At 64.2% G+C, this 54087-nt stretch carries 59 protein-coding genes (2 of these 59 only partly in view); 25 read left to right on the plus strand and 34 right to left on the minus strand.

The features are described from left to right. The 4 genes from A0U87_RS02180 to phaC all read right to left on the minus strand — a co-directional run. On the minus strand, positions 1-195 hold the 5' portion of the coding sequence (locus A0U87_RS02180; protein WP_048936285.1) for a hypothetical protein. 411 nt of this gene lie to the left of the window's left edge; only the first 195 of its 606 coding nucleotides appear in the window; it begins with the start codon at positions 193-195; its stop codon lies off the left edge, out of view. 143 nt (positions 196-338) lie between these two features. Next, the gene (gene clpS / locus A0U87_RS02185) at positions 339-710 is read right to left on the minus strand and encodes an ATP-dependent Clp protease adapter ClpS (RefSeq protein WP_004209974.1); all 372 of its coding nucleotides are present in this window, start codon (positions 708-710) and stop codon (positions 339-341) included. Positions 711-887: 177 nt separating this feature from the next. Then, positions 888-1754 carry a phasin family protein gene (locus A0U87_RS02190; protein WP_048936284.1) on the minus strand — a complete coding sequence of 289 codons (867 nt, stop codon included), beginning with the start codon at positions 1752-1754 and terminating at the stop codon, positions 888-890. 140 nt (positions 1755-1894) lie between these two features. Beyond that, entirely contained in the window at positions 1895-3634 is a 1740-nt protein-coding gene (phaC, locus tag A0U87_RS02195) for a class I poly(R)-hydroxyalkanoic acid synthase (RefSeq protein ID WP_048936283.1), read from the minus strand. Positions 3635-3777: 143 nt separating this feature from the next. Here phaC and A0U87_RS02200 point away from each other — a divergent pair, with 143 nt between their 5' ends. The 3 genes from A0U87_RS02200 (at position 3778) to A0U87_RS02210 (ending at position 6152) form a co-directional block, all read left to right on the plus strand. After that, positions 3778-4989 (plus strand): LL-diaminopimelate aminotransferase, encoded by a 1212-nt coding sequence (locus tag A0U87_RS02200; protein WP_004209971.1) that lies wholly within the window; start codon positions 3778-3780, stop codon positions 4987-4989. A gap of 138 nt (positions 4990-5127) precedes the next feature. After that, positions 5128-5604, plus strand: coding sequence for a DUF2721 domain-containing protein (locus A0U87_RS02205; RefSeq protein ID WP_037507334.1), 477 nt, complete (start codon positions 5128-5130; stop codon positions 5602-5604). Further along, positions 5601-6152 carry a (2Fe-2S)-binding protein gene (locus A0U87_RS02210; RefSeq protein ID WP_017499095.1) on the plus strand — a complete coding sequence of 184 codons (552 nt, stop codon included), beginning with the start codon at positions 5601-5603 and terminating at the stop codon, positions 6150-6152. Before A0U87_RS02205 ends, A0U87_RS02210 begins: the two co-directional genes overlap by 4 nt. A gap of 9 nt (positions 6153-6161) precedes the next feature. On the opposite strand, the gene A0U87_RS02215 is transcribed toward A0U87_RS02210, so the two are convergent. The 3 genes from A0U87_RS02215 to A0U87_RS02225 all read right to left on the minus strand — a co-directional run bounded on the left by A0U87_RS02215 (position 6162) and on the right by A0U87_RS02225 (position 10079). Beyond that, a complete protein-coding gene (locus tag A0U87_RS02215) occupies positions 6162-6971 on the minus strand; it encodes a class III extradiol ring-cleavage dioxygenase (RefSeq protein ID WP_048936282.1) in 810 nt (269 codons plus the stop codon). A 65-nt stretch (positions 6972-7036) separates the two neighbouring features. After that, positions 7037-9601, minus strand: a complete 2565-nt coding sequence (locus A0U87_RS02220; protein WP_048936281.1) for an HWE histidine kinase domain-containing protein — start codon at positions 9599-9601, stop codon at positions 7037-7039. Beyond that, on the minus strand, positions 9594-10079 hold the full coding sequence (locus A0U87_RS02225; RefSeq protein ID WP_048936445.1) for a biliverdin-producing heme oxygenase: 486 nt from the start codon (positions 10077-10079) through the stop codon (positions 9594-9596). The genes A0U87_RS02220 and A0U87_RS02225 overlap by 8 nt, the downstream gene beginning before the upstream one ends. A gap of 298 nt (positions 10080-10377) precedes the next feature. On the opposite strand from A0U87_RS02225, the gene A0U87_RS02230 reads away from it, so the two are divergent. The 3 genes from A0U87_RS02230 (at position 10378) to A0U87_RS02240 (ending at position 12753) form a co-directional block, all read left to right on the plus strand. Beyond that, positions 10378-11331, plus strand: a complete 954-nt coding sequence (locus tag A0U87_RS02230; RefSeq protein ID WP_240700491.1) for an RcnB family protein — start codon at positions 10378-10380, stop codon at positions 11329-11331. A gap of 100 nt (positions 11332-11431) precedes the next feature. After that, a complete protein-coding gene (locus tag A0U87_RS02235) occupies positions 11432-12109 on the plus strand; it encodes a 2OG-Fe(II) oxygenase (protein WP_048936279.1) in 678 nt (225 codons plus the stop codon). A 173-nt stretch (positions 12110-12282) separates the two neighbouring features. Then, positions 12283-12753, plus strand: coding sequence for an RcnB family protein (locus A0U87_RS02240; RefSeq protein WP_037518627.1), 471 nt, complete (start codon positions 12283-12285; stop codon positions 12751-12753). Between the two features lie 187 nt (positions 12754-12940). Here the strand turns inward: A0U87_RS02240 and A0U87_RS02245 are convergent, their stop codons facing one another. After that, positions 12941-14533, minus strand: a complete 1593-nt coding sequence (locus A0U87_RS02245) for a lysine--tRNA ligase (RefSeq protein WP_048936278.1) — start codon at positions 14531-14533, stop codon at positions 12941-12943. A gap of 131 nt (positions 14534-14664) precedes the next feature. Between A0U87_RS02245 and A0U87_RS02250 the strand changes: the two genes are divergently transcribed. The 4 genes from A0U87_RS02250 (at position 14665) to A0U87_RS02265 (ending at position 19000) form a co-directional block, all read left to right on the plus strand. Further along, positions 14665-15036, plus strand: coding sequence for a PilZ domain-containing protein (locus A0U87_RS02250; protein WP_004209958.1), 372 nt, complete (start codon positions 14665-14667; stop codon positions 15034-15036). 49 nt (positions 15037-15085) lie between these two features. Then, positions 15086-17839, plus strand: coding sequence for an ATP-dependent DNA helicase (locus tag A0U87_RS02255; RefSeq protein ID WP_048936277.1), 2754 nt, complete (start codon positions 15086-15088; stop codon positions 17837-17839). A 91-nt stretch (positions 17840-17930) separates the two neighbouring features. Next, a complete protein-coding gene (locus A0U87_RS02260) occupies positions 17931-18473 on the plus strand; it encodes a histidine phosphatase family protein (protein ID WP_017499105.1) in 543 nt (180 codons plus the stop codon). A 2-nt stretch (positions 18474-18475) separates the two neighbouring features. After that, positions 18476-19000, plus strand: a complete 525-nt coding sequence (locus A0U87_RS02265; protein WP_048936276.1) for a GNAT family N-acetyltransferase — start codon at positions 18476-18478, stop codon at positions 18998-19000. Between the two features lie 6 nt (positions 19001-19006). Here the strand turns inward: A0U87_RS02265 and A0U87_RS02270 are convergent, their stop codons facing one another. The 5 genes from A0U87_RS02270 to rpmF all read right to left on the minus strand — a co-directional run bounded on the left by A0U87_RS02270 (position 19007) and on the right by rpmF (position 22092). Continuing rightward, the gene (locus A0U87_RS02270; protein WP_010336848.1) at positions 19007-19351 is read right to left on the minus strand and encodes a MerR family transcriptional regulator; all 345 of its coding nucleotides are present in this window, start codon (positions 19349-19351) and stop codon (positions 19007-19009) included. An 82-nt stretch (positions 19352-19433) separates the two neighbouring features. After that, complete coding sequence (ihfA, locus tag A0U87_RS02275; RefSeq protein ID WP_004209953.1) at positions 19434-19730, minus strand: integration host factor subunit alpha; 297 nt, start codon at positions 19728-19730, stop codon at positions 19434-19436. A gap of 125 nt (positions 19731-19855) precedes the next feature. Beyond that, a complete protein-coding gene (locus A0U87_RS02280) occupies positions 19856-20824 on the minus strand; it encodes a beta-ketoacyl-ACP synthase III (RefSeq protein ID WP_026108753.1) in 969 nt (322 codons plus the stop codon). Further along, positions 20821-21846, minus strand: coding sequence for a phosphate acyltransferase PlsX (gene plsX / locus A0U87_RS02285; protein WP_010336845.1), 1026 nt, complete (start codon positions 21844-21846; stop codon positions 20821-20823). Before plsX ends, A0U87_RS02280 begins: the two co-directional genes overlap by 4 nt. A 66-nt stretch (positions 21847-21912) precedes the next feature. After that, positions 21913-22092: a 50S ribosomal protein L32 gene (gene rpmF / locus A0U87_RS02290; protein ID WP_004209950.1), complete on the minus strand. Its 180-nt coding sequence runs from the start codon at positions 22090-22092 to the stop codon at positions 21913-21915. Positions 22093-22298: 206 nt separating this feature from the next. On the opposite strand from rpmF, the gene A0U87_RS02295 reads away from it, so the two are divergent. Further along, positions 22299-22727: an MAPEG family protein gene (locus tag A0U87_RS02295; protein WP_026108754.1), complete on the plus strand. Its 429-nt coding sequence runs from the start codon at positions 22299-22301 to the stop codon at positions 22725-22727. Here the strand turns inward: A0U87_RS02295 and A0U87_RS02300 are convergent. The 5 genes from A0U87_RS02300 to A0U87_RS02320 all read right to left on the minus strand — a co-directional run bounded on the left by A0U87_RS02300 (position 22724) and on the right by A0U87_RS02320 (position 25760). Further along, positions 22724-23380 carry an MBL fold metallo-hydrolase gene (locus A0U87_RS02300; protein ID WP_048936444.1) on the minus strand — a complete coding sequence of 219 codons (657 nt, stop codon included), beginning with the start codon at positions 23378-23380 and terminating at the stop codon, positions 22724-22726. The genes A0U87_RS02295 and A0U87_RS02300 overlap by 4 nt on opposite strands. Positions 23381-23444: 64 nt before the next feature. Continuing rightward, positions 23445-23870 carry an Rrf2 family transcriptional regulator gene (locus tag A0U87_RS02305; protein ID WP_048936275.1) on the minus strand — a complete coding sequence of 142 codons (426 nt, stop codon included), beginning with the start codon at positions 23868-23870 and terminating at the stop codon, positions 23445-23447. Between the two features lie 94 nt (positions 23871-23964). Beyond that, on the minus strand, positions 23965-25011 hold the full coding sequence (locus A0U87_RS02310; protein WP_048936274.1) for a glycerophosphodiester phosphodiesterase: 1047 nt from the start codon (positions 25009-25011) through the stop codon (positions 23965-23967). Then, positions 25008-25364, minus strand: coding sequence for an ArsC family reductase (locus tag A0U87_RS02315; RefSeq protein ID WP_007711205.1), 357 nt, complete (start codon positions 25362-25364; stop codon positions 25008-25010). Before A0U87_RS02315 ends, A0U87_RS02310 begins: the two co-directional genes overlap by 4 nt. Before the next feature lie 15 nt (positions 25365-25379). Beyond that, positions 25380-25760 carry a RidA family protein gene (locus A0U87_RS02320; RefSeq protein ID WP_004209940.1) on the minus strand — a complete coding sequence of 127 codons (381 nt, stop codon included), beginning with the start codon at positions 25758-25760 and terminating at the stop codon, positions 25380-25382. 165 nt (positions 25761-25925) lie between these two features. Between A0U87_RS02320 and A0U87_RS02325 the strand changes: the two genes are divergently transcribed. After that, complete coding sequence (locus tag A0U87_RS02325) at positions 25926-26240, plus strand: hypothetical protein (RefSeq protein WP_048936273.1); 315 nt, start codon at positions 25926-25928, stop codon at positions 26238-26240. 3 nt (positions 26241-26243) lie between these two features. On the opposite strand, the gene A0U87_RS02330 is transcribed toward A0U87_RS02325, so the two are convergent. Beyond that, positions 26244-26660 carry a globin gene (locus A0U87_RS02330; RefSeq protein WP_048936272.1) on the minus strand — a complete coding sequence of 139 codons (417 nt, stop codon included), beginning with the start codon at positions 26658-26660 and terminating at the stop codon, positions 26244-26246. A 151-nt stretch (positions 26661-26811) separates the two neighbouring features. Here A0U87_RS02330 and A0U87_RS02335 point away from each other — a divergent pair, with 151 nt between their 5' ends. Beyond that, on the plus strand, positions 26812-27384 hold the full coding sequence (locus A0U87_RS02335) for a thermonuclease family protein (RefSeq protein WP_048936271.1): 573 nt from the start codon (positions 26812-26814) through the stop codon (positions 27382-27384). A gap of 32 nt (positions 27385-27416) precedes the next feature. On the opposite strand, the gene A0U87_RS02340 is transcribed toward A0U87_RS02335, so the two are convergent. From A0U87_RS02340 to A0U87_RS02365, 6 genes are all read right to left on the minus strand, one after another. Next, positions 27417-28085: a glycine zipper 2TM domain-containing protein gene (locus A0U87_RS02340; protein WP_048936270.1), complete on the minus strand. Its 669-nt coding sequence runs from the start codon at positions 28083-28085 to the stop codon at positions 27417-27419. Between the two features lie 288 nt (positions 28086-28373). Next, the gene (locus A0U87_RS02345; RefSeq protein ID WP_048936269.1) at positions 28374-28568 is read right to left on the minus strand and encodes a hypothetical protein; all 195 of its coding nucleotides are present in this window, start codon (positions 28566-28568) and stop codon (positions 28374-28376) included. A gap of 54 nt (positions 28569-28622) precedes the next feature. After that, entirely contained in the window at positions 28623-28877 is a 255-nt protein-coding gene (locus A0U87_RS02350; protein ID WP_048936268.1) for a hypothetical protein, read from the minus strand. 241 nt (positions 28878-29118) lie between these two features. After that, positions 29119-30171 carry a ribonucleotide-diphosphate reductase subunit beta gene (locus A0U87_RS02355; RefSeq protein ID WP_004209931.1) on the minus strand — a complete coding sequence of 351 codons (1053 nt, stop codon included), beginning with the start codon at positions 30169-30171 and terminating at the stop codon, positions 29119-29121. Between the two features lie 11 nt (positions 30172-30182). Beyond that, positions 30183-30446: a hypothetical protein gene (locus A0U87_RS02360; RefSeq protein WP_048936267.1), complete on the minus strand. Its 264-nt coding sequence runs from the start codon at positions 30444-30446 to the stop codon at positions 30183-30185. A 129-nt stretch (positions 30447-30575) separates the two neighbouring features. Beyond that, positions 30576-32462: a ribonucleoside-diphosphate reductase subunit alpha gene (locus A0U87_RS02365; protein WP_010336832.1), complete on the minus strand. Its 1887-nt coding sequence runs from the start codon at positions 32460-32462 to the stop codon at positions 30576-30578. A gap of 614 nt (positions 32463-33076) precedes the next feature. Here A0U87_RS02365 and A0U87_RS02370 point away from each other — a divergent pair. Together A0U87_RS02370 and A0U87_RS02375 are read left to right on the plus strand one after the other, a co-directional pair. Further along, positions 33077-33733: a glutathione S-transferase family protein gene (locus tag A0U87_RS02370; RefSeq protein WP_048936443.1), complete on the plus strand. Its 657-nt coding sequence runs from the start codon at positions 33077-33079 to the stop codon at positions 33731-33733. 101 nt (positions 33734-33834) lie between these two features. Further along, on the plus strand, positions 33835-35355 hold the full coding sequence (locus A0U87_RS02375) for a fumarate hydratase (protein WP_137405195.1): 1521 nt from the start codon (positions 33835-33837) through the stop codon (positions 35353-35355). 660 nt (positions 35356-36015) lie between these two features. Here the strand turns inward: A0U87_RS02375 and A0U87_RS02380 are convergent. Then, positions 36016-38307, minus strand: a complete 2292-nt coding sequence (locus A0U87_RS02380; protein WP_048936265.1) for a TonB-dependent receptor — start codon at positions 38305-38307, stop codon at positions 36016-36018. A gap of 230 nt (positions 38308-38537) precedes the next feature. Between A0U87_RS02380 and A0U87_RS02385 the strand changes: the two genes are divergently transcribed. The 4 genes from A0U87_RS02385 (at position 38538) to A0U87_RS02400 (ending at position 43247) form a co-directional block, all read left to right on the plus strand. After that, a complete protein-coding gene (locus tag A0U87_RS02385) occupies positions 38538-39596 on the plus strand; it encodes a DUF3667 domain-containing protein (protein WP_048936264.1) in 1059 nt (352 codons plus the stop codon). A gap of 30 nt (positions 39597-39626) precedes the next feature. Further along, complete coding sequence (locus tag A0U87_RS02390; RefSeq protein ID WP_048936263.1) at positions 39627-40544, plus strand: DMT family transporter; 918 nt, start codon at positions 39627-39629, stop codon at positions 40542-40544. Between the two features lie 138 nt (positions 40545-40682). Beyond that, positions 40683-42044 carry a methyl-accepting chemotaxis protein gene (locus A0U87_RS02395; RefSeq protein ID WP_048936262.1) on the plus strand — a complete coding sequence of 454 codons (1362 nt, stop codon included), beginning with the start codon at positions 40683-40685 and terminating at the stop codon, positions 42042-42044. Positions 42045-42158: 114 nt separating this feature from the next. Further along, on the plus strand, positions 42159-43247 hold the full coding sequence (locus tag A0U87_RS02400) for a DUF2235 domain-containing protein (RefSeq protein ID WP_048936261.1): 1089 nt from the start codon (positions 42159-42161) through the stop codon (positions 43245-43247). A 56-nt stretch (positions 43248-43303) separates the two neighbouring features. Here the strand turns inward: A0U87_RS02400 and A0U87_RS02405 are convergent, their stop codons facing one another. After that, on the minus strand, positions 43304-43936 hold the full coding sequence (locus tag A0U87_RS02405; protein WP_137405196.1) for a MarC family protein: 633 nt from the start codon (positions 43934-43936) through the stop codon (positions 43304-43306). Positions 43937-44013: 77 nt separating this feature from the next. Beyond that, entirely contained in the window at positions 44014-45474 is a 1461-nt protein-coding gene (locus A0U87_RS02410) for an arylsulfatase (protein ID WP_048936260.1), read from the minus strand. A 198-nt stretch (positions 45475-45672) separates the two neighbouring features. Here A0U87_RS02410 and A0U87_RS02415 point away from each other — a divergent pair, with 198 nt between their 5' ends. Both A0U87_RS02415 and A0U87_RS02420 read left to right on the plus strand, forming a co-directional pair. Then, positions 45673-46890 carry an MBL fold metallo-hydrolase gene (locus A0U87_RS02415; protein ID WP_048936259.1) on the plus strand — a complete coding sequence of 406 codons (1218 nt, stop codon included), beginning with the start codon at positions 45673-45675 and terminating at the stop codon, positions 46888-46890. Positions 46891-46989: 99 nt separating this feature from the next. Next, on the plus strand, positions 46990-47670 hold the full coding sequence (locus tag A0U87_RS02420; protein WP_048936258.1) for an HPP family protein: 681 nt from the start codon (positions 46990-46992) through the stop codon (positions 47668-47670). 25 nt (positions 47671-47695) lie between these two features. Here A0U87_RS02420 and A0U87_RS02425 read toward each other — a convergent pair whose 3' ends face one another. The 4 genes from A0U87_RS02425 to A0U87_RS02440 all read right to left on the minus strand — a co-directional run bounded on the left by A0U87_RS02425 (position 47696) and on the right by A0U87_RS02440 (position 50086). Next, positions 47696-48202: a DUF3617 domain-containing protein gene (locus A0U87_RS02425; RefSeq protein WP_004209910.1), complete on the minus strand. Its 507-nt coding sequence runs from the start codon at positions 48200-48202 to the stop codon at positions 47696-47698. Between the two features lie 80 nt (positions 48203-48282). After that, on the minus strand, positions 48283-48570 hold the full coding sequence (locus A0U87_RS02430; RefSeq protein ID WP_048936257.1) for an HNH endonuclease: 288 nt from the start codon (positions 48568-48570) through the stop codon (positions 48283-48285). 2 nt (positions 48571-48572) lie between these two features. Next, entirely contained in the window at positions 48573-49508 is a 936-nt protein-coding gene (locus tag A0U87_RS02435; protein WP_234415657.1) for a hypothetical protein, read from the minus strand. An 11-nt stretch (positions 49509-49519) separates the two neighbouring features. Then, entirely contained in the window at positions 49520-50086 is a 567-nt protein-coding gene (locus A0U87_RS02440) for a DUF3617 domain-containing protein (protein WP_048936255.1), read from the minus strand. A 213-nt stretch (positions 50087-50299) separates the two neighbouring features. Here A0U87_RS02440 and A0U87_RS02445 point away from each other — a divergent pair, with 213 nt between their 5' ends. The 4 genes from A0U87_RS02445 to A0U87_RS02460 all read left to right on the plus strand — a co-directional run bounded on the left by A0U87_RS02445 (position 50300) and on the right by A0U87_RS02460 (position 53641). Beyond that, positions 50300-50725 carry a hypothetical protein gene (locus A0U87_RS02445; protein ID WP_048936441.1) on the plus strand — a complete coding sequence of 142 codons (426 nt, stop codon included), beginning with the start codon at positions 50300-50302 and terminating at the stop codon, positions 50723-50725. Positions 50726-50775: 50 nt separating this feature from the next. Continuing rightward, positions 50776-52959: an excinuclease ABC subunit UvrB gene (uvrB, locus tag A0U87_RS02450; RefSeq protein ID WP_048936254.1), complete on the plus strand. Its 2184-nt coding sequence runs from the start codon at positions 50776-50778 to the stop codon at positions 52957-52959. Between the two features lie 105 nt (positions 52960-53064). Beyond that, a complete protein-coding gene (locus tag A0U87_RS02455) occupies positions 53065-53346 on the plus strand; it encodes a type II toxin-antitoxin system RelE/ParE family toxin (protein ID WP_080993506.1) in 282 nt (93 codons plus the stop codon). Continuing rightward, positions 53321-53641: a HigA family addiction module antitoxin gene (locus A0U87_RS02460; protein WP_048936253.1), complete on the plus strand. Its 321-nt coding sequence runs from the start codon at positions 53321-53323 to the stop codon at positions 53639-53641. Before A0U87_RS02455 ends, A0U87_RS02460 begins: the two co-directional genes overlap by 26 nt. An 8-nt stretch (positions 53642-53649) precedes the next feature. On the opposite strand, the gene A0U87_RS02465 is transcribed toward A0U87_RS02460, so the two are convergent. Both A0U87_RS02465 and pip read right to left on the minus strand, forming a co-directional pair. Further along, complete coding sequence (locus A0U87_RS02465) at positions 53650-53964, minus strand: hypothetical protein (protein WP_048936252.1); 315 nt, start codon at positions 53962-53964, stop codon at positions 53650-53652. Between the two features lie 23 nt (positions 53965-53987). Next, positions 53988-54087 carry the end of a prolyl aminopeptidase gene (gene pip, locus A0U87_RS02470; protein WP_048936251.1) on the minus strand. It continues 842 nt past the right edge of the window, so only the last 100 of its 942 coding nucleotides appear in the window; its start codon lies off the right edge, out of view; the stop codon is at positions 53988-53990.

Genomic DNA, 54087 nt, shown 5'->3' on the forward strand with positions numbered 1-54087 from the left:
CGGATCGAGCCGTGAACTGCCCGAACTGGCGGAGCTGCTGAGCGCGGAATCGATGGAATCGAGCGCGGTTTCGAGCGCGTCGCCATCCGTCTCCGAGATGGAGCCGGTCTCCACCGCGGCGTCGATGCGATTGGTCATCGACATGCGCGGCGATGGCGGCATGGTCATGTTGTTGTAACTGCTGATAGTCGTCATGCTGGAAGTCCCCACTTCGTTTAGCGGGACCATTCATGCCGAATAAGTCTGAAAAAACATTGTATTTCAATCATGTAATCGATTGAAATAGAGGCGCTACACTGGCCAAGAAAAGGTTAAGGGCGCGCGCCCTCCCGACAATGTCAGGCCTTTTCCAGCGTGCATTGCAGCGGATGCTGGTTTTGCCGGGCGAAATCCATCACCTGGTTCACCTTGGTCTCGGCCACTTCATAGCTGAAGATGCCGCACACGCCGACGCCGCGCTGATGGACGTGCAGCATCACCCGCGTCGCTTCCTCCATGTCCATGCGGAAGAAATGCTGAAGGACATGCACGACGAACTCCATCGGGGTGTAATCGTCATTCAGCATCAGCACCTTGTAGAGCGACGGCTTCTTGGTGCGGGTGCGGGTACGCGTGGCGACGCCGATGTTCGGGTCATTGTCGCCCGTATCGTCCTGATCCGGACCGGCCCTGAAGGGCGCGCCTGCCGATGCGTTGAAGAGATGGTTCATGATGCAGAAGAATATGGCGATTTGTCCTGCCAAGGCAAGGGGGCCGACCGCATGCCATCGCTGCGTAACCACGTTTCCCCGGCGAGAAAAAGGGCGATGCTCCGACCGGAGCACCGCCCTCGTTCGTCATCCCGGCCGGATATCGGCCCGGAAATTCGGCTGTAAAATCAGCCCGCCTCAGGCGGCGAGCGACTTCACCTTGTCGGTGACCAGGGTCACGCGCGCGGTCAGCGGCTGGCTGATGTCGCCGGCCAGCTTCATGAAGGCTTCGCTGCTCTTGGCCGCTTCCTTGGTGAACTCGTCGAAGCTGCTCGACAGGAACTGGCTCTGCAGCTGGAAGAATTCGGTCGGGGTCTTGGCGGTCGAGAAGCTCTTGATCGAGGCAGTCGCCTTCTCGAAGCTCTTGCGGCTGTAGTCGACGGCTTCCTGGCCCAGCGTCTCGAAGCCCTTGGCCGCGATCTTGCCCGATTCCACCAGCGCTTCGACATTGCCCTTGGCGATGTCGCTCAGCTCTTCCATCGCCTTGGTCGACTTTTCGACACCGGCCTTCGCCTTCTCGTTCAGGTCGGCATAGGCCGTTTCCATCTTGGCCTTGGTATCTTCGGCGAACTTCTTACCGGTTTCGAGGATATCGTTCATGATCAATGTTCCTTCCGTGGCAGGCAGCGTCTTCGCTTTGGTCTTCGGGGCGGACACAGGCTCCGGAGCCACTACCGCCTCAACATCTTCAACAATCGGTTCGGGTGCGGCATCCACCGCCGTCGTCGCCGCGACCACCGCCACCGGATCGGCAACGGGTGCCGGTTCCGCAGCAGGGGCTTTAGCAGCAGCAGCGACCGACGCCGGCTTCTTTGCTATCGGCTTGGGCGCGGACGCCTTTGCCGGAGCAGCCTTGGCGACGGGTTTGCGCGGGACAGGCTTTTTGGGCGCGGGCTTTTCACCCAGGGCGGACTCAGCCGCCTTGAGTGCCTCACTGGCAGACAAGGTTGCGGAACCGCTTTTCGCGACCGGCTTGGCACGCGCAGACTTAGGGGTAACGGCCATCGACCATCCTCCGTTTGTTGCACTGCACAATAAGCCTTATCCCAAAGGATTACAAGCCCATTGTGCAGTGCAACAAATCAGACATATTGATGTTTCGGCACTGATCGGCGGCCAATGGGGAATGGCTGAAATCCGCGCCTCTACCGGGCTTTTACGTAACGTCCGGGCGCATCTTCTATTGCCCGAAGCTTGCCGCCGCCCGGCCTGCGCGCGCCGCGGACAGCCACTTCGCGCGAATCGATGCCGCGCAGCCATTCGGCCCAGTCCGGCCACCAGCTGCCCTTGGTCTCGCGCGCAGCCGCAACAAAATCATCCAGCGTCGGCTGCGGCGCGTCAGCGGTCCAATATTGATATTTCTGCGCGACCGGCGGGTTGATGACGCCGGCGATATGGCCCGAGCCTGCCAGCAGGAAGCGCACCGGCCCGGCGAGATGCTCGGTCAGTTTCCACACGCTTTCAAGCGGGGCGATATGATCCTCCCTGCCGGCCTGGACATAGGCCGGGGTGTGGATCTGCGTCAGGTCGATCGGCGTGCCCGCGACGCTGATCGCGCCGGGCACCACCAGCATATTGTCGCGATAGAGCTGGGTCAGATAGTCGCGATGCCAGCGCGCCGGCAGGTTGGTGGTGTCGCCATTCCAGTAGAGCAGGTCGAAGGGCGGATAGTCCATGCCGAGCAGGTAGTTGTTGACGACATAGTTCCAGATGAGGTCGCGCCCGCGCAGCAGGTTGAAGGTCGCCGCCATGTAGCGCCCGTCGAGGAAGCCGCTGGAGGAGAGACGGTCGACCAGTTTCATCTGCTCGTCATCGACGAACAGGGTGAGGTCGCCGGCCGCGCTGAAATCGACCTGCGCCGTGAAGAAGGTCGCGCTCGCCACCTTGTCGGCTTCGCCCCGCGCCGCCAGCAACGCCAGCGTGGCGGCCAGCGTCGTGCCCGCCACACAATAGCCGATGGTGTGGACGCTGGGCACGTTGAGCAGGTCGCGCACCGTGTCGATCGCGTCGACCTGGCCATTGAGGATATAGTCGTCCCAGACCATGTCCTTCATCGAGGCGTCGGCCGATTTCCACGAGACGAGGAAGACGCTGATCCCCTGATCCACCGCCCATTTGACGAAGCTTTTTTCGGGCGAGAGATCGAGAATGTAGAAGCGGTTGATCCAGGGCGGGAAGATGATGAGCGGCGTCGCCAGCACCCTGGGCGTCGAGGGCGCATAATGGATGAGCTGGTAGAGCGGGGTTTCGTGAACCACCTTGCCCGGCGTCGCGGCGATGTTGCGCCCTAGTTCGAACTGGGTGCCGTCGGTATGGGTAAGCTGGCCCTTCTCCATATCGGCCAGCATATGCTGGAGGCCCTTCACCAGATTCTCGCCGCCGCTCTGGATCGTCTTTTCAACGACCGTCGGATTCATCAGCGGAAAGTTGGACGGCGCCATCGCGTCGAGCATGCCGGTGGTGGCAAAGCGCAGCTTGGCCTTCGCCTTGGGATCGACGCCGTCGACCGCATCGGCCAGGTTCATCAGATAATCGGAGATCAGCAAATAGCTTTGCCGGATCAGGTCGTAGAAGGGATGGGTCGTCCAGGCGGGATCGGCAAAGCGCCGGTCCTTGCGCGCAGCCGGGCTGTCGGCCGGCGGCGGATCGGGCTGGTCGCGCAGCAGGCCGCCAGAATCAAGAAAGCGCTGCCATAGCGCCAGCCCTTCATCGGCAAAGCTGGTCTGGATGCGGGCGACGGTCTCGGGATCGAAGGGCAGCACCCGGCCGGTCGCACCCGCCGCCTGTTCCAGCATCAATTGCTGCGCGCGGCCCAGCACCTGGGTCCATTTCTGCATCTCCGCCAGGGTCGGGAGATGGGGCTCCAGGACATCCTGCGTTTCCATGGCCACCTTCCTCCTCCTGGCATTGCCGATATCAGCCGCTTTCACTGGCGCGCCGCAGCCTGGCGGGTTATAGCCAGATTGTGACACGCCGAATGCGTGCCACGCACTATTCCTTACCGAGAGCTTTCAGGAAAGCCCCTATAATGTCCGAAGAATTCTACCGCATGAAGCGCCTGCCGCCCTATGTCATCGCCGAAGTGAACGCGATGCGAGCCGCAGCCCGCGCCGCGGGAGAGGATATTATCGACCTGGGCATGGGCAATCCCGACCTGCCGCCGCCCGATCATGTCATCGCCAAGCTGGTCGAAGTCGCCAGCAAGCCGGACGCCCATGGCTATTCCCAGTCCAAGGGGATTCCGGGCCTCCGCAAGGCGCAGGCCAATTATTATGGCCGCCGTTTCGGCGTCGACGTCGACCCGGAAACCGAAGTCGTCGTGACCATGGGGTCGAAGGAAGGCCTCGCCAGCCTCGCCACCGCGATCACCGCGCCGGGCGACGTGGTGCTGGCGCCCAACCCCAGCTACCCGATCCACATGTTCGGCTTCATCATTGCGGGCGCCACCATCCGGTCGGTGCCGACGACGCCGGACGAGAATTATTTCCGCGCGCTCGACCGCGCCATGGCCTTCACCGTGCCGCGCCCGTCGATCCTGGTGGTCAATTATCCGTCCAACCCGACGGCGGAGACGGTGGACCTGGCCTTCTATGAACGGCTCGTCGCCTGGGCGAAGGAGAACAAGGTCTGGGTGCTGAGCGACCTCGCTTATTCCGAGCTTTATTATGACGGCAATCCGACGCCTTCCATCCTGCAGGTGCCGGGCGCCAAGGATGTCGCGATCGAGTTCACGTCCCTGTCCAAGACCTATTCGATGGCCGGCTGGCGCATCGGCTTTGCGGTCGGCAACAAGCAGCTGATCGCGGCGATGAGCCGGGTGAAATCCTATCTCGACTATGGCGCCTTCACGCCGATCCAGGCGGCCGCCTGCGCCGCGCTCAACGGCCCGCAGGACATCGTCGCCAAGAATCGCGAACTCTATCACAAGCGCCGCGACGTGATGGTCGAGAGCTTTTCCCGCGCTGGTTGGGACATTCCCGCGCCGCGCGCGTCGATGTTCGCCTGGGCGCCGCTGCCCCCCGCGCTCAAGGACATGGGGAGCCTGGAATTTTCCAAGCAGTTGCTGACCCATGCCAAGGTCGCGGTGGCGCCGGGCGTGGGCTATGGCGAGGATGGCGAAGGCTATGTCCGCATCGCCATGGTCGAGAATGAGCAGCGGCTCCGCCAGGCGGCGCGCAACATCAAGCAGTATCTTAAGTCGATGGGCGTCAACACGCCCTCGTCGAAGGGCGCTGCCTGACCTTCACGCGCGTTGCGCGCCCGAAACATGACCATGATCGCCGTCGGACATTGGTTTGTCCGGCGGCGTTTGCTTTAGGCCCCCTTGCCCCTTGGCCCGCGATCAAGGATAGAAGCGAGGGATGAGAGGACCAAGTCGATGATCCCCCTTCCGCAGGTCAGCCAGGTCGCCCAGACGATCCAGCTGGCGCTTGCCCCCGTCTTCCTGCTCGCCGGTATCGGCGCGTTCCTGAATGTCTGCGTCAGCCGCTTGGCCCGCATCATCGATCGCGCCCGTGCGGTCGAGGAATGGGTGCTGAGCACGCGCGGCAAGGAGCATGACCGGATGGTGAGCGAGATCCGCGTGCTCGACCGGCGCATGAGCGTGGTCAATGGCGCGATCTTCCTGTCGGTGGCATCGGCCTGCGCGGTCTGTCTGGTCGTCATCCTGCTGTTCGCGGGCAATCTGTTCAACGCCCATCTGGGCACGCCGGTGGCGATCCTGTTCAGCCTGGCGATGGTGCTGCAGGCCGCCGCCTTCGGCACCTTCATCCAGGAAATCCGCCTGGCGTCACGCACCATCCATATCCGCAACGAGGTGCTCTACCACAAGGTGGAGGAGGAAGAGGCGGCATGACGCGCTTCACCGTCAACGACCGGCCGGTGCAATATCGGATGGATCCCGAAACGCCCCTGCTGTGGGCGCTGCGCGACGCGTCGAACCTGACGGGGACCAAATATGGCTGCGGCACCGGCGATTGCGGCGCCTGCACCGTGGATATCGACGGCGAGGCGGTGCGGTCCTGCCAGGTGACGATCGGCAAGACCGAGGGCCGGTTCGTCACGACGATCGAGGCGCTGTCGCCCGATCGCGGCCATCCCCTGCAACAGGCGTTCGCGGCCGAGAATGTCTCCCAATGCGGTTACTGCATGTCCGGCATCATCATGGCGGCATCGGTATTGCTGCGGCGGACCAACGACCCGACCGATGCGGAGATCGATGCGGCGATCACCAATATCTGTCGCTGTGGCGTCTATCCCCGGCTGCGCGGTGCGATCAAGCGCGCCGGCCGGATCATGCGCGGCGAGGACCAGGCCGGGGATGGCCCGATCCAGGCCGCGCCCCCGCCCGGCATCGCGCCGGACGAGGCGGTGCGCACCGTGCCGGCGCTGCGCAAGCCGTAAATATCGGCCTTAACCGAAACGATAGCCCGAAACCGTCCAGCCCAGCACCGTGCTGCGATGGGCACAGATGGCGGCGTCCTCGCCGCCGGCCCCCAGCGCCACCATCAGCGGCAGCAGATGCTCCTCGCGCGGATGGGCGAAGCGGGCATGGGGCAGATGATCCCAGGCGGCGACGCGCGCCGCCCGGCGAGCCGGATCGGGATCGGTCACCGCATCGCGCAGCGCATCGTCCCATTCGCGCGAGGGCGCCGTCGCCATCGCGCCGCGCACGCGCAGATTGTGGAAGCTCATGCCCGATCCGACAATCAGCACGCCTTCGTCGCGCAGCGGCGCCAGTGCGCGACCGGCGGCGATATGAGCGGCGGGATCAAGATCACGGCGCAGCGACAATTGGGCGACCGGAATATCGGCATCGGGCAGCGCGACCTTCATCGGGATGAAGACACCATGGTCCCAGCCTCGTTCGGATTCGCGCGCTGTGGGAAAGCCGGCCTGTTCCAGCAGTTCGGCCGCACGATCGGCAAGCGCGGGTGCGCCCGGCGCGTCCCAGCGGAGCTGATAGGTATGCGGCGGGAAGCCGAAATAGTCGAACAGCAAGGGCGGCTGGCTACCGTCATGGACGGTGAAACCGGGCGTTTCCCAATGGCCCGACACCAGCAGGATTGCGCGCGGCCGTTCCGGCAGGTCGGCGATCAGGCCGGCGAGATAATCCTGCATCGGCTGCCACATGGCGTCACTGTGCGGGTGCTGGGGATCGGCGGGGTCCATGAAGAAGCAGGGACCACCGCCATGGGGGATGAACAAGGCAGGCTGTTTCATGCCCGCCTAGATCGGATGTCGGCGCCGCCCGCGCAACGCGCCAGGCGGAAACCGATTGTTTCCTGTCAGCCCCTGGCCAGCATCGGGGCGATCGCCTGGGCCAGGGTCGCGCCAGAATAGGGTTTCTTGAGCAGGATGACGTCGCTGAAGCGATCCGGCAGGTCGAGCCCGTCGCCATAGCCGGTGGCGAACAGGAAGGGCACGCCGCGTTCCGCCAGCATGTCGGCTATCGGCAGGCTGGTTTCATTGCCCAGATTGAAGTCCAGCACGGCGAGGTCGACCGGATGGAGCGCGATCGCCTCATGCGCGCGGCCGATGCTGGCGGCAGTCACCACCTGCGCGCCGAGGTCGCGCAGCGCATCCTCGCCATCCATGGCGATGATCATATTATCCTCGACCAGCAAAATCTGTCGCCCCTTGAGCAGATGCGGCGAGGGAGCGGGCGCCGGCTTGGCGCGATCGGTGCCGGCCACGTCGGGCAGGATCGAGGCGACATGGGCGGAGGGAATGCAGAAGCGCGCCTCCAGCCCCGCCAGTCGATAATTGACCTCCGCCCGGCCATCCAGATCATAGGGAATGGAACGCTCGATCACGGTCGAGCCAAAGCCCCGGCGCGAGGGCGCGACGACCGCCGGGCCGCCGCTTTCCAGCCAGTGGAGCAGCAGGCTGCCCTCGGCGTCGACATGCCAGTCGATCGCGACCGATCCATTGTCCGACAGCGCGCCATATTTGGCGGCATTGGTCAGCAGTTCGTGGATGACGAGCGCCAGCACGGTGAAGGCGGCGGGGGTCAGCAGCACATTGGGACCGGTCAGCTTCACCCGGTCACGCCGGTCGCCGAGATAGGCGCCAGCCTCCACCTCGATCAGGTCATAGAGGCGCGCGGGCGCCCAGCGATCGGCGGTGATCTGGTCATGGGCGCGGGCCAGCGCATGGACGCGGCTTTCCAGCGTGCCTATGAACTGGTCGACCGACATGGCGCTGTCGCGAGTCTGGGAAATCAGGCCACGGATCAGCGCGAGGATGTTGCGGACGCGATGGTTGAGTTCCGCGATCAGCAATTCCTGCTTCTCATGCGCGCGTTGCCGTTCCTCGTCAGCGGAATCGGACAGGCGCAGGATGACTTCCAGCAGCGCCGTGCGCAGCGCTTCGGCGACGCGCAGTTCGGCTGGCATGAAAGCGACGGCCGTGCCCTTCACCAGTTCCGACCATTCCTCGAAACTCTTGCGCGGGGTCAGGCGCGGGCCGTTGGGGCCATATTCGATATGCTTGTCCTGCTTGCCGGCCCAACGGACCGAGCGCAGCTGTTCGGCGCGGAACAGCACGACATAGTCGCGCGGCCGGCGCGAGATCGGAATGGCGAGCAAGCCGGCGGCGCGATCGGCATGGGCCAGCGCTTCCGGCATGATGCGGGCGATGCTGTCGGTGGTATAGACCTGGCTGGCGGCCGTCCGATTGAGCATCGACACGATCGCGGCGAAGGACGGCTCGTCCGGGGTCAGGCCCGACAGCGTCATCTGCCCGTCGATATAGATGCCCACGCCATCGGCGGGAATCGTGTCGAAGATGATGTCGCCCAGCCAGCGGGCGTTGGACATCAGGTCATGATCCTGCGCCACCGCGGAGAGCAGCCGGTCGGCGACCTGGCGGGCCTTGCCCTCATAGCTCGCCGTTTCCGCCCGCTCGCGGCCTTCCAGCATCATCGAGAAGATCTGGCCGAACAGTTCGGCGGCACTGCGCTGCGCGAAGCTGGGCAGGCGCGGCGCATAATGGTGGCAGGCGAACAGGCCCCACAGCTTGCCATCAACGATGATCGAGATGGAGAGCGAAGCCCCCACCCCCATGTTGCGCAGATATTCGATATGGATCGGCGACACCGCGCGGGTGACGCAGAGCGACATGTCGAGCGCGGCGCCGGCGGGATCGAGCGCCGGGATAACCGGCACCGGCGGCGCGTTGATGTCGGCGATCACCCGGAAGATGTTGCGCATGTAGAGCGCGCGCGCCTGCGTCGGGATGTCGGAGGCCGGATAATGCAGGCCGAAGAAACTGTCGATGCCGGGACGCAGCGCCTCCGCCACCACCTCGCCATCGCCATTGTCGGCAAAGCGATAGACCATCACCCGGTCGAAACCGGTGAGCGCCCGCACCTGGCGCGCACCATCGCGCAGGAAGGCGGTCATGCCATCCGCCTGCGCCAGCCGCGCGACCATCGAGCGGACCATGGAACTGGCCTCCATCTCGTCGGGCACGGCAGGCTCTGCCTCGATCACCACCAGTTGGCCGGAGAAATGGACGGCCACGTCGAACGGCGCACCGCCCTCCACCAGCGGCAGCGAGAAGACCCGCTCCACCGAATCGGGGCCACGCAGCAGGGTAATGCGGTTGCGCAGCGTGTGGATCGCATCGGCGGTGAAGAGCGCGCTGATCGGCTGGCCCAGCATCTGGTCGGGCGCCAGGCCGATATGGTCGGCACTGTTGGTCGAGACGCGCGACACCAGCCAGTCGGCCGTCAGGGCGACAAGAAAGCCGAAGGGCTGGACCGTGCCGAGCACATGGATCGGCTCGCGATCGCAATTATTGATGTCGACGGTAAAGCCCTGGGCTTCCGGGCTGGTCACATCAGTCACAGGCGACCTCCCGCTCGGCGCGCGCGCCCGCCTCGAACAGAGTGAAGGCCGTCCGGGCGCCAGCGATCGCATCGTCCAGCCAGTCCTGATCGCCCTTAGCCGCTGCGTCATCGAGTTGCTGCTGGAAGGCGACCCAGCCGCCCTTGCCATGAACGGCGGAAAGATAGGCACGGGGCAGATCCTGGGCGACCTGGCGCGCAAGCATCGCGCCGCCCAGACGCGATCCTTCGAGCGCATAGAGCAGGCCCCAGCGGAAGCCGTCGCCGCCCGTGGACGGCATCGACAGCGGCGCAGGCATGGCCTCCCCCAAGGCCGCCAGATCCTGCGCCATCAGCGCAAGGCGCGGCGAATCGGGCTGGGCGACCGGCTCCAGCGCGGCGATCGCGCGGGCATGGGCACGCAGGAACGCCCGGTAATCGGGCGCGGAAGCGAGCGAAAAATGGGAAAACAGGTCATCGACCCGTTGATGGCTCTCCATCGTCGCGGCGCGCAGGGCCTGTCTTATGCGGCCGGCATCGGCGGTTCTTATCACCCGTTGGTCCTAAAGGTTGTTTGTCGGCACTGCACTGATCTGGATCAGCTTTGCGCCGAACAGCCCATTTACCGGGCTTTTCCGATGCAAGATGGTGGGATGGATGGAATGATCGAGATTGTCCATTGTTCCGGGACAGAATCTTTCAAATCGCTGACAGAAGAGTTCAGCATCGCGACATCGCCATCCGCGTAAAGATGCGGCATGAAGGGAACAGATGGTTCCCGCACGAGGAATCGGAACGATGCTGAGGAAATGGATGCTGGCCGGCCTGATGGGTGCGACGCTGCTGGGCGGCGTGGCACCGGCCTATGCCCAGCGCAACGACAATGGCGGCGGCCCGCGCGGCGAGCGTGGTGCCGGCAATCCCGGAAACCGGGGCGGCGACATGCGCGGCGCGCAGGGCAGCACGCGCTGGCAGGGCAACAGTGATCGCGGTGGCGATCGCGGCGGACGTCCGCAAATGGCGGCGCCCGCGCAGCGCTGGCAGGGCGGCCCGGAACGGGTTGCTCGCCCGGATCAGCGCCCCGACCAGCGCCCCGATCGCCCCCATGGCAATTGGCAGCGTCTCGGCAATCCCGGCCCCGCCAATCCGGGGTCTGGCATGCAGCCGATCGCCCGACCCGACCGCCCGGACGGACGCGGTGATGGGCGCGGCGATGGACGCCGGCCCGACGCCCGCCCGGATTCCCGCCCCGATTGGAACCGGCAGGTCTGGGACCGCGATCGCAACGGTCGTGACTGGAATGACCGCAATCGCGACGGCCGCCCCGACGATCGGCGCTGGAGCGACAATGACCGGCGCGACGATCGCCCCGGCTATCCCGGCAACTGGAACAATGATGGCCGCCGCTATGACGATCGCACCCGTTGGGCCGACCAGCGCCGCTGGGACAATGGCTGGCGCCAGGACCGGCGCTATGACTGGTATGGCTATCGCAGCCGCTATGGCGACCGTTACCGCATGGGCCGCTATTATGCGCCGTCGGGCTGGAATTATGGCTATCGCAGCTTCTCGATCGGCGTGTTCCTGTCGGGGCCGCTCTATGGCAGCAATTACTGGCTGAACGATCCCTATTATTACCGCCTGCCGCCCGCCTACGGCACGATGCGCTGGATCCGCTATTATGACGACGCACTGCTGGTCGATATCCGCGACGGCTATGTCGTCGACGTGATCCGCAACTTCTTCTGGTGACAGCCTCCTGAACTGGCCTTCAGGACACTGGGCCCGGTGCGACACCGCACCGGGCCCTTTTTCATTGCGCGGCGCCGGCCGGAAATGGCAGGGAGGCGGCATGAACGAGATAGTGGATAATGGCGGCACCGCGTCGCCCGCCCGCGCCGCGATCGGCGATCGGGTGCGCGAGAAACTGCACCGCAACCCGCTGGTCAGCCGCATCGACAGCCCCCATCTGGAAATCTATGGGCGGCAGGATTTCCTGGGCGCCGAAGAATGCGCGGTGATGCGCGCGATCATCGACGCTGGTGCCCAGCCCTCTACCCTGTTCACCGGCCGGGAAAATGCCGATTATCGCACTAGCCATAGCTGCAATCTCGACCGGGAAGACCCGCTGGTCCATGCGATCAGCGCCCGCATCTGTGCGATGACCGGGCTGGAGCCCGACCATGGCGAGACATTGCAGGGGCAGCGTTACACCCAGGGCCAGGAATATAAGGTCCATTGCGACTATTTCCCGGTCAATGCCAGCTATTGGCCCGAGATGCGCAAGACCGGCGGCCAGCGTAACTGGACGGCGATGATCTATCTCTCGCCGGTCGAGGGCGGGGGCGAGACCCATTTTCCGCGCTGCGAATTCATGGTGCCGCCGATCGAGGGGATGATCCTGATCTGGAACAACCTGAAGCCCGACGGTGCGCCCAACCCCTATAGCCTGCACGCCGCCCGGCCGGTGGCTCAGGGCACCAAATATGTCGTGACCAAATGGTTTCGCGAACGCCCCTGGGTTCGCTGACCCAGAACGTCGCGCGCCATTACACTTTGCGACATAAATGACTGGTTCCTGACAGCGCCGTTCCCGGACGGTTCAGCGAATCCACTCCATATTCAACATGTTGGTAAGGGAACCTGCCCCGCTTGAAGCGGTTGGAAGCGTCCCCGAGCCTCCAGATTGATGGGAGTAGAATTATGCGCAAGATCATCATCCTTGGCCTTCTTGCGGCCACCGTCGTCCCCAGCGTCGCTTCCGCCCAGTCCTATGGCGAAGCCCGCCGCAGCGAGCAGCGACTGCGCGAAGACCAGCGCGACCTGCGCGCGGCCCAGCGCTATGGCGATCGCCGCGATGTCCGCGAAGCCCGTCGCGATGTTCGCGACTCCCGCCAGGAAGCGCGCGAAGACTGGCAGGATTATCGCCGCAGCCACCGCGACGTCTATCGCGCCGGCAACTGGAATGCGCCCTTCCGCTATTCGCGCTGGAATGCCGGCGCCCAGCTTCGCCCGGCCTATTATAGCTCGCGCTATTATATCGCCGATCCCTATCGCTATCGCCTGCCCCGTCCGGCCGTCAATCAGCGTTGGGTCCGCCACTATAATGACGTGATGCTGGTGAATGTGCGCACCGGCCGGGTGATGACCGTCCATCGCGGCTTCTTCTGGTAAGCCGAACGACGAAACAGAAAAGGCCCCGGACAGCGATGTCCGGGGCCTTTCTTTACCCCCTTGGCCGCGCCCCCCGTTTCCGGGCGGGCGCGGCCGATGCCGTGCCAGGCACGCCATCAGTCCGAAAGGGGGGTGGACCGTTCGCGAAACGCCCCTCGCGCGCGATGGTTCCCCCGCTTCTTTCCGATCAGGCGGCGAGCGCCTGCGCAATCAGCTTGCGGCTGTTGTCGATGCCATAGAGCGCGATGAAGCTGCCCATGCGCGGCCCCTGATCGGCGCCCAGCAGCGTCTGGTAGAGCGCCTTGAACCAGTCGCGCAGCTCGGCGAAGCCAAAGGCTTCATCCTTGCCGATGGCATAGACGATATTCTGGATATCCTCCGCGCTGGCATCGGCCGGCAAGGCGGCCAGTTCTTCGTCCAGCTGGCGCAGTGCGGCGGCTTCGTTGGCGTGCGGCGCCCGGCGCTGGAGCGTCGGCGCGACGAAATCGCGATGATAGGCCAGTGCATGGCCGATCAGCGCGTCCAGTTCGGGATAGGTTTCCGCGCTGGCGCCGGGGACATAATTCTGGAGATAGCTCCACACCTGTTCCCGGCTGGCATCGCCCATCACGCCGACCAGATTGAGCAGCAGGCCGAAGGTCACCGGCAGCTCGCCCTGCGGCAGCTTGCCATCATGGATATGATGGACTGGATTGCCGAGCTGCTGCTCGATCGCCTGCTTGGGATAATTGCCGCGGAACTGCCAATATTCGTCGACCGCACGCGGGATCACGCCCATGTGCAACTGCTTGGCCTTCTTGGGCTCGCGATAGGCGTAGAAGGCCAGGCTTTCCTGCGGGCCATAGGTCAGCCATTGTTCGAGGCTGAGGCCATTGCCCTTGGACTTGGAGATCTTCTCGCCCTTTTCGTCGAGGAACATCTCGTAGTTGAAGCCCTCGGGCGGGCGGCCACCGAGCGCGCGGCAGATCTTCGATGACTGGGTGACCGAATCTATCAGATCCTTGCCCGCCATTTCATAGTCGACGCCCAGCGCATACCAGCGCATCGCCCAGTCGACCTTCCATTGCAGCTTGGCACCGCCGCCCAGGATCGACTGTTCGATCGTCTCGCCCCCAGGAACGGAAGTGTCCACGAAGCGAACGATACCAGCCTCGGCATCGACCACCTCGACCGGAACCTGCAGCACGATGCCGCTCTTGGGGCTGATCGGCAGCACCGGCGAATAGGTTGCCTGCCGCTCCTTGCGCAGGGTCGGCAGCATGATGTCCATGATCGCCTGATAACGGCGCAGCACCTGGCGCAGCGCTTCGTCGAAGGCGCCGGCCTGATAGCGTTCGGTCGCGGACACGAATTCATAGTCGAAGCCGAAGCTGTCGAGAAATTCGCGCAGCATCGCATTATTGTGATGCGCGAAGCTTCCATATTTCTCGAACGGATCAGGCACCTGCGTCAGCGGCTTGCCCAGATAGTCGGCCAGCATCGCCTGGTTCGGCACATTGTCCGGCACCTTGCGGAAGCCGTCCAGATCGTCGCTGAACGCCACCAGCCGGGTCGGGATGTCCGACAGCGCGTGGAAGGCATTGCGGACCATGGTGGTGCGCAGCACTTCGTTGAAGGTGCCGATATGCGGCAGGCCCGACGGGCCATAACCGGTCTCGAACAGGATATGGCCTTTCTCCGGCGCGCCATTGGGGTAACGCTTGAGAAGCTTGCGCGCCTCCTCATAGGGCCAGGCCTTGGACGCGTTCGCGGCGGTGCGGAGAATGTCGGATATGGTCATGATGCCAAAGCCCCTACCGCCGCAAGGGGCGAAAGGGAACGGCTTTTGGAGGCAAAAACGCGTTAAACCGGGCTTCATATTTAGATTTTGTTCACCCTGTTCCTCCATGGTCTGGTCATATGGAGGCTCCCATGCAGACACCCCGCAGCCGCGAACGGATTCCCGTCGACATCGCGATCACCATCACGACCGTGCTCGACAGCCTGGAAGGGACGATCGTCGATCTGAGCGCGGGCGGCGCGCAGGTCGTCGGCTGTTCGCTGCCGACCGGAAGCCAGTGTCAGCTGGATATTGATGGCTATAGCGTGTTCGGCACGGTGCGCTGGTCGGAAGAGGACCGGATGGGCATCCGTTTCCCCTATATCCTGACCGAAGGGCCGTTGTTCGAACAGCTGGAAATGGCGCGCCTGGCCCGCCGCGCGCCGGTGGCGTTCCAGCCCCGACCGGCTGCGCCCGCCTTCACCTATTCCGGCCCCATGGGTTTTGGCCGCCGGACCAATTGATCGGCGCATTTCGGTTTCCCTTTTGTTCGCCTTGCCCTAAGCCGGGCGGGTGATCGATCCTGCTGCCCTGCCCGCCCTCCATGCCAGCCATGGCGGCATCTGGCTGCGCGAAGGCAGCCGCACCATGGGCGTTGCCAAGGGGCAGGCCATTGCCCGCACCGCCGAGACGCCGACGCTGCTGCTCAATGCACCGTTGACCGGCCAGCGGCTGGGCTATCCCGATCTCAATGGCCTCGACCTGCTGGAACTCTGGGCCTTCGTCCATCCCGCGCGCTTCCTGGTGCCCACGCCCAAGGGGCTGGCCGAGGCGCTGGACCTGCCGCAGCCGGGACAGGAAGGCGATATCCCGGCCCTGTTGCAAATGGCGGCGCGCGCGCTGCTCGACCGGCTCGATTCCCCGGAATGGAAAGAAAGAGAAGGCGGCTGGACCGCGGCGCAGGCGCTGCACCGGCTGCGCTGGCCCTGGTCGCCGCTGGTCGCGCCGCGCATCAGCCGCCCGGCTGAGGCGGAACGCTGGCTCTTTTCCAAGCTGCCCGAATGGGAGGAGGCCGCGCCCCGCCCTGCCCCGCGCACCGTCGCGATGGAGGAGGAGGCCGTGCTGGCGCGGCTCGACAGCCTGACCGGACCGGGCGCCGAACCCCGCCCCGGCCAGCGCGCCTATGCCGCCGCCGCAATGGAGGCCTTTCGCCCGCGCAGCCATCGCGACCAGCCCAATATGCTGCTGGCGGAAGCCGGCACCGGCATCGGCAAGACGCTGGGCTATCTCGCCCCCGCCTCGCTCTGGGCCGCGCAGGCGCAGGGCACGGTGTGGATATCCACCTATACCAAGGCGCTGCAACGCCAGCTCGACCGGGAATCGCTGCGCCTCTTCCCCGATCCGGCGACCGCCGCGCGACGCGTGGTGGTGCGCAAGGGGCGGGAAAATTATCTCTGCCTGCTCAATCTGGAAGATGCGTTGCAGGGCGGCTTTGCCGGCCGCGCCGCCATATTGGCGCAACTGGTCGCGCGCTGGGCCGCCTTCTCCAAGGATGGCGACATGGTGGGCGGCGACCTGCCCGGCTGGCTGCCCATCCTGTTCCGCCGCAACGGATCGACCGCGCTGACCGACCGGCGCGGCGAGTGCATCTATGCCGGTTGCCCGCATTATCGGAAATGCTTCATCGAGCGGTCGGCGCGGGCATCGGCCGAGGCGGACATCGTCATCGCCAATCATGCGCTGGTGATGATCAACGCCGCGCGCGGCCGCGAGACAGGGCAGCGCCCCCAACGCATCGTCTTCGACGAGGGCCATCATCTGTTCGACGCGGCCGACTCGACCTTCTCGGTCGCGCTGTCGGGGCAGGAGGCAATCGAGCTGCGGCGCTGGGTGATGGGACCGGAAGGCGGATCGCGCGGCCGCCGCCGGGGCCTGGCCGCGCGCCTGTCCGACCTTGCCAGCTATGACGAGGAAGGCGGCGAGGCGATCCGCACCGCGGTCGAAGCTGCGCGCGCCCTGCCGGCCGACGACTGGCTGAAGCGAATCGTGGCAGGTGAGCCTTTCGGTCCGCTGGAGGAATTGCTTGCCACGGTGCGCGGCACCGTCTTCGCGCGCGCCGCCGACAGCGGCGAGGCGGATGCCGGCTATGGGCTGGAGACCGAACTGGCCGAGCCCGATGGCCCGCTGGTCGAGGCGGCACAGGAAGCGGCGATCGCGCTCGATACGCTGCTGAAGCCGCTGGTTCGACTATCCAAGCGGCTGGAGGCAGTGCTGGAGGATGCGCCCGACTGGCTCGACGGCGCGGCGCGGGCGCGGATCGAAGGGGCGATCGGATCGCTCGGTTGGCGCCGCGACCTGATCAGCGCCTGGCTGGCGCTGCTGGCGCGGATCGGCGGCCCGGCCGACCCCGATTTCGTCGACTGGATGACCGTCGATCGTGTGGAAGGGCGCGAATATGATATCGGGCTGCACCGCCACTGGCTCGACCCGACCCGGCCGCTGGCCGAGGCGGTGTTGCAACCCGCGCAGGGGGTGATCGTCACCTCCGCCACGTTGAAGGGCGGCGGCGACTGGTCCAATGCCGAGGCGCGCAGCGGCGTCACCCACCTGCCCCACAGCGCCGAACGGTTCGAGGCGGCGAGTCCGTTTGACTATCCCGATCGCGCCGAAGTGCTGATCGTCACCGACATCAAGCGCGGCGACATCGCCGCCATGTCGGGTGCCTATGCCCGGCTGATCGAGGCATCGGGCGGCGGCACGCTGGGCCTGTTCACCGCGATCCGGCGGCTGCGGGCCGTGCATGCGCGCATCGCCGACCGGCTCGCCCGCGCCGGCCTGCCGCTCTATGCCCAGCATGTCGATCCGATGGATACCGGCACATTGGTCGATATCTTCCGCGACGATCCGCGTGCTTCGCTGCTGGGCACCGACGCGCTGCGCGATGGCGTCGACGTGCCCGGTCATTCGCTGCGGCTGGTGGTGATGGAGGGCGTGCCCTGGTCCAAGCCGACCGTGCTGCATGCCGCCCGGCGCTTGGCGGGGGGTGGCAGCGCCTATGACGACCGGCTGATCCGCGCGCGTCTGGCGCAGGCGTTCGGTCGGCTGATCCGACGCGCCGAGGACAAGGGCAGTTTCGTGATCCTGTCCGCCGCCATGCCGAGCCGACTGCTGAGCGCCTTCCCGCCGGGCACGCCGATCCGCCGGCTGACGCTGGACGAGGCGATCATCGCCGTCAGCGCAAAGATGCAGGCGCGGGACATGCAGGACGCTGGTCTTGGCGACCGAACAACGTTAGGGCATCAGGGAAGCGAACCCGGCATGCGGTGACCCGACAGGGCACGGCGCCTTTGTTTTCTGCGTTTTTGCGAGTCGGCAGGAGATATTCCGCCGCGACAAGGCGCGAGGAGCTGGAGCGAGAATGAAGCGGTTGACCCTGTTGCGCCATGCCAAGTCCGATTGGGACGATCCGGTCGCGCGGGATTTTGATCGGCCGCTCAACCGCCGGGGAGAAAAGGCCGCGCTGCTGATGGGCCAGTTCGCCGCGCGCAAGGATATGCGGTTCGACCTGCTGGTCGCCTCCCCCGCTGCCCGCGTCGTCCAGACGCTCGACACCTTCTTCACTGGTTATGGCGAAACGCTGGACGCGCGCTGGGACCGGCGCATCTATCTGGCCTCCGCCCCGACCCTGATCGACGTGCTGCGCGATTTGCCGGATGAGGCGGACAGCGTGCTGATGGCAGGCCATAATCCCGGCTTCGAGGAACTGATCCTGAGCCTGGTCCCCGATGATGGCGCCAATCCGCTGCGCGAGGATGTGGAGATCAAATTCCCGACCGCCAGCATCGCGGTGATGGATCTCGCCATCGACCAGTGGGACGCGACGACGGACAAGTGCGGCACATTGCTGAGCTTCACCCGCCCCCGCGACCTGGACCCGGCTCTGGGGCCGGGATCGCGCTGAGCTTGACCACGCCGATTCACTGGCGCCCGGCCGTCGCCTCCGATACCTCCGCATTGTCGATATTGGGCGGCGCCACCTTCCTGGCCAGCTTTGCCCATGACCATCCCGGCGAGGCGCTGGTCGCCCATATCCGCAAGGCGCATGGCGAGGACTATTATCGTGCAGCCCTCGCCGATCCGGCCCAGACGATCCTGATCGGCGAGACGCCATTGGGCGCGCCGGTGGGCTATGCACTGATCACGCCGCCCGACCTGCCGGTACCGACCGACGACCGGGCGGATGTCGAACTCAAGCGCATCTATCTGCTGAGCGGATGGCAGGGCGGCGGCAATGGCGATGCGCTGATGGCGCTGGTGCTGGCGGAGGCCCGGCGACGCGGCGCTCGCCGGCTGCTGCTGGCCGTCTATCCACAGAATGATCGGGCGCGGCGCTTCTATGCCCGGCATGACTTTGTCGAGATCGGCGAACTGACCTTCATGGTCGGGGACGTGCCGTTCCGCGACCTTGTCTATGCCCGGACGCTCTGAGCGGGATCAGCGACCCAAGGCGCGCGCCAGATCGGCCCGGATGGCTTCGAGCCGGGCGATCAGGTCCGGCTCCGGCGTCGCGGCGGGCAGCGGATCGACCGCTATGTCGTCCGTGCCATCGGCCAGCGCCTTCTGCGCGCCCTTGACCGTGAAGCCCTCGACATTGAGCAACTGGTTGATGCGCCGTGCCAGCGCCACATCGGCAGGACGATAGTAGCGCCGGTTGCCCGATCGCTGGAGCGGACGCAATTGCGGAAAGCGGGTTTCCCAATAGCGCAAAATATGTTGGGCAAGACCCAGCTCTGTCGCCAGTTCGCTGATGGTCAGAAATGCGCCCTCGGCCTTTTCCATGGGCGCAATGTTGCACCCATAGTCCCGTAAAGGTCAACTACGGTAAATATACGCCAATATTACAAAAGCTGACCGAATTGCCTCAGGTCGAGGCAACCCGGTCCCGCATCGTCTGGCTCGCGCGGAATGTGAGCACCCGGCGCGGCTCGATCGGCACCTCGATCCCGGTCTTCGGGTTGCGCCCCATGCGCTCATTCTTGTCGCGCAGGACGAAGGTACCGAAACTCGAAATTTTCACATTTTCGCCGCGCTCCAGCGCAGTCGACATATGCTCCAGGATCGATTCGACCAGTGCCGCCGCTTCCGCGCGGGACAAGCCAATGTGACGATTGACGCTCTCCGCCAGATCAGCGCGGGTCAGTGTGCCAGTGCCGGTCATCGCAAATCCCCAATGTGCCCCCCTGCATCATCTGCCAGGGCAAATGATTGCGACACAAATGTGATGCATGTTGGGTGATTCGGCAAGCAGGTCAGATACGTAGGGGCGATCGTTTCGCCGCCGTATCAGACCCGCAGGACGCAGGCGCCCCAGGTGAAGCCACCGCCCATCGCTTCCAGCACGATCAGATCGCCGGCCTTGATCCGACCATCGCGGGTCGCCGCATCCAGCGCCAGCGGCACCGAGGCGGCCGAGGTGTTGGCATGCTGGTCGACGGTGACGACGACCTTGTCCGGGGACAGTTTGAGCTTGCGCGCGGTCGCGTCGAGAATCCGGGCATTGGCCTGGTGCGGCACCAGCCAGTCGATGTCGGCGGGCGTCATCTCCGCCATCGCCATCACTTCCTTGAGCACGGTGGCGAGATTCACCACCGCATGGCGGAAGACTTCCTGCCCCTTCATGCGGACCTTGCCCACCGTCTGGGTGGTCGAGGGACCGCCATCGACATAGAGAAGCTGGTTGTGGCGGCCATCGGCATGCAGCTTGGCAGCGAGGATGCCACGCTGGCCGTCCGCGCTTTCCTCCGCGCCGAGCACGACGGCGCCGGCACCATCGCCGAACAGCACGCAGGTCGCGCGGTCTTCCCAATCGAGAATACGGCTGAAGGTTTCCGCGCCGATCACCAGCGCGCGCTGCGCCGCGCCCGAGCGGATCATCGAATCGGCGACCGTCATCGCATAGAGGAAGCCCGAGCAGACGGCCGCGACGTCGAAGGCGACGCAGTCATCGATGCCGAGCGCAGCCTGCACCAGCGTGGCGCTGGCCGGGAAAGTCTGGTCAGGGGTGGCGGTCGCCAGGATGATGAGGTCGATATCCTGCGCGGCGAGGCCAGCGGCCTCCAGCGCGCGCTTCGCGGCGTCAGTCGCCAGCGTGGTCGTGGTCTCCCCCTCGCCGGCAATATAGCGGGTGCGGATGCCGGTCCGTTCGACGATCCATTCGTCGCTGGTGTCGACGGTCTGCGCCAGTTCCGCATTGGTGACGACGCGTGCGGGCAGGGCCGAGCCCGTGCCCAGGAGAACGGATCGACGCATCACTTGACGGGCAGCTCCAATTTGGACGCGACGGCGGACAGATCCTGCACCCCGGCCATATCGGCGGCGATGCGTCGCGTGATATCCTCTTCCAGCAGGCGGGCGGCGACATGCACCGCATTGGCCACGCCCTTGGCATCGGCGCTGCCATGGCTCTTCACCACGACCCCGTTGAGGCCAAGGAAGACGGCGCCATTATGGTTATTGGGATCGAGATGATGCTTGAGCAGGTGCATCGCCGGCTTCGAGATCAGGAAGCCGATCTTCGACCGCAGCGAACTGGAGAAGGCGCGGCGCAGCAGGTCGGCGACGAAGCGGGCGGTGCCCTCGGCCGTCTTGAGCGCGACATTGCCCGAAAAGCCGTCGCACACGATCACGTCGGTTTCGCCGCGGCCGATCTTGTCGCCTTCGGTAAAGCCGTCGAACGAGAATGGCAGGGTGTCGGCCGCGCGCAGCACGGCGGCGGCATCACGGATCTCGTCCGTGCCCTTGAGCTCTTCGGTGCCGATGTTGAGCAGCCGAACGCGCGGCCGCTCCAGATCGAGGGCGATGCGGGCATAGGCCGCGCCCATCACCGCGAACTGGACGAGATTGCGCGCATCGCACTCGGTATTGGCACCAAGGTCGAGCATGACGACATCATTGTCGCCAAGGGTGGGCAGCATCGCTGCCAGCGCAGGTCGATCGACGCCGGGCATGGTACGCAGCGCCAGCTTCGCCATCGCCATGAGCGCACCGGTATTGCCGGCGGAAACCGCCGCACCGGCATCACCCGATTTCACGGCGTTGATCGCCATGCTCATCGAGCTGCTCTTCTTGCGAATCGCGACGCTGGGCTTGTCCGTGCCCTCGACGATCGTGTCGGAATGCACGACTTCCGACGCCGCCCGCAAATTGGGGTGGTTGTCGAGAGCCGCCTTGATCCGGGTCTCGTCGCCGAAAAGGGTGAAGCGGAGTCCTTCGTGCCGGCGACGGGCAAGCGCAACGCCTGCCATCATCACCCGCACGCCTTCATCCCCGCCCATCGCGTCAATTGCGATTCGCGGTTGGCTGGACACTGAGATCACCCCTTTGCGGAGATCGAAAAAGTCTTACGCCCCGACGGCGATGACTTCGCGGCCGTTATAATGGCCGCACGCGTCGCACAGATTGTGGGGACGCTTCAGTTCACCGCAGTTCGAGCATTCCTGGAATGCTTCGACGCGCAGCGAATCGTGGCTACGACGCATGCCACGCTTGGACGGGGAAGTTTTCCTTTTGGGGACAGCCATGTCGGCACCTGTTTCCGTAATTAAATCTGGTTATGCGACTGGCCGGTTTCCAAATGAGACGCCGACGGCACGGGTGCCGCAGACCATGCGGCCCGGTTGATCGCGAAGCCCTGCGCCTATAGCCGTTTTTGCAGATGGTGCAAGTCCTTCCTTGCCCGCCGGCCCGCCGCGCCTATGGTGACGGCCCGTCGAATAGGGGGATGCCCATGTTGTTGCCGATCACGCTTACACTGGCCGCGGCCTGTGCGCTCATCAATTTCTGGCTGGCGGTGCGCTGTGCGCGAATCCGCGTGGGCGCGAAGCTTTTGCACGGCGACTCGGGGAATATGTTGCTGGCCCGACGAATGCGGGCGCACGCCAATTTCATCGAATATACGCCGATCGTGCTGATTCTCTTTGGCCTGATCGAAATGGCGATCGGCGCGCCGCTGTGGCTGTGGATCGGGGCGATGATCTATGCGCTGGCGCGAATCGCCCATGGCTTTGGCATGGACGCGGACAAGCCGACGGTTTGGCGCGCGGGCGGCGCGCTGCTCACCTGGATCGTGATGCTCGGCCTGGCGGTCGCGGCGCTCTATGTCGCCTATGGCGCGACTCGCGCCGTGCCTGCCCCGCCGGCGATGGCGCGCGTTTAACCGAGAACGGAATCGGCCACATAGGGATTGGTCCGCCGTTCATAGGCGAAATTGCTCATCTCGCCATGACCGGGGACGAAAGCGGTCTGGCCGCCCAGCGGCCAGAGTTTGCCAGTGATCGCGTCGATCAAGTCCTGATGATTGCCGCGCGGAAAGTCCGTGCGGCCGATCGATCCCTTGAACAGCACGTCGCCCACGATCGCGAGTTGGCTCGGCGCATGGTGGAAGACGACATGGCCGGGCGTGTGGCCGGGGCAATGATAGACGTCGAAAGTCAGATTGCCGACCGTCACCTGGTCGCCGTCGACCAGCCAGCGGCTGGGCTCGAAACTCTCACCGGGGATACCCCAGCGCTCGCCATCCTGCGGCAGCCGATCGATCCAGAAGCGATCATCCTCATGCGGCCCCTCGATCGGGACATTGAGGTCGCGGGCCAGCACGCCGGCCTGGCCGCAATGGTCGATATGGCCATGGGTGACGAGGATCTTTTCGATCGTGACGCCATGCTGCTCAGCAGCGCGCTTGAGCACCGGCAGGTCGCCGCCCGGATCGACAAAGGCGCCGCGCATCGTTTCCGTACACCAGAACAACGTGCAATTCTGCTGCAGCGGGGTGACGGGGATCAGGGCGGCTTTGAGCGGCGGCGTGGTCATCGCGCTGATGTGGCGAAGCGGCATGGCGAGCGCAAGGGCGTCAACACTCCGGCGTCGCTGCCCCTTATGCCAGCCCTTCAGCGGCGAAAGGTTCAGCCAAGCTGATGCTGTCTAGAACCTTGGCGGTTTCATCGCGGACGCGCAGCATCACCCGGTGCAGGCGACATTCGCTTTCGGGCAGGCAGTTGGTACATGTTTCATGCGCGAAACGGCTGGCGCAGGGGGTCAGAGCCAGTGATCCCCGCGTCAGGCGGACGATATCGCCATAGCTGATGTCGACCGGTGCCAGCGCCAGCCAATAGCCGCCGTCGCGGCCCCGCTGGGTCGCCACCAGCCCTTCGCGCGACAGTTCGGACAGGATCACCGTCAGGAATTTCGCCGGGATATTCTGGCGCGTCGCAATCTCGTTTAGAGGCACGGGCCCCTGGCGATAGCGGTCGGCAAGATGCTGGAGCGCGCGGATGGCGTAACGGGTCTTCTGGGACAACATGGTCTGTTCGTTATTCGCCTGCGGCCCGGCTTTGGCAAGTCGAGCCGCAGAGTAGAGAAGGGAAAATGCGCTTTAATTTGCGCGATATCGCCGATCAGGGCGTCGTACCGCCCAGCGCGTCGCGGGCCTGTCTGGGAAAGTCGCTGAAAATGCCATCGACACCGGTCGCCGCGATCGCCTGAACATAGCCGGCGAAATCGCCCCGGCCCTGCGGATCATCCGGGCGCTTATACTGGTCGGGCAGGAAGTTGTTTTCCATCCGGAGCGTCCAGATATGCACCTGAAGCCCGGCATCATGGGCGCGGCCCACCAGCGCCGTGGGCCCTTCAGGCGCCAGCACCATGGCGGCGGACGGACCAAGACCGGTGGCATAGCCGGCAATGGCCTCCAGCCCCGATACGGTCATCATGTCGGCATAGGTGGTACCCGGCTCGTCGGCGGGCCCGCCCTCTGCATCGACCAGCTGGATCAGGCGCAGCCGGGTCGCTTCATGCAGCGCCTTCAAATTGCCGACCTCGAACGACTGGATGAAGACCGGATCGTCGGCATTGGTGTAGCCATATTTGCCGAGCAGATCGAGCAGCACCTGCTGATGCGGCAGACCGATGCCGGCGAAATAGCTGGGATGCTTGGTTTCGGGATAGAGGCCGATGCGACGATGCTGCTCCGCCTCCTTGGCCCGGACCAGCTTCAATATCTCCTCGAAGGTCGGGATGAGATAAAGGTCGTTGAAGCGGACATTGGCCGGACGCAGATCAGGCAGGCGCTCACGCGCCCGCAAGGTGCGCAATTCGGCGAGGGTGAAATCCTCCGTGAACCAGCCGGTCATGGCCACGCCGTCGATCGTCTTGGTCGTCCTGCGATCGGCAAATTCGGGATGGTCGGCGACGTCGGTGGTGCCACCAATCTCATTCTCATGCCGGGCGACCAGCACGCCATCCTTGGTCAGGACCAGATCAGGCTCGATATAGTCGGCACCCTGGTCGATCGCCCGCTCATAGCTGGCGAGCGTATGTTCAGGCCGCTCCCCGCTGGCACCGCGATGCGCGATGATCAGCGGGTCGGCGGCCCGGACGGCAGAGAGGGGGAGCAGGCCCATCATCAGCAATGCCCCGATGCCCAGCAGCCCCCGTCCGATCACGCCATCACGCCTTTCAGCGCATTTTCATAAGTCGTCGCCTTGAAGCCGACGATCGTGCCCTTGCCGGTGTCGAGGATCGGGCGCTTGATCATCGACGGGTTGGTGATCATCAGCAGGATCGCCTTGTCCGCATCGATATGCGCCTTGTCACCCGCGTCGAGCGCCTTGAAGGTGGTGCCGGAGCGGTTGAGGATGGTTTCCCAGCCATGCTCCATCACCCATTCCTCCAGCTTGGCCTTGTCGACGCCCGCGACCTTATAATCGTGGAAGCTGTAGGCGACGCGCTCATTATCCAGCCAGTTGCGGGCCTTCTTGATCGTGTCGCAATTCTTGATGCCGTACATGGTAATCATGATGCTGTATCCCTGTTACCCTTTGAAGGCAGTGACTTCGATTTCGATCTTCATCTCCGGCTTGATGAGGCCAGCGACGACGCAGCTGGCGGCCGGGCGGATTTCGCCAAAGATGGGCGCTGTGGCCTTGCCCAGATCGTCCCAATAGGCAGGGTCGGTGATATAATAGGTGACGCGCACGACATCGGCAAAGGAGAAGCCGGCGTCTTCGAGCGCCTTGCCGATCACCTTGAGCGCGTTGACGCCCTGATCGACCACGCTTTCGGGCATGATCTTGGTTTCGGGATCGGTGCCGGTGGTGCCGGCGACGAAGCACCAGTCGCCCTGGACGACGGCGCGCGAATAGCCGACCTGCGCCTCGAAGGGCGAGCCGGAGGAAATGAGCTGGCGGGACATGGAGGGATTCCTGTTGCGATGCGAAAAGGATCGGGGCGAAAAGGATCGCGACGGCCTTTGCCCCCTTGGTTCCGCGCTGTCCAGTGCGTTTCCGGGCGCGCTTGCACGGAACGGGAAAATGGGGTGATCGTTGGAGGGGGACATGCCCCTGCAAGGAGACGCGCCATGACGATGTCCGACAATCGCCCTTTCCCCGACGAGAGTGAGGAGAATAGCGAACAGGCCGATGCCGGCACCCAGGCGAACGACGTCGCCGACGATGCGCTGGGCCGGAGCAGCGACCTGAGCGAAGAGAGCGAGCATGGCGGGCGGAGCAACCCGGCGCAGATCATCCCCGACGATGTCCCCGACCTGGTCGACAAGATGAACGAGATGGACCGGTCCGGCTGGATCGACGAGGGCGCGTTCGACGGCGAGCCGCGCATGGACGACGAGGATGATGGCGAGGAAGACGAAATCCTCAATGAGGATGACGACTAGCCGCTAGCGGGGGTGCGCCTGTGCCGGCGCGAGGCCGAAATTGATCATGCCGCGCGCCATATGGCCGAGCGCTTCCGCCATGGCGTCGGCGATGTCGGTGTCGAGATCTTCCTGCAGGGCGATGGCGCAGGCGGCCGCCGTCGCCCATTGATCGGCCAGTTGCGGCGTGATCGGAAAGGCGCGGTGCAGCGACATGATGCAGGTGCCGCGCTGAAACCAGTCGCGTGGGCCGCCCAGCCAGCCGCACAGGAAGCGGGTGAGGCCGTGGCGCACCACGGAGAGGTCGGCGGCATGAATGGCGCGCAGCTCGACATAGGCCGGGTCGCTTTCCAGCAGGTCATAGAAGCGGTTTGCGATAGCGCGGACGACCGGTTCGCCGCCGATGCGGACATAGGGGCTGGGCGGCGCGGCGGCGTTCATGCGGCAATCTCCATGGGCTGAGGCCGGCGCACCCTGCGCATCCCCTGCGCTTCCCACATTGATCCCGATCAAACGCCGGTTCGCCCCGAAATGGCGACAAGCCGGATCAGATTTAACCCTCTGTTTTTCTTGAACCTGCTAGGGGCGCGCCATGTCCAGACGCCCCGACCGATTCACCCCCGACCGCATCGACACATTCTGGCGCCGGGAGGCGGCGCGGCGCAGCGGCTTCAGCGGCAAGACACTGGGATTGGTGCTGGCGCTGGGGATGATGATCGGCTGGCAGGCGCCCGACTGGTGGGCGCGGCTGGCACCCGAGATCGCGATGCCGACGGCGTCGACCGGCACCGCTCCGTCAAGCGCCAGCGCCGACCAGCTATCGGCCGATTTCGGCTATTGCCATAGCGGCGGCGGGACCAATTGCGTCGTCGATGGCGACACTTTCTGGTTCCGGGGCGAGAAATATCGGATCGCCGACATCGACACGCCCGAAACCCATGGGCCGCGCTGCTCGGAGGAAGGCGCGCTGGGCGCGCGGGCAACCAGCCGGTTGCAGCAATTGATGAATGCCGGCCCCTTCTCGCTGGAGATCGACGGACGGGCGACCGACAAATATGGCCGGGCGCTGCGGATCGTGACGCGTGATGGTCAGTCGATCGGCCAGCAGCTGGTGGACGAAGGGCTGGCCCGGACCTGGGACGGACGCCGCCACCCCTGGTGCTGAAAAAAGGGGGCGTCCTAGCCCCCTTTTTCCGATCAGCGGCAGCTGAGGCTGCCGCGGTCGATCTCGCGGCCGAGCAGCGCGCCGGCGCCGCCGCCGATCAATATGCCCGCCGTGTTGGAATAGCCGCGATCGAGCTGGCCGCCGATCAGTGCGCCGATCGCGCCGCCGATGATGAGGCCGGTGGTCCCATCCGAACGGCGGCAATAATAGCGGTCGTCATAACCGCGATAGATGCGCATGCTGCGGTCGACCCGGATCGGCGCATAGCCGCCGCGATAATAGCGGTCGGGGCGATAGCGGCCGCCATAGCGCGGATCGGGCCGGTTCCAGTCATAGGCGTAGACCGGCGGGCCGGGCCGGCGATAATTGCCACGGGGCGGCGGCGGGCGATGGTTGCCGGGACGGCCATATTGGGGCGGACGACCATTGCCGGGCCGGCCCGGCTGGGGCGGGCGGCCTGCCCCCGGCCGGCCGGGCTGGGGCGGACGCTGGGCACCGGGGCGACCACCCTGGGGCGGTCGCTGGGCATGATTGCCGCCATGGCTGGGCGGCCGATGCGCGTTGGAACCGCCGGGACGGCCATGCTGGCTGCCACCGGGGCGATGATCGTTCGGCCGATGCTGGGCAGCAGCAGGCAGAGTGGAAATGGCCATCGCCCCAAGGGCGAGCGTGGCGATCATGGCCTTCAGGGCATTGGGCATCGCATCGGTCCTCCACTTTCCGCATCGACGGGATGCGGGTCAGAACTGTTTGCCGGGAACAATGTTGCATGATCGAAACAGAATGACGAGACCAAGCGCAGCCCCCCTCTCCCGAAATAGGAAATGCTGCGCTTAACTTCGCATATTTCCCGCACATTCTGACATTTAATTTCCAACATTTGTCACTTTGGAACAAGTGAGCGTCAAAGACAGGCCCGACGCCAGACGGCAATATAGGCCTGCGGGAAGGAATAGGACAGCGCGTCCGCGACGCCCGCCCTGCGCCTTTCAGAGCGTGTTGGCGATGATGGCGCGCTGGCTGTTGTCGAGACCGTCCAGCGCCGCGGTCGCGGTCTGATCCGCGCCGGCCTGATCACCGCCATCGCTGCCCACGAACTGGATCGCGCTCAGCAGCACCAATATCGCCCAGAGCAGGGCCATCCAGCGGCTGGTGAAGAGGGAGCGGAGTCGGACGCCGAACATGGCGACCGGTCTGGCATGGCGGCGGTTAAGGAAGCGTCACGCCCGCCGCGCCGATCAGCCCGGCGCCGGCGGGAAGGCCGGGGTGCGGGACGGCAAGCCGGATGGCGGGCTGGTCAGCAGCAGCCGGTCGAGCTGCGCATAGCCCAGGCAGCGATGGCAATAGGCAAAGTCGAAGGCCGTGTTGAGGATCCAGGCCTGGGTCGCGACGTCCCAGGCCGCCCAGGCTTCGCGCGTAACCTGATCGCTGCCGCAGACATTGCAGACGAAGACGTAAAATGGCGGAGATGGGGGATCGACGGCGCTGCTCATGACCGGACCATAGCCCAGGACATCGCCATTCCGGCGCGAGACTGGTCCGTTATGGACGCGATGCGGGGCGCTCCAGCAGCGCACAAAAAAGGGGAGGCGCTCCCCGCGCCTCCCCTCCCCTCGAACAGGTCGAAAGCCCTTTGCAAGCTGCCGTGATGCTGGCTGATCAGCAGCCTTAAACGCGTCAGCGCCGCGCGGGCTTGATCACAGCGCGACGCGCATGGCGCGTCGCGCTGTGATCTTATTCCGCCGCGATGCCGGCGGCCTTGAACATGTCCGGATCGCTTTCGTCGACATTGGCCGCTTCGGCGCCCTTGAGCTTCTTGCGGCGGTCGAACGCGTCCCAGACGTCGTTCCACTGGCCACGGGTCGCGCCCTTCGAATATTCGGTCGCGCGGGTTTCGAAGAAATTGGCATGCTCCACGCCGTTGAGCAGCGGGGTCAACCAGGGCAGCGGATGCTCGTCGATCATGTAGATGGGCTTGAGGCCCAGCTGCCCCAGGCGCCAGTCGGCGATGTAGCGGACATATTTCTTGATGTCCTTGGGCGTCATGCCGGGGACCGGGCCCATTTCGAAGACCAGGTCTACGAACGCGTCCTCGATGCGGACGGTCTTCTGGCACATGTCCATGATGTCGTCCTTGACCGATGCGGTCAGGCAGTCGCGTTCCTTCACGAAGCTGTGGAACAGCTTGATGATGCCTTCGCAATGCAGGGTTTCGTCGCGGACCGACCAGGTGACGATCTGGCCCATGCCCTTCATCTTGTTGAAGCGCGGGAAGTTCATCAGCATCGCGAAGGAGGCGAAGAGCTGGAGGCCTTCGGTGAAGCCGCCGAACATCGCCAGCGTCTTGGCAATATCCTCGTCCGTGTCGACGCCGAACTGGGCGAGATAGTCATGCTTGTCCTTCATCTCCTTATATTGGAGGAAGGCCGAATATTCGCTTTCGGGCATGCCGATCGTGTCGAGCAGATGCGAGTAGGCGGCGATATGGACCGTTTCCATGTTGCTGAACGCGGTCAGCATCATCTTGATCTCGGTCGGCTTGAACACGCGACCGTACTTCTCGTGGTAGCAATCCTGCACTTCCACGTCGGCCTGGGTGAAGAAGCGGAAAATCTGGGTCAGCAGGTTGCGCTCATGGTCACTGAGCTTCTGCGCCCAGTCACGGCAATCCTCGCCCAGAGGCACTTCCTCGGGCAGCCAGTGGAGCTGCTGCTGGCGCTTCCAAAATTCATAGGCCCAGGGATATTCGAAGGGCTTGTAGACCTTGGAGGCTTGAAGAAGGGGCATCGTCGAACTCCTCAGTTCGCAAAATAAGTAAAAAGTGCAGCGACGATCAGTCCGATCGCACCAATGATAATTTCTCGGCGCCCCCTCTTGCGAACGGCCGCCATGTCATCCGGCGGGGTTGTGCCATAGGCCTGCCAACTCCGTCGTTGTTCAAAATAGGTCTCTTCACCGCTGGCGATGAAGGCGGCATTTTGTTCCGCAATTCGCCCCGAGCAGATCATGGCATAGACACCATAACCGATCGAGAAGAGCGAGATAGCTACCAGGAATGCCATGGTTAGATGCTCTTGCTCAACGTGGCGCGGGCCCAGCGTTGGGTGAACAGCGCCCCGCGCTGTTCAGGCCATGCCGGGGGCATGGCCGACCCAACACTCTCTCCCACAAGGGGAGAGGAAATTAAGGCGTCACTGGCAGGCGAGGCACTCGTCATAGTCGGTGGTCTCGCCGATCTCGAACTTGGGGGCGTCGATCGTGTTGTCCGCTTCCACGCCACCGGCGAAGCCGGCGCGCTGCACCGACTTGGAGCGCAGATAATAGAGCGACTTGATGCCCAGTTCCCAGGCGCGGAAGTGGAGCATCAGCAGATCCCACTTCTCGACATCGGCCGGGATGAACAGGTTCAGCGACTGGGCCTGGTCGATATAGGGGGTACGATCGGCCGCCAGTTCGAGCAGCCAGCGCTGGTCGATCTCGAAGCTGGTCTTGTACACATCCTTTTCTTCCTGGGTCAGGAAGTCGAGATGCTGGACCGAGCCGCCGCGTTCCAGGATCGAGTTCCACACGGCGCTCGAATCCTTAGCCTTTTCGACCAGCAGCTTTTCCAGATAGGGGTTCTTCACCGCAAAGCTGCCCGAGAGCGTCTTGTGGGTGTAGATGTTCGCCGGGATCGGCTCGATACAGGCCGAGGTGCCGCCGCAGATGATCGAGATCGACGCGGTCGGCGCGATCGCCATCTTGCAGGAGAAGCGCTCCATCACGCCCTGATCGGCGGCGTCGGGGCACGGCCCGCGCTCCTGCGCCAGCATCATCGACGCCTCGTTCACCTTGGCATTGATATGCTTGAAGATGCGCAGGTTCCACGACTTGGCCATGGCGCCTTCGAACGGGATGCCCCGTGCCTGCAGGAAGCTGTGGAAGCCCATGACGCCCAGGCCGACCGAGCGTTCGCGGCTGGCGCTATATTTGGCGCGGGCCATTTCCGGCGGGGCGCGGTCGATATAGTCCTGCAGCACATTGTCGAGGAAGCGCATGATGTCTTCCGCGAAGGTCGGATGATCCTTCCACTGATCCCAGGTTTCCAGGTTCATTGAGGAGAGGCAGCAGACCGCCGTGCGATCCTGGCCGAGATGGTCGCGACCCGTCGGCAGGGTGATTTCCGAACAGAGGTTCGACGTCGAGACCTTGAGCCCCAGGTCGCGGTGATGCTTGGGCATCATCCGGTTCACCGTGTCGGAGAAGACGATATAGGGTTCGCCGGTGGCGAGACGAACCTCGACCAGCTTCTGGAACAGCGCGCGAGCATTGACGGTGCCGCGCACCGACTGGTCCTTGGGGCTGCGCAGGTTGAAATCACTGCCGTCGCGCACCGCTTCCATGAACTCGTCGGTCAGCAGCACGCCATGGTGCAGGTTGAGCGCCTTGCGGTTGAAATCGCCGCTCGTCTTGCGGATTTCGAGGAACTCCTCGATCTCCGGGTGGGAGACGTCGAGATAGCAGGCGGCCGAGCCGCGACGCAGCGAGCCCTGGCTGATCGCCAAGGTCAGCGAATCCATCACGCGGACGAAGGGGATGATGCCGCTGGTCTTGCCGTTGAGGCCGACCGGCTCACCGATGCCGCGCACGCTGCCCCAATAGGTGCCGATGCCGCCGCCGCGCGAGGCGAGCCAGACATTCTCGTTCCAGGTGTTGACGATGCCTTCCAGGCTGTCGTCGACCGAGTTCAGATAGCAGCTGATCGGCAGGCCGCGGCCGGTGCCGCCGTTCGACAGCACGGGCGTTGCCGGCATGAACCAGAGCTTGGAGATATAGTCATAGACGCGCTGCGCATGGTCGGCATCGTCCGAATAGGCGGCGGCGACGCGGGCAAACAGATCCTGATAGCTCTCGCCGGGCAGCAGATAGCGATCGTTCAGCGTGTCCTTGCCGAATTCGGTCAGCAGCGCATCGCGCGACGAATCCGTCACGACATGAAAGCGACGCTCATGAATCTTGGACGACGCGGACTCGGTCGCCTTGCCCTTGGCAGCCTTGGGCTCGGCCTTGTCCACCAGATCCTCGATACGCTCGTCCATTACCGTCGCCACGTCGCCGTTTCCACCTTGTTCACTATCTCGAAAGTCCATGCGAGCCCCCGATTGTTCCTGTTCCGTTCGATTCGGTCCAGCAATGCCGGGGCGCACCCAGGCATCATAGCATGAACCCGATCGGGCCGGGACAGAAATGGGGTCAACCGATCCGATCGCAAGGACAAAAGCCCCATATCGCCGGAAGCAGGTCCGACAATGCAATCACAATCTATTGGGTGACCCCCTTGGTCCCGATACCACAGATAGTGCCACAGCCCCGCCGACACGCAAGAGGGTAAATGACAGTTCGGGGACTCGGTTCATCGACGCCGGGATTCGTTTCGTCGCTGACACGCCACCCCATAGCGCAACGACGCGCGGACTTCCAAGGGCCTTAGAAAAGACAAGGGGGGCCTATGAAATTAAAAAATAAATTTGCCTTGCCACGCAAATGCGCGCGTCGCGCGATTGGCGACAAAATCATGACATGGGGGCAGAGGCACGGACGCGACCACAATCTGTTGAATCGCTGCCTTTATCGTCCCCCTGCATATCGTCGCGCGATACGCTATGATGATGGGAAGGCAGGCGAATCCATCCGCAGCGATCGGGAGGCAGGCATGATCCTCTATTACCATCCCCTCTCCTCCTATTGCTGGAAGGTGCTGATCGCCTTCTACGAAAATGGCACGCCTTTCACCCCGCGCATCCTGGAGGATGAAGCGGCCCTGGCCGAATGGCAGGCGCTCTGGCCGCTCGGCAAATTCCCCGTGTTGCATGACCCGGTGCGCGGCGCGACGATCGCGGAGGCGAGCATCATCGTCGAATATCTGGGCCGGCACGAACCCGGCACCTTTCGCCCGATCCCGGTCGATGGCGATGCGGCGATCGAGGTGCGGCTGATGGACCGGTTGTTCGACAATTATGTGATGGGGCCGATGCAGGCGCTGGTGGCCGACCGGCTGCGGCCCGCGGATGCGCGCGATCCCCATGGCGTGGCCGCCAATGTGGCGGCGCTGCGCAGCATCTATGCGGTACTGGAGGATCGACTGGCGGGGCGGACCTGGGCAGCGGGCGATCATCTGTCGCTGGCCGACTGCGCGGCGGCGCCCTCGCTTTATTATGCCGACAGGATCGTGCCGCTGCGCGCCGGCCATCCGGTGCTGGGCGCCTATCTGAACCGGCTGGAGGCGCGGCCGAGCTTTGCGCGGGTGCTGCGCGAAATGCAGCCCTGGTGGCAGAATTTTCCCTTTGCCGACGGGCCGCTTGCGTCCTGAACCGCAACCCTCTTCTGGACTCATCGCCTCAAAGGCCTATAGCCCCGCCTTGCAGGGACCTGCCGTGCAGAGGCGGGCCGCAAGAATAGGGACCAGGGTAGATGACCGTCATCAAGACCGCCGACCTCATCGAGAGCGTCGCCGACGCACTCCAGTTCATTTCCTACTATCACCCGATGGATTATATCCGGGCACTGGGTAAGGCCTATGAGGCCGAAGCCAATCCGGCGGCGAAGGACGCCATCGCCCAGATCCTGACCAACAGCCGCATGTGCGCCGAAGGGCATCGCCCGATCTGCCAGGACACCGGCATCGTCAATGTCTTCGTGAAGTGGGGCATGGAGTGCCGGCTGGACGACAATAGCCGGTCGATGCAGGAGGTGATCGATGAGGGCGTGCGCAAGGCGTACCTCAACCCCGAGAACCGCCTGCGCGCGTCGATCCTGAAGGATCCCGCTTTCAGCCGCCAGAACACCAAGGACAACACGCCCTGCGTGCTCAACGTGGAAATGGTGCCGGGTAACAAGGTGATCATCGACGTCGCGGCCAAGGGCGGCGGCAGCGAGAACAAGACCAAGTTCAAGATGATGAACCCCAGCGATTCGATCGTCGACTGGGTGCTGGAAATGGTGCCGCAGATGGGCGCGGGCTGGTGCCCGCCGGGCATGCTGGGCATCGGCATCGGTGGCACGGCGGAAAAGGCGGTGGCGCTGGCCAAGGAAAGCCTGATGGACCCGATCGACATGGGCGAGCTCAAGGCGCGCGGCCCGCAGAACAAGATCGAGGAACTGCGCATCGAGCTGTTCGACAAGGTCAATGCGCTGGGCATCGGCGCGCAGGGCCTGGGCGGCCTTGCCACCGTGCTCGACATCAAGATCCACGACTATCCCTGCCATGCGGCGGGCAAGCCGGCGGCGATGATCCCGAACTGCGCCGCGACCCGCCACGCGCATTTCACCCTCGACGGGTCCGGCCCGGCCTATCTGGAAGCGCCCAAGCTCAGTGAATGGCCGCAGGTCGACTGGAAGCCGAGCAAGGAAGCGATCCGCGTCGACCTCGACACGCTGACGCCGGAACAGGTGCAGGGCTGGAAGCATGGCGACCGCCTGCTGCTGAACGGCAAGATGCTGACCGGCCGCGACGCCGCGCACAAGCGGATCGCCGACATGCTGGAGAAGGGCGAGACCCTGCCGGTCGATTTCAAGGGCCGCGTGATTTACTATGTCGGCCCGGTCGATCCGGTGCGCGACGAAGTGGTCGGCCCGGCCGGCCCCACCACCGCGACGCGCATGGACAAGTTCATGGACATGATGCTGGAACAGGGCCTGGCCGCCTGCGTCGGCAAGGCCGAGCGCGGCCCGGCCGCCACCGACAGCATCGCCAAGCACAAGAGCGCCTATCTGATGGCGGTCGGCGGCGCGGCCTATCTGGTCGCCCGCGCGATCAAGGAAGCCAAGGTCGTGGGCTTCGAGGATCTGGGCATGGAAGCGATCTACGAGTTCACGGTGGAGGACATGCCCGTCACCGTCGCCGTCGATAGCGAAGGCCAGAATGTCCACCGCCTCGCCCCGCTGGTGTGGCAGGAAAAGATCAGGAAAGAGAAGCTGCTGGAGAAGGCATGAGCTTTCGGCCTTTTGGCACGAAGATAGACTTCTATTCTCCTCTGCCGCCGGACGAGTGCCGGCGGCGGTTGGAGGCAAAATTCGTACCCCGGTGGGAACGCCCTGCGGACCTGAGAGCACGAGGTAAATTTATAGGCCACATATTGGTGATGTGGCTTGGCGCATTCGACTGGATTAATCGCTCCTCAGAGCCAAAGCTCGTAGCAAAATTGCGACCGGAGATGGCTGGCACACGCATTGTGGGGCGATTGATACCGGGTATCCAATTTGTGCTATTCCTAGTTCCCATGACGGTCGGAGCGCTTTGGGGCAGCGTAGCGTTGATCATTTACCGACCAGATCATCCACCGGCTGACCCAATTATCTATACGGCCGTAAAGGCCATCACGGCCCTCATCCCCATAGGCATAGCTCTCGGCATTTGGTGGTTTGCGAGCAATGAGGGCAAATCTGGCCGACCGCTAATCTCTTTTCTCAAGCGCACATTATGCGTCGATGGCGGGACATCTAAGAAAACGATCTAGTCGACGAAGGCGCGCTATCATGTAGATGGCGCGCCTTCTCTGGTACCGATGATGTTTCTCGACTTCGCTCGAAACGAACGGAGAAAGGGCGCAGCCCCCTCCCCATGCTGCGCATGGGGAGGAATAGGACTTACTCTTACAGCTTGCCGCTCAAGGACACGCCGATGATGCGGGGTTCGTTGAACACCGGCGCCATATAGTTTTCGATCACGCCCTTCATATTCTTCTCGCCCGTGATGTTGCGGGCGAAGGCGGCGATCTCGTACTTGCCGTCCGGCGCGGTGTAGCCGATCTTCAGGCCGCCTTCGAAGTCGCCCTTCGAGTAGAACTCCTTCGTCTTGTAGAGGACGAAGTTGGTGTAGCCCTGGATGTTCCAGTCGGTCGCCGCGAAGATCTTGCCGCCATTGCCCAGCGGCACGTCATAACGAGCCGCGATGTTGGCAGTGTATTTCGGCGCGTTGGGCAGCGGGTTGCCGTCGATCTGGGCAAAGACGCCGCGCGCGTTGGTGACGGTCGGGTCTTCCACGGTGCAGACGACCACGCCGTTCAGCGTGCAGACCTGGGCATAGACATTCTTGTCGTTGATCTCGCTGTGCAGCAGGCTGAGGCCGGCCGACAAAGTGAGATTGTCGAACGGACGCGCTTCCAGATCGGCTTCCAGACCATAGGCCTTGGCGGCGTCGGCGTTGAACAACACGCCATTGCCGTTCACGTCATTGCCGTTGAGCTGGATGTCCTTCACCTTCCAGGCGAAGCCCGACAGGTTGAAGCGCAGGCGGTTGCCCAGCAGGTTGGTCTTGATGCCGCCTTCGTACGACATGATCGTTTCCGAATCCGCCGTGGTGAAGTCGCTGTTGAACACCGCCGAGCGGCCCTGGATGGTCGGGCCACGGAAGCCGCGCGCGACGCGGGCATAGAGGCTGACCTCGGGGCTGACTTCATACAGCGCGCTGACGTCCCAGCTCGGTTCCTTGCCGGTCAGCTTCACATAGCGACGGCCGGCATAGGTCGAGACGCCCGCCGCATTGGCGGTGGCGCGGACCAGACGGGTTTCCTTCGTGTCCTTGGTGTAGCGGCCGCCGGCGGTGATGGTCAGGCCCGGTACCACTTCGTAGCTCGCCTGGCCAAACAGGCCCCAGCTTTCATTCTTGTTGCGCAGACGCACCCAGTTGTTGGGATTGTTGGCGGTGCCGGTCAGGAAATAGGCGCGCTGGTAGAAATCGGTGGTGTCGCGGCTGTCGAAATACATGCCGCCAACCTGCCACTTGAAGGCGCTGTCGCCATTGCTGGCGAGGCGGACTTCCTGGGTCAGCTGGTCGAGATCGCGGACATTGCCCTGGCTCTGGCCGAAGCCGTTGGCCACGCCGTTCACCGGATAGTCCGCGCCCGCGCCGCCATCGGTGTCGCCACGGCTGTAGCCCGAGGTGGTTTCATAGGCGGTGATCGAGGTCAGGGTAACGGGGCCCATGTCGATCGCGATATTTTCCGACGCGCCATAGGTCTTGTAGGCCTGCGGGTTGTTCATCGCTTCATCGAGCGCGATCTTCGAGCGGGGTTCGCCCGACACGCTGTTGCTGCCCTTGGTGAGGCCGGCGCGGTGGAAGATGGTCGAGGTACCGTCATAGTCGCGGGCATGGACGCTGGTCAGCATCGAGACATTTTCGGTCGGCGTCATCAGCAGCTGAAGGCGCACGTCCTTCTCATTATAGCCGCCCATCGCGTCCTTCTTGGGGGACACGGTGCCGTCGGCGCTGGGGCCGGTGTAGGTGTTGTCGACCCAGTCGTCGCGATGCTGGTAGAGGGCCGAGACGCGGAAGGCGAGCTTATCCGCGACGATCGGGCCGCCGATGCCGCCGTCGAAGGTGACGGTGTTATAGCTGCCATAGCTGGCCTGGGCGCGACCTTCCCAATCCATCGACGGACGGATGGTGTCGAACTTGATGATGCCGGCCGTGGTGTTGCGGCCGAACAGCGAACCCTGCGGGCCGCGCAGCACTTCCACCTGGTTGACGTCGAACACCGGGTTCGACTTCAGCACGACATGTTCCAGCACGACATCGTCCTGGATGATCGACACCGGCTGCGATGCGCCGAGATAGAAGTCGATATTGCCCAGGCCGCGGATGTAGAAGCGCGGGAAGATGCGGCCGGTGGTGGTTTCGGCATAGAGGCCGGGCACGCGGGCGGCGAGTTCGAGAATGTCGCCGCCGCCGGCGGTCAGGTTGCGCAGCGCATCGCCCTGCACGACGCCAACCGAGACGGGCACCTTCTGCAGATTTTCCGAGCGGCGCTCGGCGGTCACGACGATCTCGTCGAGCTGGCCGGCGTCAGCGCCCGCTTCCTGCGCATGGGCGGCGCCACCAAGGGCGAGCGCACCGAAGGCCGAGGTCAGCAGCAGCGCCGACCGTGCGAAAGTGAATTTCGACAAGGTTATTCCCCGATAATATTGCTTTTGCGTCCGGGAAAGCGGCGCCCCTGCGCCTGCCGTCCGGGATGCCATCGCCGCTAGGCGCGATTTGTGGCGGGACGGTGACGCTCGCCCTGCCCAACATGGGAACATGTCGGAATATTGCCGAGCGTTGTAACAATGCAACACAATGCGATCCGCGCGCCAAGGTGACTGGCAAGCGTCATACACGCTTGTTATCGTCCCCGCTCATGACAGGGGAAATCGAAGCAGCGGGTGACGCGATCACCGGGGGCATGCTGGCACGGGCGGTCGAGCCAGGCCATGGGGAAGCCCATGAGGCCGGCCATGGCGCCTGCCTTAATTGCGGCACGGCGGTGACGGGCAATTATTGTCCCGAATGCGGCCAGGCCGCGCATCTGCATCGCAGCTTTGCCGCGATCGGCCATGACCTGGCCCATGGCGTGCTGCATTTCGAGGGCAAGATCTTCACCACCCTGCCCGAGCTGGCGCTGCGCCCCGGACAGCTGACGCGCCGCTATATCCATGGCGAGCGGGCCAAGTTCGTATCGCCCTTTGCCCTGTTCCTGTTCAGCGCCTTCCTGATGTACGCGATCTTCTCGCTGACCAGCCATCATGGGCCGGAAGGCGCGCGCAACCAGGTGAAGATGAACAGCGAGGCAATCGCCGAGCTGAAGAAGGAAGAGGAAAAGGCCGATGCCCGCATCGCCAAGGTGCAGGCGCAACTGGCCGAGCCGGGGATCAGCGCGAGCCGGCGCGAGACATTGCAGGAAAAACTGAAGGACGCGCAGGACGAGCGGAAGGGCCTGTCGCTGGCGAGCGGCCTGACCGACTCGCTGACCGGCGAAGGCGTCAACAAGAACGTCGCCGATACGGTCGGCAAGGCGATCAGCGCGGCGGCCAAGGATCCCGAATTCGCCTATTACAAGCTCAAGGCCAATGCCTATAAATTCTCCTGGCTGCTGATCGTCATATCGCTGCCTTTCCTGTGGCTGCTGTTCCCGTTCAGCCGCCGGTTCAAGATTTATGACCATGCGATCTATGTGACCTATTCGATCGCCTTCATGTCGCTGCTCTTCTCGCTGTCGATGATCCTGACGGCGGTCGGCATCACCCATGGGCTGGTGACGCTGGTGCTGCTGCTGTTCGCGGCCTGGCACATGTATCGCCAGTTCAAGGATGCCTATCAGCTTTCGCGCAGCGGCACCTTGCTGCGGCTGCCGCTGCTGTACGGCTTTGCCTGTGCGTCGCTGTCGCTGTTCTTCGCCTTCCTGATGATGATGGGGTGACGGGTCGCGTCCCTATTGTATAGGGCGCGCATGATTACGTCCCCGATCTGGTTGCCCGCCACCCTGATGGCCGGGGCCACGCAGGCCTGGCGCACCGCGGTGCAGCGGCGCGTGGGCAAGACGCTGTCGATCAATGCGGCGGGCCTGGTCCGCTATCTTTACGGCATTCCCTTCGCGCTGATCCTGCTTGGCGGCTATCAGCTGCTCTTCCCCGCGCCCTTCCCCGTGCTGGGCCGGCTGTTCCTACCCTTCTGCCTGGCCGGCGGGCTGGCCCAGATCATCGCCACCAATTTGCTGATCATGGCCTTTGGCCATCGCAATTTCGTCGTCGGCACCGCTTATTCCAAGACCGAGGCGGTGCAGGGGGCGATCCTGTCCTTCCTGCTGATGGGCGAGCGGCTGAGCGCGCTGACCTGCGCCGGCATCGGCTGCGGCGTCGCCGGCGTCATGCTGCTGTCGACCGGGGGCAAGCGGATGGGGCCGATGGATTTCCTGCGTGCGCTGGGCCAGCCGGCGGCGATCACCGGCATTGCATCGGGATTCTTCTTCGCACTGACCGCGATCGGCATCCGCCGCGCGACGCAGCAGGTGGGCGGGGGCGATCCGATCCATGCCGCGCTGATCGTGCTGAGCGTCACGGTGCTGCTGCAGACGCTGCTCCAGGGCGGCTATCTGGCGCTGCGCGAGCCGGGCGAGATGCGCAAGGTGTTCACCAGCTGGCGCGTGTCGGGCCAGGTCGGCTTCCTGTCGGCGATGGGATCGGCCTGCTGGTTCACCGGCTTTGCCACCGCGCCGGTCGCGCTGGTGCGGATCGTCGGCCAGATCGAGGTCGCCTTCACCATGGCGTTCGGCCATTTCTACCTGGGCGAACGGATGGCGCGCAGCGAGGCGATGGGGCTGATGCTGGTCGCCTGCGGTGTGGTTCTCGCGCTGCTGGGGGCGCTGTAGGGGGTGTGGGCCGGTGCGGAGGCATCATTCTGACGAAGCTGACATCCGTGTCAGTATGATAACCGATATTTTACCATCCATGGCTAGCCAGTTGCCGTGGGCACAGAAACGCAATCGGGAACCGTCGCACGAGCGGTAATGAAGGTCGCCAAATTATCCGGCGACCTGGGTATCCGTACGCTCGACCTTCAGGCAGACATCAGCGAACTCGCGGACCGGGTGACGCAGCAGGCGCGCACGATCGAGGCGATCAGCGGCGCCGCGTCGCAATTGTCGCGCGACGGCGAAAGCGTGTCGCTGGTCGGCCAGGACGCGCGCGAGAAGGCGGTCGCCGCCCGCGCGATCATCGATGATTCGGGACGGCAGCTGTCGACCGCGAACGGCAATTTCGTCGACCTGATCGAACAGGTGAGCCGCATCCATGCGCGCCTTGACGGCTTTGGCGAGGCGCTCAAGACCGTCGCCCATGTCACCAGCGTGATCAGCGGCATCGCCAGCCAGACCAATCTGCTCGCGCTCAACGCGACGATCGAGGCGGCACGGGCCGGCGACGCGGGGCGCGGCTTTGCCGTGGTCGCGGCCGAAGTGAAGAAGCTGGCGCAGGAAACGGCGAGCGCGACCCAGACGATCGAGCGGTCGATCGGCGCGCTGACCAGCGAGGCCGGCGGCATGCTGGACAGCATCACCCATGGCGCGCAGACCGCGCGCACGGCGCTGTCCGACACCAAGAATATCGAGGCGCTGGTCGACCGGCTGGGATCGCTGATGCAGGGCCTGTCGAGCAACAGCGAGGCGGTGGCCGAGCGGATCGCCTCCATGGTCGGTTCCGCCAGCGAGATCCGCACCGGCCTGTCTGCGCTGTCGAGCACGTCGGGCGACAATGCCGACGGCCTGCAACGGCTGTCTGGCCGGGTGTCGATCGCCAGCGACGATACCAACATGCTGCTGCAATATCTGGCGGAGAGCGGCGTCGACATTCCCGATTCGCCCTATATCCGGTTCAGCCTGACCGCCGCGCAGGCGGTGGGCCATGCAATCGAGCAGGCGCTGGATGACGGCCGCATCGGCGAGGCCGATGTCTTCAGCGAATATTATGCGCCGATCCGCGGCACCAATCCGCCGCAATTCACCCATCCGATCCAGCCGATCATGCAGGCCGAGGCGCGCGCGCAGCAGGAAGTGGCGCGCGGCTACAAGGGCTTGTTCGGCATGACCTTCACCGATCGCAACAGCTTCGGCGCGATCGCCATGCCGGAACGCGCGCTGCCCCAGCGGCCGGGCGACGAGAAATGGAATGCGGAATTTTCGCGCCAGGGCGTGGTGTTCGATTTCCCCGACACGCGCGAGCAGTGCAAGATCACCGAACCCTTCTGCATCAAGGCCTATCGCCGCCTGACCGCCGAGGGCGAGGTCATCCTGCTGAAGCAGGTAATCGCCTCCATCCATGTGCGCGGGCGTCATTGGGGCATCTTGCAAATGGCCTATAAGGATCAGGGCTGATCCGCGCCGCCCCGCGCGTCCGTTTCCTCCTATAAAAGAGGCTGCCCCGCAGCGACCATGGCCGCCCGCCCGATAGAGCAGGGCGGCCATTTTCCTGCCGATGGGGAGGCACGGATGAAGCGCATCGTGGTCTGTTGCGACGGCACCTGGAACGAGCCCGACCATAATGAGCAGGGCAAGCCCTGCCCGACCAATGTGGTGAAGCTGGCAAGCCTGATCCCCGCGATGGCGGAGGACGGCACGGCGCAGCGCGTCTTCTATCATAATGGCATCGGGTCGATGGCGTCGCGGACCAAGCGGCTGATCGACGGGGCCACCGGCTATGGCATCAGCCGCATCCTGCTGTCCTGCTATGCCTGGCTGGTGCGCACCTATCAGCCGGGCGACCAGCTCTATTTCTTCGGCTTCAGCCGGGGCGCCTATACCGCCCGGTCGCTGGCCGGTTTCGTGCGCAATTCCGGCATATTACGGCCCGAGCATGAAAGCCTGATCCCCGATGCCTTCGCGCTCTATCGTTCGCGCGACGGAACCCGCGCGCCACGATCGGAGGCGTCGCGCCTGTTCCGGCAAAGCTATGCCTGGTCCGACGGCACGCCGATCCGGTGCGTCGGCGTGTGGGACACGGTCGGGTCGCTGGGCGTGCCCAACACCTTGTTCCAGGGGATATTGAAGCATCTGTTCCGGGTGAACCGGGAATTTCACGACACCGACCTGTCATCGAGCGTCGCCTTCGCCTTTCATGCGGTGGCGATCGACGAGCATCGCAAGCCGTTCCTGCCGACATTGTGGACGATCCCCGAGGGGCAGGGCGCAGGCCAGCATGTCGAGCAATGCTGGTTCCCCGGCTGCCATGCCGATGTCGGCGGCGGCAATCCCGATTCCGCCCTGTCGGATATCGCACTGGAATGGATGGTGGCGCGCGCGCGGCTCGCGGGACTGGCGGTGGATGATCCGTTCGGGCTGGTGCCGCCCGGTTTCCCGCCGCACCATCCCGATCCGCTGGGCCCGGTCAGCGAATCCCAGACCTTCTTCTATCGCCTGTTCGGATCGGGCGAGCGTGCGATCGACGTGCCGCATGACGCCGGGCGGACCAATGAAGCCCTGTCCGATGCGGCGATCGAACGCTGGCACAAGCTGCCCGAATGGCGGCCGGCGGCGCTGGTCGACCTGGCGAAGCGCAAGCCCGACATGCTGCAGCCATAACACGCAAAAAGGGGCGGATCAGGGCCGGCCGGCGCCTGATCCGCCACCCCGTCGCATCAAGGGACGACGGGAAGCGATCCGGGCACGACGCCATATTGCTGCAGGCCCGACATGATCGCGTGGATCGCCAGCGCCGCCTGCAGCACCGCGATCATCCAGCCGAACGCCATCAGCGTTCCGGCGTGGATGAAGCCCAGCAACTGGCGGGCAAAGATCATCGCCAGAAAATCGGCCACCATCATGCCCAGGAAAATCCCGAACACGCCGGTCAGGAAGGTCAGGGTATCGCCAGCCACGGCCGCGAACAGCAGCAGCGCCACGATACCATAGGGCGTGATGATGATCGGGAAGGTCACCGGCGACATGGCCAGCCCCTTGGCCGAGGTCGGCGGCGCATCGGGCGCAGGGGCGTGCTGCGCATTCTTGACCGCCTCCAGCGCGCCGATCAGCAGCAGCACGCCGCCGGTCAGCAACAGATCGGGCGATGCGATCTGCCAATTCTGGCGCAGATTGTCGCCGATGAACAGGATGAGGAAGCCGACGGCCGTGGCGATCAGGGTCGACCGGAGCGCCAGCGCGCGCCGCTCCCCATCGGGCAACTGGCTGGTCAACTGGGCAAAGGCGGCGATCACCTTGATCGGTCCTAATGTGACGAAGAAGATGACCAGGACGAAACTCAGATCATTCATGGCACGCACCCCTATCTGCCGAACCATCGGATGCCGCAGTTCGGGCCCCTGCGGCATCCGCTTCATGCCTGTCGCGATCAGCGCGCTTGCGAGGCCGATGCGTCCGCCACCATCGCATCCAGATCGAAATCTAGGCTCTTGATGCGCGGCGGATATTCCTGAAGCGACTTCATGAATTTTGCGATCTGCGCGGTGGCCGGCGCCAGCGTCCAGGATCGGTTTTCCTGCCACTCGTCGAAGCCGCGCGCTTCATGGAAACGCTCGAACGGATCGAGCTTCAAATTGGTGATGAGCGGCGTGTTCAGATTTTCCTGAATGCCGTTGAACCATTTGTCCTGCGTCTTGAACAGGAACTTCCAGTCGCCATAGCGCAGGCCGTGCAGCGTGGTTTCCGTGAAATAGTAGAAATCCTTGCGCTTCGACTTGCCCTTGCCGCTGAGCAATTCGGTCTGGTCATAGCCGTCGAGATGGACCTTGTAGGTCACGCTGCCGATGGTCTTGCCCTTGAGCAGTTCATCCTTGAGCTCCGGCTCGCCCAGCGCGGACAGGATGGTGGGCATCCAGTCCTCCATCGCCATGAACTCGCCAGTGGCGACATTTTCCTGCACATGGCCGGGCCAGCTGACGACGCAGGGCACGCGGAAGCCGCCTTCATAGCCGCCGACGCCCTTTTCGCCGCGGAAGGGCTGGTTGCCGCCATCGGGCCACGAATTGGAGGCCGCGCCATTGTCGGTCGAGAACATGACGAACGTGTCGTCGGCCACGCCCAGTTCTTCGAGCAGGTCGAGCAGTTCGCCGACATGATCGTCCATCTGCTTCACGCCGTCGGCATAGAGACCATAGCCGGTGACGCCGTCATATTCGGGCGGCAGGTGGGTCTGGTAATGCATGCGCGTCGTGTTGTGCCAGACGAAGAAGGGCTTGTCGGCCTTCACCGCGTCGGTGATGAAGCGCTTGGATTCGACCATGAATTCATTGTCGAGCGTCTTCTGCCGCTCGGAACCGAAAGGCCCCTTGTCCTCGATCGACTGGCCCCCCTTGCCGTCGGCCTTGCTGTGGATCACGCCGCGCCAGGCGAAGGCCTTCGCCACTTCGGGATCCTTGGGATAATCATATTCTTCCGAATATTGGCCGGCATTGAGGTGATAGAGGATGCCGAAAAATTCGTCGAAGCCATGCGCGGTCGGCAGATGCTCGTCCCGGTCGCCCAGATGGTTCTTGCCGAACTGGCCGGTGGCATAGCCATGGGGCTTGAGCAGTTCTGCGATCGTGGGATCTTCCTTCTGCATGCCCTGCGGCGCGCCGGCGAGGCCGACGGTGCTGAGGCCGACGCGGATCGGATATTGGCCGGTGATGAAGGCGGCGCGGCCGGCGGTGCAGGAGGCCTGGGCATAATGATCCATGAAGATCATGCCCTTCTTCGCGATGCGATCGATATTGGGGGTCGAGCCGCCCATCATGCCGCGATGATAGCAGCTGAGATTCCACATCCCGACGTCATCGCCCCAAATGATGAGAATATTCGGCTTTTTGCTCATGCGATGCTCCTGCGAGTCAGACCGGGGAAGACGAACGGCGCAAGGCTAGGTCGGCGATGGGCCGGTTGGTATCGGGGTTATCCTTGAGCCCGAGGCCGGGAATGGCGCACTCGCCAACATGGGTCAGGGTCAATAGGGAGGCCTTGCCCTGCCCCGCCGGTCCGCTATGGCGGCGCGATGACGGGCATGGGAGCAGGCATGGCGCGCGCGGTTGCAATGATGAAGGCTGTCGGTGTCGCGCTGCTGTTCCTGCTGATCGCCGCCTGTCTGGCGACGGTGATTGTGCCGCCCTTCCTCGACCGCATCTATTATGAGGGACCGGCGAGCCGCCATTATGACGGCGCCCGCTTCTTCAACCCCGATGGCGCGATCGACATGCCCGCCCCGCCCGGCACCAGTCGCCAGGGCTTCATCGCCCGCTGGCTGCTGGGCAATGACGATCGCCCCGACTGGCCCGATGCGGTGGCGGTGAAACCGGCGCGCCCCGCCCCCTTTGCCGCGCCGCGCGGCATGGTCGCCACCTGGGTCGGCCATGCGACCGTGCTGGTGCAGGCGGCGGGCATCAACATATTGACCGATCCGATCTGGTCCGACCATGCCAGCCCCTTTCCGCCGCTGGGCCCCAAACGGGTCGCGGAGCCGGGCATTAGGATGAAGGATCTGCCCAGGATCGACCTGATCGTCATCAGCCATAATCATTATGACCATCTGGATATCCCGACGCTGAAGGCATTGTGGCAGCGCGACCGGCCCAGGATCGTCACGGCGCTGGGCAATGACACGATATTGAAGGCGAACGGCATCGCGTCGGTAGCGCTCGACTGGGGTCAGTCGGTGACCGGCGCGCAGTTGAACGGACTGGTGCCCGAAGCGGTGATCCAGTGCGAGAATTACGAGCATTGCCCGGACTATCGGGTCCATGCGACGCGCAACCATCATTGGAGCAGCCGCTGGTTCACCGACCGCAACCGGGCGCTCTGGTCGAGCTTCCTGATCGAGACGCGGGCGGGCAATATCTATTTTGCCGGTGACACCGGCGCGGGCGACATGGGCTGGACCGGCGATGCGACGCGGTTCGGGCCGATACGTCTGGCGCTGATCCCGATCGGCGCTTTCCGCTTCTGGCCGGGGCAGATGGAATCGGACGCGCATATCGGCCCGCGCCGCGCGGTCGAACTGTTCGAGCGGCTGGGCGCTTCGACCGCGATCCCGATCCACTGGGGCACCTTCCGCCTCTCCTACGAGAAGCGCGACACGCCGCCGCGGATGCTGGAGCAATATCTGCGCTGCGAAGGGATAGAGCGAAAGCGCTTCGCCCCGGTGCGGATCGGCCAGGCGCTGCTGGTGCCCAATGTCAGCCCGGTGCCGCGCGGCGCCAGGCATTGCGACCAGCGGGCGATCGACGCGCTGGAATAAGCGGCCCTCGGGCGACTCCGGGCGATATTGGGGCCAAGAAAAACTGGGGTGGCCTTTTCGCCCGTGGCGGCGCATGGGGCTGCACCAAAGGAATCCGCAATGAATCTTTTCAAGCCGCTGCTGGCCGGTGCCCGCCCGATCGACCGGATGATCGCGGGCCTGGGCGCGGCGATCGGCATCAGCCTGACCATATTGGTGTGCAGCCAGTTGCCGCTGCATGCCGGCGACCTGCCGATCATCGTCGCGCCGCTGGGCGCGTCGGCGGTGCTGATCTTCGCCGTGCCGGCGAGCCCGCTGGCCCAGCCCTGGTCGGTGGTGGGCGGCAATATCCTGTCCAGCCTGATCGGCGTCGCCGCCTATCAGCTGATCCCCGACATGATGGTCGCGGCCGGCGTGGCGGTGGGCCTGGCGATAATATTGATGAGCCTGCTGCGCTGCCTGCATCCGCCCGGCGGCGCCGCCGCGCTGACCGCGGTGATCGGCAGCCAGGGCATTCATGATGCCGGCTATGCCTTCGCCTTTGCGCCGGTCGGGATCAATTCGATCGCTCTGGTGTCCCTCGGCCTCTTCTTCCACCGCCTGTCGGGCCACAGCTATCCGCACCAGCCGGTCGCGCCGCCAGTGATCGCCGAAAAGATACGCGCGGAGGCGGGCTTTCATCTGGAGGATATCGACCAGGCGCTGGCCGAACTGCCCGACAATTTCGACATCAGCCGCGCCGATTTGGACCTGCTGCTGTCGCGGGCGGAAATCCACGCCCAGGCCCGCCGGGCGGACTGAGGCCCACCCGGATCGGCGCCGCCGGTCAGGCCGGGCAGTCGCCGTCGCGCTTGCCGGACAGGTCGTGGGTGGTGCGCAGCACCGGCTTGCCGCCCTGCGTCTTGGTCATGGTGGTGCCGAAGGTCAGCGTATCCTCGGTAAAATTGCCCTCGACCACGATTTCGGAGGTGCCGGCGCCGGCCTTGCAGGCAAGGGTCGCGATCAACCGGCCCTTGCGCACCATCTTGTCCTTGTAGCTGCAGTCGCTGCCTTCCGCCCCGGCTAGCGCATCGGCGTCGGGCACGCCGGCGGCATCGACCTTGATGCAGATCTTGTCCTCGCTCACCTGCTTGAGCGCGGCCTGATATTCCTCCGCCGTGACGGTGGGGGTGTTGTAGCCGGTGGTCTTGCGGCTGAGCGTCCATTGCCCGCTCTTCATCATCGCCGGCGCGGCCTCCTCCTCCTGCGCGGGCGGAGCGGCCGGTTCGCTGCCGCAGGCGGCAAGGGTCAGGCTGGTGGCCAGCAAGCCGCCCAGCGTCAGAATGTCACGCATATCCTCTCCCCGTTCGTTCCACGGCGGCACGCTCTACCGATGCGCGCGCGGGCGCAAGTAGAAATGTTGCGCCCGTCCCTTCATCGCCGTCGGCGTCCGGCCGACAGGGTGGGCGCATGGAAATCGGCCGGCTTGTCGGCGATCCAGGCGAGGAAACGGGCGATGGCGGGATGGCTCCGCAAGGCCATGGCGTCGGCATAGGCACGCGCCAACTCCGCGTTGGACAGGGTGGCATGGATGGTGCGGTGGCAGATCGGATGCACCGGCACCATCTGTCGCCCGCCCCGGCTCTTGGGCACGGGATGATGCCATTCGATCCGCGCGCCGAGCGGCCGGGCGCAGAGCCAGCAGGGTGTCCAGTCAGCCAGGATTAGGGCTCGACCGGCCCGGTTGCGCCTTCCTCGACATCCTCGCCCTCAGCCTCACCGATCGCCCGGACCAGATAGCCCCGATGCACTCGCCCCCACCGGTTGAGCGGCAGATCATAAAGCTGGTCGAGAAACTGGTTGTCCCAGAAGGTCAGGTCGCCAGCCTGCGCCCCGTCGCCAAAGATATTGAGGATCGACGACACCGGCGGTGCCGCCCGTCCCTTCACCTCGGCAAGGCCGACAAAGGCTGCATAGGCGGCGGCGGCCGTCAGCGAAATGCCTTCGGCGCGATTGACGTCGATCAGGATCGTCGCGGTATCGATCGAGCGAATTCCTATCGGCCGGATCAGGCTGGAGGAAAAGCCGTTGACGGTAGGAACACCGTCAGGGAGGGCGGAACCACCCCCCTCACTATTGCCGACACTGGCAGAGGGCGCCACGGAATCCGCCTTGCCGCCGGTGCTGCTGCCCGTAGCGATCGTGTACCACCAGCGGATCGGGGCATCGCCATTTTCGACGTCGCGCCGTTCGGCCCCATGCAATTGGGACATGCTGTTGGATTTACGCGCCGATACCTGCCTGGCCATTTCGCGTCCGTCATCGACGAAGACGATCAGAAAATTGGTTTCACATTCGCCCTTGGCCAGGGGCGCGCCGATGCTGGTCGCAATCTTGCGGACCTTGGTTTCGACCAGGCCGGCGATATCCGACGCGACCCCCCGGACCTGGGGGCAGACCGGCTCTATCCAGCGGGCGATGCCCCGATCACCCTGAACCACGCCCAGGGTGCGAACGAAGCCGGATGCCCTCTCTCGCACCTCCTGACGGGTCAGGCGCTGACCGTCGACCACGATTGTGTCGCCGCCGCCGTCATCGACCGGCTGTTGTGCCTGAAGTGGGAGCGGCAGCAGCGCCAGCAATGCCGACAAGACTTGCATTGTTCGCATCGTCATTGACCCTCCGAACAGTCCGGGCCGATCCAGCGGCCCTCCGACCTTGCCTTCATCGCCATCTCGACGCCATTGGGCAAGTCGGTCTGCCGCATGTCCATCTGTACCGCATAGCTGTCGGGCGCATAGATGCCGGCCATCGTCATGCTGCTGGTGCCGCTATCGCGACGGCAGGTGACATTGCCCTTCACCGTGCCGCCGCGCACGGCGAAGTCGCTGTAGCGGCAATCCTTGCCCGGATCGCCGGAAAAGGCGCGGCCATCGGGATGGGCGGCCTGCTCGGGCGTGACGCAATAGCGCAGGGTGCGGTTCATCGCCTGCTGCATCTGCTGGCGCGCCGCCGCGGGCATCGCCTCCCCGCCGCTCATGTCGATCCGCTCCATCACGAAGCGGCCTTCCCACTGGCCAGGCTTGAGCTGCACCTTCTCGATCTGCGTGACGGCGGCGTCATGGCTCATCGCGTCGGTCGCGGCGATCTGTGTGTCCTGGCTGGCGGGCGGCTTGTTGCATCCGGCCAGCGCCGCGAGCGCGCAGGCCAGCAGGCCGTTGGTCAAGGCTTTGGTCATCACCGGCTTCCCCTGGCATGTCTTGGCAGAAGCGACCCTTTATCTGGCCCAGACTTAGCAAGCGGCGGCGGGTCTGGATATCGGGATTATTGCGATCCGGGGTGGCGGGGCGTTGATGAACGTCCATCCGTTCTTTTTTTGTTCTCAAATTGATGCTAGATGTTACGTTCATGACTGCGCGGCGTGCCGATGACCAAAGAAAGGGCCGGCTTCATGAGCGATAAACTCGACACCCTGGGACCGCTCATGAACGAGATCGGTCAAGAATTGGCCAGCTTGGTCGGAGGCGATCCAGATGGCGTGTTTCTGTATGTGGAAATCGGAGACGGTTGGGTAAGCCCCAGCGTTTTCAAAGATGAAGGCGACGTCGTTCGTTATTATAATCCGCGCGACACAAATCTCAGCGATATGCTTTGGGAAGCCTGGTATCTGGAACCCGACGACCCCAACATGCGCTGGTCAGTGTTGGAATATGAGGTCAGAGACAGGAAATTTCATGTCAGCCTGAAATATCCTGAAGAAGTGAATGTCGAGATTGTCGATGACGAGCGCCGCGAGACTGTCCTGCGCGCGCGGTTCGGTGACAAGCCGGTGATCTATCCGCCGCCGCCCAAGAGCGCGTTCGAATTGCAGCCCTGACTTGCCAGGGCGCGGATTGCGCCCTTGCCCAAAGGCCCCATATTACGCCCATGTCGATTCAGATCCGCACCAGCCTTGACGAACCCGAAACCGGCCAGGACTTCGTGCCGCACCGGCCCGCGCGCCCGGAGAAGAGCGAGGGTGGACGCCCCTTCACCCTGGTCAGCGACTATGAACCATCGGGCGACCAGCCGACCGCGATCGCCGAACTGGTGGCGGCGGCCAAGCAGGGCGAGAAGGACCAAGTGCTGCTGGGCGTCACCGGGTCCGGCAAAACCTTCACCATGGCCAAGACGATCGAGGCGCTGCAGCGGCCAGCGCTGATCCTGGCGCCCAACAAGATATTGGCGGCGCAGCTCTATGGCGAGTTCAAGAGCTTCTTCCCCGACAATGCCGTCGAATATTTCGTCAGCTATTACGACTATTATCAGCCCGAAGCCTATGTCGCGCGGTCGGACACCTATATCGAGAAGGAAAGCTCGGTAAACGAAAGCATCGACCGGATGCGCCATTCGGCCACCCGTGCGCTGCTGGAGCGGGACGATGTCATCATCGTCGCGTCCGTCTCCTGCCTGTACGGCATCGGGTCGGTCGAAACCTATTCGGCCATGACCTTCTCCATGAAGAAGGGCGGGATCGAGGACCAGCGCGAGATCATCCGCAAGCTGGTGGCGCTGCAGTATAAGCGCAACGATGCCGGTTTCGCGCGCGGCAATTTCCGCGTGAAGGGCGACAATCTGGAGATTTTCCCGTCCCATTATGAGGACACGGCCTGGCGCATCAGCTTCTTCGGCGACGAGATCGAGGAGATTGTCGAGTTTGATCCGCTGTCCGGCAGGAAGGTCGCCAGCCTCGATTATGTGAAGGTCTTTCCCAACAGCCACCATGTGACCCCCGGCCCGACCTTGAAGCAGGCGATGGAGGCGATCCGTTTCGAGCTGACCGAGCGGCTGAAGGAACTGGAGGCCGAGGGCAAGCTGCTGGAGGCGCAGCGGCTGGAACAGCGCACCAATTTCGATCTGGAGATGATCGCGGCGACCGGCAGCTGCGCGGGGATCGAGAATTACAGCCGCTTCCTGACCGGCCGCCTGCCCGGCGAACCGCCGCCGACGCTGTTTGAATATCTGCCCGAAAATGCCGTGCTGTTCGTGGATGAAAGCCACCAGACCGTGCCGCAGATCGGCGCGATGGCGCGGGGCGACCACCGGCGCAAGATCACGCTGGCCGAATATGGCTTCCGTTTGCCGAGTTGCATCGACAACCGGCCGCTGCGCTTCAACGAATGGGATGCGATGCGCCCGCAAACGGTGAGCGTGTCGGCGACGCCCGGCCCGTGGGAGATGGAGCAGACCGGCGGCGTGTTCAGCGAGCAGGTGATCCGCCCCACCGGCCTCATCGACCCGCCGGTCGAGATCAAGCCGGTCGAGGACCAGGTCGACGACCTGATCAACGAATGCCGCAAGGTCGCGGCCCAGGGATATCGCACGCTCGTCACCACGCTCACCAAGCGGATGGCCGAGGATCTGACCGAATTCATGCATGAGGCGGGGATCAAGGTCCGCTACATGCACAGCGACGTCGAGACGCTGGAGCGTATCGAGCTGATCCGCGATCTTCGCCTGGGCGTCTATGACGTGCTGATCGGCATCAACCTGCTGCGCGAGGGGCTGGACATTCCCGAATGCGGGCTGGTGGCGATCCTCGACGCGGACAAGGAAGGCTTTTTGCGTAGCGAGACATCGCTGATCCAGACGATCGGCCGCGCCGCCCGCAATGTCGACGGCCGCGTCATCCTCTATGCCGACCGGGTGACGGGCAGCATGGAGCGCGCGCTCAACGAGACGTCACGCCGCCGCGAAAAGCAGCAGGCCTATAATGATGCGCATGGCATCACGCCCTTCACCGTGAAGAAGAATATCGGCGACATCATCGCCCATGTGGCGTCCAAGGATCAGGTCACGGTCGAGACCGGGCTGGAGGATCGCCCGCATCTCGTCGGCCATAATCTGCGCGCCTATATCGAGGATCTGGAGAAGAAGATGCGCGCGGCGGCGGCAGACCTGGAGTTCGAGGAAGCCGGCCGCATCCGTGACGAGATCCGCAAGCTGGAGGCGGAAGAACTGGGCCTGCCAGCGGACCAGCAGGTGGCCGCCCCGCGCGGCCGCGCGACCGAGGGCAAGCCGGGGACGCGGAAAGGCCGGTTCGGGAAGACGACGCGGAAGTTCGGGCGTTAGAGGAAAACCCCCAAGAGGACGGGCGCCCTGAGGGGTATAAACGTCGATTCAAATCTGCTGCAGGTTGCGCCAGATTAGATTGTCGTCCTGTGGGGATATACCGCCATGATCCGCTTCTTCGCCGATCCCGAGACCGAAAAAATCTGGCTTGGCCAACGTAGCCGACGCCTGCCGCCGGACATTCAACAGACGGCTCGGCGTAAGCTGCGGCAGATTCATCGGACACTCAATCTCTACGATCTGCGGGTTCCGACGGGAAATCGGTTCGAGCAGTTGAAAGGCTTTACCCCTTCACGATATAGTCTGCGGATCAACGACCAGTGGCGCATCACCTTCAACTGGTCCGACGGAGGCGCGGAGAATGTCCGAATCGAGGACTATCATTGAGGATGAGGACCGGCTGGACAATATCCATCCCGGCGCGATCCTGCGCGAGGATTTCCTGATCGGCAGCGATGTACCGATGAATGAAGTGGTCGATGGCGCTGGCATTGCAGTGCAGCGGCTGGAAGCGATCCTGGCAGAAAAGGCGCCGATCGATGCCAATATCGACCTGCGCCTGGCGCGGTATTTCGGCGTGAGCGAGGGCTTCTTCCTTGGCCTCCAGATCGATTTCGATCTGGAGGAAGAGCGCCGCGTTCATGGTAGCGAGTTGGCGCGGATCAGTCGCCGCGCAGCCTAAACTAATGTTCAATGCGTCCGGCTGGTCACCTTCGCGGTGCCATCGGGCAGGATTTCGATCAGGTGCGCGGTCTGGTTGTCGCACTGGGCCTTCCAGCCCTTGACGCCCGGCCGGATTTCGGCGCGTTCCGAGCCGGTGACCGAGGGGCAGGCGACGCCCGATGCCTTGATCGCCTTTTCCAGCACGCCGTTGCGCAGGTCGGGGTCGAGCTTGGCGACTTCAGCCGCTGCGCCGGTTTCGGGCATGTTCCGGTTCTCGACCGCCGCCCCCTCATCGCCGCCGCCACAGGAGGCGAGAAACAGCGCCGTCGCCAGCAACATCATAGTCCGCACGTCTTTTCCTTCCATCATGCAGCAAATCCGTCGGTCGCGCGGATCAGCGCGTCCAATATGCCCGGTTCGTTGAACGCATGACCGGCGCCTTCGATCATTTCGAAGCGCGCCTGC

Source organism: Sphingobium sp. MP9-4, assembly GCF_005281675.1.
In the GTDB taxonomy this organism is placed as follows: domain Bacteria; phylum Pseudomonadota; class Alphaproteobacteria; order Sphingomonadales; family Sphingomonadaceae; genus Sphingobium; species Sphingobium yanoikuyae.

What these genes read in the sequence shown, in the direction of transcription:
- clpS (WP_004209974.1), bottom strand. Translation starts at nt 710, where the DNA reads ATGAACCATCTCTTCAACGCATCGGCAGGCGCGCCCTTCAGGGCCGGT.
- A0U87_RS02190 (WP_048936284.1), bottom strand. Translation starts at nt 1,754, where the DNA reads ATGGCCGTTACCCCTAAGTCTGCGCGTGCCAAGCCGGTCGCGAAAAGC.
- phaC (WP_048936283.1), bottom strand. Translation starts at nt 3,634, where the DNA reads ATGGAAACGCAGGATGTCCTGGAGCCCCATCTCCCGACCCTGGCGGAG.
- A0U87_RS02200 (WP_004209971.1), top strand. Translation starts at nt 3,778, where the DNA reads ATGTCCGAAGAATTCTACCGCATGAAGCGCCTGCCGCCCTATGTCATC.
- A0U87_RS02205 (WP_037507334.1), top strand. Translation starts at nt 5,128, where the DNA reads ATGATCCCCCTTCCGCAGGTCAGCCAGGTCGCCCAGACGATCCAGCTG.
- A0U87_RS02210 (WP_017499095.1), top strand. Translation starts at nt 5,601, where the DNA reads ATGACGCGCTTCACCGTCAACGACCGGCCGGTGCAATATCGGATGGAT.
- A0U87_RS02215 (WP_048936282.1), bottom strand. Translation starts at nt 6,971, where the DNA reads ATGAAACAGCCTGCCTTGTTCATCCCCCATGGCGGTGGTCCCTGCTTC.
- A0U87_RS02225 (WP_048936445.1), bottom strand. Translation starts at nt 10,079, where the DNA reads ATGGAGAGCCATCAACGGGTCGATGACCTGTTTTCCCATTTTTCGCTC.
- A0U87_RS02230 (WP_240700491.1), top strand. Translation starts at nt 10,378, where the DNA reads ATGCTGAGGAAATGGATGCTGGCCGGCCTGATGGGTGCGACGCTGCTG.
- A0U87_RS02235 (WP_048936279.1), top strand. Translation starts at nt 11,432, where the DNA reads ATGAACGAGATAGTGGATAATGGCGGCACCGCGTCGCCCGCCCGCGCC.
- A0U87_RS02240 (WP_037518627.1), top strand. Translation starts at nt 12,283, where the DNA reads ATGCGCAAGATCATCATCCTTGGCCTTCTTGCGGCCACCGTCGTCCCC.
- A0U87_RS02245 (WP_048936278.1), bottom strand. Translation starts at nt 14,533, where the DNA reads ATGACCATATCCGACATTCTCCGCACCGCCGCGAACGCGTCCAAGGCC.
- A0U87_RS02250 (WP_004209958.1), top strand. Translation starts at nt 14,665, where the DNA reads ATGCAGACACCCCGCAGCCGCGAACGGATTCCCGTCGACATCGCGATC.
- A0U87_RS02260 (WP_017499105.1), top strand. Translation starts at nt 17,931, where the DNA reads ATGAAGCGGTTGACCCTGTTGCGCCATGCCAAGTCCGATTGGGACGAT.
- A0U87_RS02270 (WP_010336848.1), bottom strand. Translation starts at nt 19,351, where the DNA reads ATGGAAAAGGCCGAGGGCGCATTTCTGACCATCAGCGAACTGGCGACA.
- ihfA (WP_004209953.1), bottom strand. Translation starts at nt 19,730, where the DNA reads ATGACCGGCACTGGCACACTGACCCGCGCTGATCTGGCGGAGAGCGTC.
- plsX (WP_010336845.1), bottom strand. Translation starts at nt 21,846, where the DNA reads ATGGGCGGGGATGAAGGCGTGCGGGTGATGATGGCAGGCGTTGCGCTT.
- rpmF (WP_004209950.1), bottom strand. Translation starts at nt 22,092, where the DNA reads ATGGCTGTCCCCAAAAGGAAAACTTCCCCGTCCAAGCGTGGCATGCGT.
- A0U87_RS02295 (WP_026108754.1), top strand. Translation starts at nt 22,299, where the DNA reads ATGTTGTTGCCGATCACGCTTACACTGGCCGCGGCCTGTGCGCTCATC.
- A0U87_RS02300 (WP_048936444.1), bottom strand. Translation starts at nt 23,380, where the DNA reads ATGACCACGCCGCCGCTCAAAGCCGCCCTGATCCCCGTCACCCCGCTG.
- A0U87_RS02305 (WP_048936275.1), bottom strand. Translation starts at nt 23,870, where the DNA reads ATGTTGTCCCAGAAGACCCGTTACGCCATCCGCGCGCTCCAGCATCTT.
- A0U87_RS02315 (WP_007711205.1), bottom strand. Translation starts at nt 25,364, where the DNA reads ATGATTACCATGTACGGCATCAAGAATTGCGACACGATCAAGAAGGCC.
- A0U87_RS02320 (WP_004209940.1), bottom strand. Translation starts at nt 25,760, where the DNA reads ATGTCCCGCCAGCTCATTTCCTCCGGCTCGCCCTTCGAGGCGCAGGTC.
- A0U87_RS02325 (WP_048936273.1), top strand. Translation starts at nt 25,926, where the DNA reads ATGACGATGTCCGACAATCGCCCTTTCCCCGACGAGAGTGAGGAGAAT.
- A0U87_RS02330 (WP_048936272.1), bottom strand. Translation starts at nt 26,660, where the DNA reads ATGAACGCCGCCGCGCCGCCCAGCCCCTATGTCCGCATCGGCGGCGAA.
- A0U87_RS02335 (WP_048936271.1), top strand. Translation starts at nt 26,812, where the DNA reads ATGTCCAGACGCCCCGACCGATTCACCCCCGACCGCATCGACACATTC.
- A0U87_RS02340 (WP_048936270.1), bottom strand. Translation starts at nt 28,085, where the DNA reads ATGCCCAATGCCCTGAAGGCCATGATCGCCACGCTCGCCCTTGGGGCG.
- A0U87_RS02345 (WP_048936269.1), bottom strand. Translation starts at nt 28,568, where the DNA reads ATGTTCGGCGTCCGACTCCGCTCCCTCTTCACCAGCCGCTGGATGGCC.
- A0U87_RS02350 (WP_048936268.1), bottom strand. Translation starts at nt 28,877, where the DNA reads ATGAGCAGCGCCGTCGATCCCCCATCTCCGCCATTTTACGTCTTCGTC.
- A0U87_RS02355 (WP_004209931.1), bottom strand. Translation starts at nt 30,171, where the DNA reads ATGCCCCTTCTTCAAGCCTCCAAGGTCTACAAGCCCTTCGAATATCCC.
- A0U87_RS02360 (WP_048936267.1), bottom strand. Translation starts at nt 30,446, where the DNA reads ATGGCATTCCTGGTAGCTATCTCGCTCTTCTCGATCGGTTATGGTGTC.
- A0U87_RS02365 (WP_010336832.1), bottom strand. Translation starts at nt 32,462, where the DNA reads ATGGACGAGCGTATCGAGGATCTGGTGGACAAGGCCGAGCCCAAGGCT.
- A0U87_RS02370 (WP_048936443.1), top strand. Translation starts at nt 33,077, where the DNA reads ATGATCCTCTATTACCATCCCCTCTCCTCCTATTGCTGGAAGGTGCTG.
- A0U87_RS02375 (WP_137405195.1), top strand. Translation starts at nt 33,835, where the DNA reads ATGACCGTCATCAAGACCGCCGACCTCATCGAGAGCGTCGCCGACGCA.
- A0U87_RS02385 (WP_048936264.1), top strand. Translation starts at nt 38,538, where the DNA reads ATGACAGGGGAAATCGAAGCAGCGGGTGACGCGATCACCGGGGGCATG.
- A0U87_RS02390 (WP_048936263.1), top strand. Translation starts at nt 39,627, where the DNA reads ATGATTACGTCCCCGATCTGGTTGCCCGCCACCCTGATGGCCGGGGCC.
- A0U87_RS02395 (WP_048936262.1), top strand. Translation starts at nt 40,683, where the DNA reads ATGAAGGTCGCCAAATTATCCGGCGACCTGGGTATCCGTACGCTCGAC.
- A0U87_RS02400 (WP_048936261.1), top strand. Translation starts at nt 42,159, where the DNA reads ATGAAGCGCATCGTGGTCTGTTGCGACGGCACCTGGAACGAGCCCGAC.
- A0U87_RS02405 (WP_137405196.1), bottom strand. Translation starts at nt 43,936, where the DNA reads ATGAATGATCTGAGTTTCGTCCTGGTCATCTTCTTCGTCACATTAGGA.
- A0U87_RS02410 (WP_048936260.1), bottom strand. Translation starts at nt 45,474, where the DNA reads ATGAGCAAAAAGCCGAATATTCTCATCATTTGGGGCGATGACGTCGGG.
- A0U87_RS02415 (WP_048936259.1), top strand. Translation starts at nt 45,673, where the DNA reads ATGGCGCGCGCGGTTGCAATGATGAAGGCTGTCGGTGTCGCGCTGCTG.
- A0U87_RS02420 (WP_048936258.1), top strand. Translation starts at nt 46,990, where the DNA reads ATGAATCTTTTCAAGCCGCTGCTGGCCGGTGCCCGCCCGATCGACCGG.
- A0U87_RS02425 (WP_004209910.1), bottom strand. Translation starts at nt 48,202, where the DNA reads ATGCGTGACATTCTGACGCTGGGCGGCTTGCTGGCCACCAGCCTGACC.
- A0U87_RS02435 (WP_234415657.1), bottom strand. Translation starts at nt 49,508, where the DNA reads ATGCAAGTCTTGTCGGCATTGCTGGCGCTGCTGCCGCTCCCACTTCAG.
- A0U87_RS02440 (WP_048936255.1), bottom strand. Translation starts at nt 50,086, where the DNA reads ATGACCAAAGCCTTGACCAACGGCCTGCTGGCCTGCGCGCTCGCGGCG.
- A0U87_RS02445 (WP_048936441.1), top strand. Translation starts at nt 50,300, where the DNA reads ATGAGCGATAAACTCGACACCCTGGGACCGCTCATGAACGAGATCGGT.
- uvrB (WP_048936254.1), top strand. Translation starts at nt 50,776, where the DNA reads ATGTCGATTCAGATCCGCACCAGCCTTGACGAACCCGAAACCGGCCAG.
- A0U87_RS02455 (WP_080993506.1), top strand. Translation starts at nt 53,065, where the DNA reads ATGATCCGCTTCTTCGCCGATCCCGAGACCGAAAAAATCTGGCTTGGC.
- A0U87_RS02460 (WP_048936253.1), top strand. Translation starts at nt 53,321, where the DNA reads ATGTCCGAATCGAGGACTATCATTGAGGATGAGGACCGGCTGGACAAT.
- A0U87_RS02465 (WP_048936252.1), bottom strand. Translation starts at nt 53,964, where the DNA reads ATGATGTTGCTGGCGACGGCGCTGTTTCTCGCCTCCTGTGGCGGCGGC.